The sequence below is a fragment of the Actinomyces sp. oral taxon 171 str. F0337 genome (assembly GCF_005696555.1).
Classification (GTDB): Bacteria; Actinomycetota; Actinomycetes; order Actinomycetales; family Actinomycetaceae; genus Actinomyces; species Actinomyces oris_E.
The window spans coordinates 403,700-459,866 of record NZ_CP040005.1 but is presented as its reverse complement, the minus strand read 5'-3'; the positions used below and the strand labels follow the sequence as shown (position 1 = coordinate 459,866).

Sequence of the window (56,167 nt, the reverse complement as noted above, 5' to 3'; positions counted from 1 at the left end):
GCGATTCGGCTTCCACCTCTGATGACTGTCAGGCGATGGTGTCACCTGACAGTCATCAGACGGACAGCAGTGAGTCGATGGCCGAGCGGAAGATCCTCAGGCCATCGGTCCCGGTACGCGGGCCCGCCTGCGAGCCGGGACCGAAACCGGGCTCGACGGCGTGCTCGGGGTGGGGCATGAGTCCGACGACGTTTCCGCGCTCATTGCGCACGCCGGCGATGTCTCGGGCAGATCCATTGGGGTTGCCCACGTAACGGAAGACGACGAGCCCCTCCCCCTCGAGGCGGTCGAGCTCCTCGGGAGAGGCGATGAAGTTGCCCTCGCCGTTCTTCATGGGAACGACGATCTCCTCCCCGGCCGTGAACCGGTTGGTCCAGGCGGTCTGCGCGTTCTCAATGCGCAGGCGTTGCTCGACGCAGATGAAGCGCTGGTTCGCATTGCGCAGGAGGGCGCCGGGCAGGAGGTGGGCCTCGGCGAGGATCTGGAAGCCGTTGCAGATGCCGAGCACCGGCATGCCGCGCTCGGCGGCGGCCACGACCTCCTCCATGACGGGGGCGAAGCGGGCGATGGCGCCGCAGCGCAGGTAGTCGCCGTATGAGAAGCCGCCGGGCACGACGACGGCATCGACCCCGTGCAGGTCGGCGTCCTTGTGCCACAGGCTCACCGGCTCGGCCCCGGCCAGGCGCACGGCACGGGCGGCATCGACGTCGTCAAGGGTCCCGGGGAAGGTGATGACGCCGATACGGGCAGCGGAAGGGCTGCTGGGAGACTCACTCACGGCTCAGGCCTCCTCGTCGGCGGCGACGGAGACGACGTCCTCAATGATCGGGTTGGACAGGAGGGTGTCGGCGGCCTCGCGGGCGGCGGCCAGATGCTCCTCGGTGACGGGACCATCCACGGTCAGCTCGAAGCGGCGGCCCTGCCGCACACCGGTGAACTGATCGAACCCGAGGCGGGGAAGACTTCCGACCACCGCCTTGCCCTGGGGGTCAAGGATCTCGGGCTTGGGCATGACCTCGACGACAATGCGTCCCATGGGTGCTCCTCGGATAAGGCGGGATGAGTGCGCAGCCCAAGACTACCCGCATGCGGCCCAGGGCATTGACCCGGCGCGGGCTCGAGCCGGCTCAGACCTGGCCGAGCCACTCGCCGGCCAGCCGGATGGCGACGACTCCACCCAGGGTGAGAGCGGCAGTGGCGATGAGCCAGCTGGAGCCCAGGATGAGGGCGACGACGGCACAGACCACGGCGCTGGCGAGCATGAACCCACCCACGGCGCCGGCAACACCTGCGGGGGCGTGGATGGACTGGTCGACGGTGGAGGTACCCATGACCGGTGTGGGGCCGGAGTCCACGGTGGGGGCCGTCTCGTCGCCGCGCTCGGCGGTGCCCAGCAGAAGCGGTCCGCGAGCGCGGGCCACCAGCCGGGCGGGGTCGTGGACCTTGACGGACCCGGTGGTCAGACCGGCGGCGGCGTCGAGCACGCCGGGCTTCCAGCGCTCGGCCTCACGACGCACGGGGGTGCCTCCGGCCCAGGCCAGGTAGCCGGCGGCGGCCACCAGCCCGGCACCGCCGAGGACCGCGACGAGCCACGGTGGGATCCACGGGTGGCCGGCCTCGGCGTTGCGGGCCAGATTCATGGCCGAGGCGGTGGCCAGGACCAGCCCCAGCAGGGCGAAGATCACGCCGACCAGGCGCTGGCGGCGCACGGCTGCGGGCCATGGGGAGCGGGTCCTGGCGCTGGAGCTCTTGGCGCTTCCTCGCCCCACACCCCAGTCGGGTCCTGAGGAGGGACGGCGGGGGCCGCGTCCTTTGGCGGGACCGCGCCCCACACCCCAGTCAGTGCCTCCCTGGGCCTTGCCTCCCTGGGCCTTGATCTCCTCTGTGTCGAGGGCATTGGTGGCAGCCTCCCAGGCACTGGACTCGGCCAGCATGCCGGCGTCCTCCTCGGAGTCGGGCTGGGCCGCTGCGCTCATAGGCGCGGTGGGGGCGGCACTGGGACGCGCCTGGTAGCCGCGGGCGGAGGGGGCTCCGGCATCGGGGGCTGAGGCGGTCGGTGCAGCCGGTGCAGCCGATGCCGGAGTCGCCGGCGGCGTGGAGGCCGCGGGGGCACCGCTGGGCACGGCCTCGGGCCTGCCCTGGGAGATGGTGAAGACGCGGGTGGTGGTGGCTCCCGTCTGGGGCGCGCTACCCGGTCCCTCGACGGCGGTGGGGCGCACGACGGGCCGTGGCGAGCGGCTGTCGGCGCTGACGGCGGCCGCGGCCCGCTCCTGCTGGGGTGCCGGGGAGCCGGGGGCACTGGCGGCGCTGCCGTCACTGCCGGTGGGGGAGACCGAATCGTCCACCGGGTCGGGCTCACCGTGGTCACCGGGGGTATCGGTGGGGCCGTCAACGGCGCGCAGAGCGACTGGAGAGGCGGGCGACCCGGCGGACAGGGCGGAGTCGGCCCAGCCGGTGTCGTCACCAGACACGTCAGCCAGGTCGATGGCGATGGCGGCGTCGACGGCGTCAGCGGTTCCTGAGGCGATGGCCTGGGCCGCGGCTGAGCGCAGATCCTCCTCCGTCATGACCGCTGCGCCACCCGCCTCACGGGCACCGGTGGCGCCGTCGGCCGAGCCGGCGGCGGAGGCCGCGGAGACTCCGGAGGTGCCCGAGGCGGCTGAGCCGGCGGGGGCCGGGTTGTTGCCGGAGCGGACGACCTCAAGCAGTCCGCTGCCGCCGGGCCGGGCGGAGGCGCTCTTCGGACGTGGAGTCCTCTTGGGCATGATGCCCCAGTTGACGGGCCCCTGCTCGTTGTCGGGACGTCGGTCACGAGGAGTCATGAGATCACCTGTCCCAGGATGGAGGCGAGCCCCAGGGCCACGAGCACGAAACCGGTGGCACCGAGCAGGAGCTGGCCGACACGGATGATGGTCTCGCCGGTGGAGGTCCCGGCCAGGCGCTCATCGGCCGCACGTCCGAATGACGTCGCGGCCAGCGCGGTGGTGACGGGTCCGGATACCACGTCGAGGGTGGTCAGCTCTCGCCGACCGGTCGACTCGGGGACGAGCACCTTGGTTCCCGGCACGGTCAGCGTCGCCAGATCGGTGCCGGGCAGGGGCGCGCCGTCGGACCCTGAGCCCCGCTGTGAGGACTGAGAACCCTTGGCCCCCTTGCCACTGGCCCCCTTCTTGTTCTTGGAGGACTCGCTGAGCTGCCGGGCCCGGGCGACCCGGACCCGGTTGCGCTCCAGTCGCAGACGGGGGGCATTGACCACCAGGGAGCGGGCGGAGAGCCTCAGGGAGGCGAGCATGCCCAGCCCCACGAGGACGAGGGCGATGCCGCCCAGGACACGGGATGTCCCGGCCGCCCCGAGGGCGGAGGTGATGGCGGCCGACAGCGCCAGCACGACAGTCAGGACAATGAGGCCGATGAGGATGTAGAAGCCCGGTCCCGGTTTGAAGGCGCGTGCGGCGCTCCCGGTATCAGGAACGTCCGACGTGGATGAGGTCGTGGTCATGACAGCTCCAGGGGGTGACCGGTCAGCCGCTCGTAGGCCTCGAGGTAGCGGGCCCGGGTCCGTTCGACGACGTCGTCGGGCAGGGGCGGGGGCTCCTGACCTCCGTCCCGGTCCCAGCCGGAGGCCGGGGAGGTGAGCCAGTCGCGCACGTACTGCTTGTCGAAGGAGGGGGTGATCCGGCCGGGTTCCCAGGCGTCGGCCGGCCAGAAGCGGGAGGAGTCGGGGGTGAGGACCTCGTCGCCCAGGACCAGGTTGCCGCCGGCGTCGGTGCCGAGCTCGAACTTGGTGTCGGCCAGGATGATGCCGCGGTCCCGGGCGATCTCGGCGGCCCGGGAGTAGAGGGCCAACGTGGTCTCGCGCAGGGCGGTGGCGGCGCTCTCCCCCACCATCTGGATGACACGCTCGAAGGAGACGTTCTCGTCGTGCTCGCCGAGCTCGGCCTTGGCGGCGGGGGTGAAGATCGGCTCGGGCAGTCGGGACGCCTCGGTCAGTCCCTCGGGCAGGGCCACGTCGCACACGGAGCGACTCCCCCGGTACTCGGCCAGACCGGAGCCGGTGAGGTAGCCGCGGGCCACGCACTCCACGGGGTACATCTCCAGTCGTCGGCAGATCATGGCACGCCCGGCGACCTGGGCGGGAACGTCGAGGGAGACGAGATGACCCGGGACGACGTCGGCGAGCCGCTCGAACCACCAGGCGCTCAGGGCGGTGAGGACCTTCCCCTTGTCCGGGATCGGGGTGGCCAGGATGTGGTCGTAGGCGCTGATACGGTCCGAGGCGACCACGAGGAGCACGTCCTGCCCGACCCACGGGCCGTCGGAGCTGGGGGCGTAGACGTCCCGAACCTTGCCGCTGGAGCGGTGCTCCCACCCTGGGACGGCGGGGGGCCGGGAGCCGGATGCTGAGGCTCCGGGACCGACTGAGGCGGAGCTCGCGGACTGAGTCATACCCCCATCCTGCCATCGGCGGGCACCCTGTGTCCGTTTCCGAGCCGCGGCGTCGCCTGCGGGAGTCACCACTGGACGTCCGCCCGCTTACCGCGCCATCTCGCCCATTCATCCGGGTCGGATCGTCAGGGGAGTCGGGCTGCGACCGGAGCAAATCCCACCGACGGGATGGGAACGAATCTCACCTCCCGCCTCTCCCGACCGACCGGACAAAACGCTGACGTGGGTCAGCACCGGAGCCGGCGCACACCCCACCCAACCGCCGAGGAGCCGCAGATCTCCCTCAGGAAAGCGGAGACCGGTGTGCGTTTAGTCTCGGAAGAAGTGCGCGCGTCGTGCTCCCCGTTCCTCGTAGGCGTGCCTGACGGCGCGGTTTCGGGGGTTCGGCAGAAGGCGAGCCATGGGCCGTGGTCGCGATGGCGAGGAGGCCCTACTCGGCCCCGTCACCCCTGTCGGCCCCATCGGCGCTGCCAGCGCTGCCAGCACTGTCGGCGCTGGCCGCGTGAGCGATGTCGGTGCGGTACTGGGCGCCCTCGAGCTCGATGCGCTCGACGGCCTCGTAGGCGCGTTCCCGCGCCGCCTCGACGGTTGGCCCCAGGGCGACGACGGACAGGACCCGACCTCCGATGACGACCAGCTCCCCGCCCTCGGTGGTGCCGGTGCCGGCATGCAGCACGTGGACGTCGTCGAGCTCCTCGGCGGCCTCGATCCCGGTGATGGTGCCGCCGGTGGTGACGGTTCCGGGGTAGCCGGGGGCCGCGATGACGACGTCGACGGCGCACTGCTCGGACCAGGTGGGCTCGGGGGCCTCGGCGAGGAGGCCGGTGGCGGCGGCGTGGAGGAGCTCGGGCAGGGAGGAGGTCAGGCGGGCCAGGACGGCCTGGGTCTCGGGGTCGCCGAATCGGACGTTGAACTCGACGACGCGCAGGCCGCGTCCGGTCAGGGCCAGGCCGCAGTAGAGCAGGCCGATGAAGCTGCTGCCACGGCGGGCCATCTCGTCGATGACGGGTTGGGCGACCTCGTGCACCACCTGCTCGGCCAGGTCGGCCGGGGCCCAGGGCAGTGGGGAGTAGGCGCCCATGCCGCCGGTGTTGGGGCCGGCATCGCCGTTGAGGAGGCGCTTGAAGTCCTGGGCGGGGGCCAGGGGGCGGACGGTGGCGCCGTCGCACACGCAGAACACGGAGGCCTCGGGGCCGTCTAGGTAGTCCTCGACGACGACGCGACCGCTGCCGCGGGTCAGGCAGGCGCGGCCGTGGGCCAGGGCGACGGGGAGCTCGTCGGTGACGACGACGCCCTTGCCTGCGGCCAGGCCGTCCTCCTTGACGACGTAGGGCGCCCCGAAGCGGTCCAGGGCGGCGGCCAGCTCGGCCTCAGTGGTGCACACGGCGGCCTCGGCGGTGGGGACGCCTGCGGCGGTCATGATCTCCTTGGCGAAGGCCTTCGAGCCCTCCAGGCGGGCGGCCTCGGCGCCGGGGCCGAAGCAGGGGATCCCGGCGTCGCGCACGGCGTCGGCGACACCGGCGACCAGGGGCGCCTCGGGGCCGACGACGACGAGGTCGGCCTTCATCTGCGTAGCCAGGGCCACGACCTCCTCCGGGACGCTGGGGTCGATGTTGAGGTTCGTGGCGATGGCCGAGGTGCCGGGGTTTCCAGGGGCGACGATGAGCTCGGTGGTCTGCGGATCACGGGCGAGGGCACGGGCCAGGGCGTGCTCGCGCGCGCCGGAGCCGAGGAGCAGGATCTTCACGGCGACAGCCTAGATGATGAAGGCCGCATGAGGCCCGGAATCGCGGGCACCGCGCGCCCTGGGACGGGCACATATCCCTGATTGATGGGAGAGCCGCGGTTCACCGGTCCCGGGCGACCGCCCCCAGTGAGCAGGCCGAGTAAGCGAAATCCGCACAACGGCGAATTACTCTGGGGACGACGACTGGAAGCGAGGCGGACGGAGAACCTGGTGAACAACGACGTGAACCCCGAGGTGGAGATGTTCAACCGTGTGGCCGCGCTCATGGGCACCACCCTGACCGAGGCGGACGTCCACCGGTTCCTGCTCGAGACGGCGGAGTTCCTGGGTGAGGGCTCCTTGTCCATGTACGGCCCCAATGTCTTCTTCCGCTGGCGGCTCGGGCAACGAGTCATCGAGGTCGAGCCGCGCTACCGCCCGTGGGGCGAGGAGTACTCCTTGACCGTGGACTCCTACAACCGAGGGTTCCCCATCGACACCCAGGAGCGCCTGATCTACAAGTACGGCGATGCCGAGCTGTACCCCTACCTGTGGAGGGTGGACCTCGGCAGCGAGGTGACCGACTGGTGGGGACCCGGCGAGGCCTACGTCGTCAACTGGGACCTGTTCGAGGAGACCACGGCGAAGACCCTCGGCGCCCTGCCCAACGACATGGCCCTCATGCCTCCGCAGTGGCGCCGCCCCTTCACCTTCCGATGGGACATGGGGGACTCCGGACTGGGCCTGGTCTCCTTCACCGGCACGGTCGACGGCCTCATGGTCACCGCCGAGACCACCGGGGACCAGGTCCTCATCCCGCGCGACCTCCTCAGGAGCGAGGGGGGCCAGATCAGTATGCGCAACGTCGTCGCCGGCCTGGCCGGAGGGCGCCCTCTCATCGACATTCGCTTCGCCGGCTCCGAGGGCTTCGGCGACTACGGTGTCTTCGCCGCCAGCCCCGGCGGGAACGAGAATGAGGGGGAAAGGGACGATATCGAGTTCCTTCTGGAGGACCGGGGAATGGACTCGCCCGGACCCGCAATGACGATGGACGAGCTTCGCAGGCTGGCCGCCTCCACACCCGCTCCCACCGGTCCCGACCGACCTCCGGTGAACTGGCGGGTCATCCCGATGCGGATCGGACTGTTCATCCCCCAGGTCCTCTCCGTCGTCGAGCAGGTCCTCAGTGGAGCAGCCGTCGAGAGCGTGCTCAGGGGACTCGGCGGACGCCCCGATACCCGGTGGGACGAGCCCATCCTGCGCGGAGACGGCTGGGTCGCGGAGCGGTCGCGGTTCTCCGGCACCTGGTGCATCGAGGTGGTCACTCACTCCGAGCGGGAAGCGGAGGATCGTCTGTGCTTCGACCAGCGCCACGTCGCCGACTACGCCTGGCGGATCGCCCAGGCACTGGAGCAGCGTTACGGCTTCCCCTACGGGTTGCGCGCCACGAACGACGGGTACTTCATGCGTCTGTTCCAGGTCGGGGACCAGGGCGTCATGGTGTCAAGCGGCTTCAGCTCGGTGGAGGTGGAGATCGACTCCCTCAAGACGCTCCTGGAGAGCTCCTACGGACGTTTCTGAGGCAGCCCAGCCGCCTCTCCCCCACCACCTGAGGAAGTACAACTAGGCTCGCGTCGACTCCGGGGCGTCGAGGCCTCGGACAGCAAGGCATCAGGAGGCCCGGGTGGAAGTCGATCAGTCCCCTGTCAGGAGGTCACTCGATGCAGGAGCCGGCAAGGCGGCCGCCCCTGACCCTGGCACTGAGGCCGCCGCGGAGCTCAACGCGGTGACGATCCGCCGTCTCGGGGCCGTCTACGTCCCGCCCGTCGCCGGAGGGCCAGTGGCGTCGTCCTCCAGGGCGTCGCGGGATGAGGCGCCCGCGCCGCAGCGGGGCAGCGACGCGGGTATCGACACGGCCCTGACCACACTGCGGGCCCTGGGCTACCGGCTGTCCTCCCCGGCCCGGGAGGAGCTCACCACCCCCGAGCAGGCGTGGGCGCTGGTCAATGCCGCCGCCCGCCTCACCTCCGGCTCCCCGGCCGCCGAGTACCGGCCCTTCTACCCCGACTTCCCCGTCCAGGTCCGCACCGCCTCCGAGGCCACGCTGCTGGTCAACGCCGCCCTGCACTACCTGGGCGACGTCGTGGGGGCCCGGATCCTGCCGGGCTACCGGCCCAGTCCCCGCGAGCCCCTGCCGGGAGACGACAGTGCCCTCACCGAGCTGGGCCTGGCCACGCAGCAGGACCTGAAGCGGATCGTGGCCGACCTCGTCGCCCAAGCAACACCCTTCAGCGCCCAGGACCGCGCCGACCTGACGGCCCTGCGCGACTTCGGCCCCAAGTGGGCACCACACATGACGGTCAAGGAGAATCTCGCCGTCTTCACTGTCACCTTCCCGGACCTGGACTTCTCCGCCTCCTACCGCACCGTCACCGACGTGCTGCGCCTGGCGGTCGCCATGGCGGGTGGTGATACCTCCCTGGCCGAGCCGTGCCGGTTCCCCTCCTTCTCCCGCGCCCAGCGGCGCCGGCTGCTGGGACTGCTCGACGCCGTCGGGCGGGTCCAGGACGGCCGGGACTCCGCCGAGGAGATGGCTCGGCGCTCCGAGCGGTGGAAGCGGCTGGCCCGTCACCTGCGCCCCGGCGACTACGCGCGTCGTTTCCCGCGTGCCGCCGCGCTCCTGCGCCAGGTCGCCTCCGGGGGCGCCGAAGCGGGTTTCACCTCCCACCTGGAGGAGGTGCTGGCGAGCCGCGACGTCGATGACGCCCTTCGTCTGCTGGCCGCCCGCCCAGGGGTCTTCGCCCGCCGGCTCAACCACCTGCTGCGACTGTGCGCCGATGACGCCGCCCGCGAGCGCGTGGTCGCCGAGTTCGCCCGAGTCGCGCCCGAGGTCTCCCTGCCCGTCCTGGTGCGCCTGTGGGAGTACTTCGCCTCCCCCGGACCGGACACGCTGCCGTGGCGGGTCGTTGCCATCAAGGCGGCCACGGGCACCAAGACGACGCTCATCCCCTCCACCCGCCGCCCCGGCCCCGCCGACGCGGCGGTGGTTCGCGCCGTCGAGGAGGCCCTGCGCCGGCGGAAGCACCTGGGGCGGATCGCCGTCGACCAGGGGATGTACGAGGGCTACACGGCTCCGGTGGGACTGCGCTCGGCCTCGCCGGGCCTGCGCACGGCGGGGCGCGGCACCCGGATGCCCCTGCCCGAGGGCGAGACGATCCGCTTCTTCCTGCACTGGCGTGACCTGCCCAAGGCCCCACCCGAGGCCCCGGGGCCCTCTGGTCCTCCTGCCACCGTGAACAGCCGGGAGACGCGCGTGGACCTGGACCTGTCGGCCTTCTTCGTCTCCGAGGACTTCACGCGCACCGAGCAGATCGCCTACTACAACCTGCGCTCGACGGCGGCCGTGCACTCGGGCGATCTCACCTCGGCGCCCGACGGGGCGGCCGAGTTCATTGACGTCACCCTGGCCGAGGCGCTGCGGCTGGGGTGGCGCTACGTCGTCATGACGGTCCACTCCTTCTCCCACCACCGGCTCAGTGAGGTGCCCGAGTGCTGGGCGGGGGCGATGGCCCGCGGCGCGGACCCGCAGAGCGGGGAGGTCTTCGAGGCCTCCACCGTCATGCAGCGCCTCGACCTGATCTCACCCACGTTCAACGCGACCCCGTTCGTCATCGACCTCGCTGAGCGCCGCCTCATCTGGTGGGACCTGCCCGTGGGGGTGGGCGAGCACCAGGTGGCGAACCTGGATCGCAGCAGTAACCGGGTCCTGGCGCACCTGCTCGACCTGCTGGAGGGGCGGCGCATGCCGCTGGCGCACCTTCTGGGGCTCCTGGCCGACGACGTCGTCGAGGACCCGGATGAGGCCCAGCTGGTCTTCGGTGAGGGCGGGATCCTGCCGTGGCAGACCGAGCGGATCCTGGCGCTGCTGGGCCCCGCGGAAGTTACGGCGGACGCGGCCTCCGACGCGGACGGGGGCGCCGAGAGCCAGCAGGTGGAGTAATCTGGGCCGCGTCCGGCCATGAGGGTGCTTCCTTCTCCCTTCACCTTTCTCTCAGCGCCTTCGCTTCCCGGACGCAGCCGGGCGGGACCACCAGTGGCCCCGCCCGGCTATTGCGTGAGGATCAGAACGTGGTGAGCAGGAAGCGCGCACCGTGCGGGTCGGCGACCTCCACCATGCGCCCGAACGTGAAGTCGATGGGCTCGACGATGACGGCTCCCCCGAGCTCACGCACACGCCGGGCTGCGGCGTCTGTGTCCTCAACCCCGAAGTAGATGCGCCAGCGCGAGGGGACCTCCTCACCGAAGTAGCCGGCCCGACCGACGCCGCTCACGGATCTGCCCCCGACGACGCTCGTGTAGAAGTCCTGCTCCTGGTCGGCGATGGTCAGCCGGCGGGTGGGCCACCCGGCGACCTCCCGGTAGAAGCGCTCAGCCGGCTCCAGGTCACTGGCCAGGACGTCGAACCACACCGGCATCCCGGCATGGTAGGGGTAGGGCCCCTCGCAGTCCTCGTCCTCCAGGAGCCCGACGACGTTGCCGTCGGGGTCGGAGGCAAGGGCGTAGGCCATGGTCTCCGTGACGTCAGTGGGCTCCACAACGACGCTCCCACCGGCGCTCTCGGCGGCTCCGGCGGCGGTGCGGACGTCGTCGACCATGAAGCTCACCTGCCAGCCAGGGTCCCCGGGCGCCGCTTCGGCGGGTTCGAAGGAGCCGATGAGCCGACCGTCGTGATGCACCTCGGTGGTCAGCGGCCCGCCCGGTTCTGCACGGGTGATCTCCCAGCCGAGAAGGTCTCGGTAGAACGCGGCCGAGGCGTCGATGTCCGGGGAGTACAGCTCGATCCAGCAGGGAAAGCCGGCAAGGCGCTCGGCGGGCTGGGCGTTGGCGGTGGTGTCGGTCATCAGTGGCTCCTTACGTGTCCGGCTGCATGTCGAGGGACGTCCTGACGTTCCTCGACGGTAGACCGACCGGTACGCCGCCAACGACTCCGATCCTGCTGTCCTGACCTACGGGGCCGAGGACGACCGTCACACCACCATCGCCGCCAGGGCCACGAGGACCGCCGGATCCCAGGGAAGGGCTGCGCGCACCGGCAGGGTGACGGGGCCGACGACAGGCTCCTCAGGGACACGCAGCCGCGCGACGAGGGGGCGTGTGGGGGCGAGTTGCTCGTGGACGTCGGCGCCGTCGGGAAAGATGGTGGCGAGGATCCAGGGGGAGCCTGGGACCACGGGCAGCTCCACCTCGTCAATACCGCGACGCAGCGTCCCGGTGGCCGGCAACCCGCTGGGGACTGGGCGGGGAAAGGTCCCGATCCACTGATAGGGGGCGGGTCCGAGCGTGCGGCGCATCTCCTCAGGGACTTCCGGGCGGATGCGGATCCTTGCCACCACCGGGACCAGGAGGCTCACGGGTGGTTGGGTTCGCTCGGCGACCCGGTCGGCGATGCGGCGCAGAGCGCCGGGCGGGGTCCCGACGTCGCGCAGGAAGCGGCGACTGAAGGTGCCCACCGAGGTGTAGCCGACCTCGTGGCAGGTCTCGGCCACGCCCAACCGGTGGGTGATGAGGAGGTGCTTGGCCTCATGCAGTCTCCAGGCGGCCAGGTAGTCCATGGGCGAGGTGCCGACGGCGGCCGTGAAGACCCGGGTGAGGTGGGAGGGGCTGTAGGCGAGGCACGCCGAGAGGTCCCCGATGGTGACACGTTCGCGGAAATGGGTGCGCAGGTACCGGGCGGCTCGCAGCGCCAGGTCGGCGGAGGTCTCGTCAAGCGGCTGACCCGTCTGCGCGCCGTCAGCGCCCGGAACAGCCCGAGCGGAGTCGGACGACATGAGCCCGTCAGGTGAGTACTCGTGCATGACGGCACGTTACACAGCGGTGACCTCTAGGACGAGGGCCCATCTCTTCCTATTCATCCCCATCCCACTATCCGGCATCACCACCGGCCCGCAGTGGCTGCCCGCCCCGTCGAGAGAGATCGGTCAGCTCATGACGACCACTGGCCATCACAGGGCAGACGCACTAGAATCTGCACCATCTGATGACAGAAATGATGCAGGAGGTATCGTGCGAACCACTGTGACACTCAGCGACGAGCTCATTGCCAACGCTCAGGAGCTCACGGGCATCACTGAGCGCACCGAGCTGCTGCGCGCCGGCCTGGAGACCCTGGTCAGGGTGGAGAGTGCACGTCGCCTCGCAGCTCTCGGCGGCTCTGATCGGAAGGCGAGCGCCGCTCCACGACGTCGGAGCGCCAGCCGGTGATCCTCGTCGACACATCGGTATGGATCGATCACTTCCACCACTCGGATCCAGTACTCGTCAACCTGCTGCACGAGGACGAGATCGGGGCCCATCCACTCGTGGTGGAGGAGCTGGCGATGGGTTCACTCAAAGCCAGAGACGACGTCCTCAAGCACTTGTCGCACCTCCACCAGTTCCCGACCCTCTCACATGACGAGCTGCTGGCTCTGGTCGCAACGCGTGCGCTGTGGGGCCGGGGCCTCAGCCCCGTCGATGCGCACCTGCTCGGCTCCGTCATGCTGGTCCCTGGCGCCAGCCTGTGGACACGCGACAAGCGATTGCTCCGCGCTGCCGACGAGCACGGAGTCTCCTTCGTCGAGGGAGACGACGGCTGAGGCACCTAAGGCCGCTTCACCGAAAGCCTGACTTGCTACGCTACGACAACAACTGAAGCACACCCAGAAAACGGACCGATGTCGACCCCTCCACACCAGCAGCCGTACCAGCCTCCCTACCAGCCTCAGTATCAGGCTGCGCCTCCATACGGGTATCCGCGCCCCCGCCCGACACACACCGGGAAGCTGGTCGGAGCGATCCTTCTGTTCGTGGCCGGCCCAATCCTGGGTCTCAGCGTCGTAGGAATCGGTTTTGCAGTCGTCGCCGTTAACACCGCCACCGACGGAGATGTCATCTCCAACGGCCAGCGAATCACCTTAAGCGCAGGTGACGAGCGCACCCTGTACGTAGAGGACGGTGAGTTCGTCGACATCTGCTCCATCACCACCTCTGAGGGTAAGGACATCGCTACCACCCGCAGCACCGGAACACGCATCACAACCGAGGGTTCTGCATATCACTCCGTCCTGAAGTTCACAGCGACGACGTCAGGAGAGTACCGGGTCTCATGTGATGGCCTGGGCGACGACGACCCGATTCGCATGATCCCAGAACCCACCCTCGGCATGTTCACATGGCCACTCGTAGCCGGTCTAGGCGTTGGCTCGGCCTGCTGGATCATCGCCATCATCCTCCTCGTCCGACGCCACCAGGCCCTGGCCGCACAGAATCAAGCGGGCTGACCTCGATGAGGAACCGCTAATCCGATCCCGCGTTCGAGAATCTCCCGCTCCTCCTGCATGCCGGCATTCCCAAGGGGAACATAACGACCGGTTTCCCGGGTGGCGCCATGGGCGACCCCCCAGAGCCAGATCGCCTCGCATCTGGCGACCAGCTGCTCCTGCCGTCGCTGAAAGCTCCCCCACGTGACACCGGCACCATCCAGGGCCAGGTGCCTCCCGTTGCCGTGGACGACGAAGATTCGGTCCCCGGCGACGAACAGTCCCGAGCGGGACTCCGGCCAGACGCACGAGCGTCTTCCGGCGCGAATCCCACGTTCGTCCACGACGACTCGTTGGAAGCACCCGTAGATCTTGTGGAGCGGATATGCCATGGTGACCGGCCCGAGCAGAAGGCAGAACACCGCGAAGGCGATATCCGATCCACTGAGCGGCTTTGTCTCGAAGAACAGCTGCTGACCACCGATCACCATGACCAGCACCCCCATGCCGATGAGGAAGAGCCCGCCGTTGCACAGGTGCTCCTTGATTCTGCGCCAGACCGGGGTGCAGAGCACCAGGCGGCTGCGCTGCAGCGTCTTCTCCGCCCCGTGCCGGCCTCGGGCCTCCACGAGATGGGGGGCCTCGCTGACAGCGGCATCCTCCGAGACACCCCACCCCCGCGCATAGATGTAGTACTGCAGGTCCCTCACAGCCGCAGAAGCGCGGTCGCGGGACTTTCCCCAGGTCATCCCGATGACGCATCCGGGAAGCCTGATGGCGTCATCACCGTCACCATTCTCGATCGCGATCCGAGTCCGCTCAATGAATCCGCTGGGCGACGACGGCCCCTCAGTCAGATCGAGCGTCGACAGCGTGAGCCTCGATGCCACCGACTCCCAGGGGCGCCGTTCGGTGAACAGCAGGCGTCGCATAGCGATGCCGTCCTTACTCAGCACCGTCTGACGCCGCAGGACATTGATCGCCCAGACCACTGGGATGCCGAACATGATCACCACGGCCATGGTGTCCTTGACTTCATGCTCGGTGATGTAGGGGCTCATCAGCGGCAGAGCGTTGTAGATCATGCCGGGCACCCCCACCACGAGCGCCACCAGTGCGCAGCAGCGGATCACCACCGAGCGTCGCAGGAGCAGGCGCCCATCGCTCGTCTCCGTCGCCCGCCACCGCATCGACTGGCCCAGCGTCTCGTCGAACAGGTCCCCACGACCGTCGCTGAGGCCGTTGTCCTGCCATTCCATGCTCGGCACCTTCCACGCTGCTGCACGTCTCCGGCACGATGGGAAAGCGACCTAAGCCCTCGCCATCGGCCCTTCGTCACTGTAGTGGCGAGCACGGTGCCGATTCGTGTTCTCCGATGGGCACCGTTCACCATCCCGTCTCCGACGTCGCCCCGGATGAACGAACGGGGGCTCCGACCGGCGAACCGGTCGGAGCCCCCGTCTCAGTCCCTCGCGGGGAAGGACGTCAGCAGCGATCAGGCCTTCTTGGCCTCGTCGATGCGCGCACGGAACTTGGCGAGCTGCTCCTTGATGGCCTCGGGGAGCTTGTCACCGAACTGCTTGTAGTACTCCTCGGTGTCGTCCATCTCGGCGGCCCAGGCCTCGGGGTCGATGTCGTACATCTTGGCCCACTCCTCCTCGCCCAGGTCGAGGCCCTCAAGGTTGAAGTCCTCGAACTTGGGGTAGCGGCCGGTGACGCCGTCGACGGCCTCGACCTCGCCGGAGGCGCGGCGCACGATCCAGTCGAGCACGCGGGAGTTGTCGCCGTAGCCGGGCCAGATGAACTTGCCGTTCTCGTCCTTGCGGAACCAGTTGACCTGGTAGACCTTGGGGAACTTGTCGCCCAGCTTCTCCTGCATCTCCAGCCAGTGCGACCAGTAGTCGGCCATGTGGTAGCCGCAGAAGGGCAGCATGGCCATGGGGTCGTGGCGCAGGGAGCCGACCTTGGCGTCCAGGGCGGCAGCGGTGACCTCGGAGGCCACGGCGGAGCCGATGAACACGCCGTGGGCGTTCTCGTACTGCTCGGCGACCAGCGGCACGTTGGTGGCGCGGCGACCGCCGAAGAGGATGGCGTCGATGGCCACGCCCTCGGGGGCCTCCCAGTCGGGGCAGATGATCGGGCACTGCGAGGCCGGAGTGGTGAAGCGGCTGTTGGGGTGGGCGGCCTTCTTGCCCTCGGCGGCGTCAGCCGGGGTGAAGTCGTTGCCCTGCCAGTCGATGAGGTGCTCCGGCATCGGGGCGTCGATGCCCTCCCACCACACGTCACCGTCGTCGGTCAGGGCGACGTTGGTGAAGATGGTGTTGGCCTTCATGGTGTCCATGGCCATGGGGTTGGTGTCGTAGGAGGTGCCGGGGGCGACGCCGAAGAAGCCGGCCTCGGGGTTGATGGCGCGCAGGCGGCCGTCGGGGCCGGGGCGCATCCAGGCGATGTCGTCACCGACGGTCTCGACCTTGTAGCCCGGGATGGTGGGCTGGAGCATGGCGAGGTTGGTCTTGCCGCAGGCGCTCGGGAAGGCGGCGGTGACGTGGTACTGCTTGCCGCTCTTCTCGTCGGTCAGGCGCAGGATGAGCATGTGCTCGGCCATCCAGCCGTCGCGGCGGGCCATGGTCGAGGCGATGCGCAGCGCGTAGCACTTCTTGCCCAGCAGGGCGTTGCCGCCGTAGCCGGAGCCGAAGGACCAGATCTCGTTGGTCTCCGGGAAGTGGGTGATGTACTTCTCGTCGTTGCAGGGCCAGGCGGTGTCCTTCTCGTGCTCGGCCAGGGGGGCGCCGACGGAGTGGACGGCCGGGACCCAGGGGCGGCCCTCGGCGATGAGATCCATGGCGGCCGCGCCCATGCGGGTCATGATCCGCATGTTGACAACCACGTAGGGGGAGTCGGTCAGCTCGATACCGAGCTGGGAGATGGGGCCGCCCAGGGGACCCATGGAGAAGGGGATCACGTAGAGGGTCCGGCCGCGCATGGCGCCGTCGAACTTCTCGTTGAGGATCTTCTTCATCTCGGCCGGGTCGTACCAGTTGTTGGTCGGGCCGGCGTCCTCCTCCTTCTCGGAGCAGATGAAGGTCCTGGACTCCACACGGGCGACATCGCTGGGCAGGGAGCGCGCGAGGAAGGAGTTGGGGCGCTTGTCGGGGTTGAGGCGGGTGAACATGCCCGACTCCACCATCTCGGTGGTCAGGCGGTCCCACTCCTCCTGCGAACCGTCCGCGAAGTAGACGTTCTCGGGCTTGGCCAGCTCGGCGATACGCGTGACGAATTCGATGACATCCTCAGGGGCGTTAGCCGGCGCGGCGGCGCGGACGTCCTTCTCAGACACAGTCATGCGAGTCCCTTCCTTGGGTATGTTGATCCGGTTGAGCGCGCCGTTGCCGACTCGCTCGGTCGAGGGCAATACTCCCCCACCCGGCGCCTCAGGTCACATTGCCGAAGGTCCCAACTCGGCCTCTCCCTCCGGCCATACCGGCATGTGATCGGCCACATTCGGGAGGATGGCGGCTTTTGCCGCCTTTGAAACGGCGTCGTTCCGCCCTCAGTGAAGGTCCAGTACGAGCGTGTAGCGTGCCCGCATGTCCGTTGTGCCGTCCTCTGCGCCGTCCTCCGCGTCCAGTCCTACGCACCCCTTCCCGCGCACCCGGCTCCGCCAGCAGACATGCCGGGCCCTTCGAACGGCCGTGGTGGTGGCCGCATCCTGTGTGGCGCTGGCCGCCTGCACCGCCCGCATGGACATGACCATCAGCTCCCAGGGCAGCTACGACGTCGTCCTGGAGATGCGCGATACAACCGGAACCGTCTTCCCCCGGGGCAAGGCCCCCGACTGCTCGAAGTACTCAGACCCCACTGCCCTGGGCGTGCCCGCGGGCACCACGGTCAAGGCCGAGCCGATCACCGACGACGACGGACTCGGCTGCCAGATCACCATCAGCGGGGTCAAGGTCCCCCAGGCCTCGCAGGCCGAGCCGAACACGATCGTCGTGCGCGACGGCGACGTCTACAAGGTGACGATCCAGCCCTTCCCGTCCGATCCTTCCCAGGACGCCAATGGAGCCGGCGGCGCAGAGGGAGGCGCCCCGGAGGCGTCCGCCGCACCGTCGGGCGGCCCGGGTGCGCCCCAGCCGAGCAGCACGTCCTTCAAGGGCATCGTCGACACCAGGGTCTCAGTCACCTTTCCCGGCGCGGTGACGCAGTCCGGTGGGGGAAAGGTCTCAGGCACCACGGTCACCTGGAACGACCCGGACACGGTGGCCAAGGGCGTGAGCGCCTCGGGCTACGCTCGGGACGGCCAGGGTGTGTCGTGGTGGAGCCGTTACCGCGTCTGGCTGACCGCGGGCCTGATCCTGCTCGGCGGCGGCCTGACTGTGGCCGTCCTGCGACGGCGCAGCACCGGCCACGCACCACGGAAGCAGCGCAAGGGCGACCCTGAGCCGTCCGAGTAGTCCCCGCACCGTTCTAGACTCGACGCATGCATCATGACTCCCGCGCTGTCAGGCGACCCGTGGTCGTGACGGTACTGGCCGGCCTCGCGCTGCTGCTGACCGGCTGCGGGGCTCACTACGACTTCGTCATCCATGACAACGAGACCGCCGACTTGACCTACATCATGTGGGATTCGTCGGGGCTGCCGCTCATCACCAGGGAGAGCTGCACCGAGAAGAAGCTCGAGAAGTCCACTCCCCTGCCCAAGAACGTCGAGGCGAACTACACCTACACGTCCCACAACGGGCATCCGGCGTGTCAGGTCACTGCCAAGTCGGTTCCACTCAACGACCTGCAGACCGACGTCTGGACGATCAAGCACCAGGACGGGAAGTACGTCTTCGACCTGTCCCCCGACGCGCTGAGCCAGCTCGGTGAGGACGACTCCCGCTCCTCCTCCCAGGGCGCTGCGGGAGGAATGAAGATCTCGATAGCCGTGACCTTCCCCGGAGAGGTGACGAAGTCCAACGGGAGGAATGACGACAACAAGGTCACCTGGGACAACGTGCTGGAGAGCCCTGAGGCTCCCCACGCCGAGGGCGGGGACGGGAAGTTCCACCTGCAGTGGTGGATGATTGCGGCGGCGAGCGCCGTCGCCCTCCTCCTCGCCATTGTCGGCGTCGTCGTATACGTGCTGAGGACCCGCCGAGCCCAACAGCCGGCTCCGGCACTCCCGTACGGCGAGGCCATTCAGGGGGCAACGGCCACCGACGTCATGCCTCCGGAGGTCTACATCGGGGGTCCGTATCAGTCTCCTCCCGGCGCTCCGCAGCCGATGCCGGGGGCAACCCACCCCTATCCCGTCACCAACCTTCGCGATGGCTACGCCCCGTACGCCGACCCGGGCCTGGGTGCCAACGCCTTCCCGTCACCTCAGGGCACTGACCACCCTGGCGCCTTCAGCACCCACGGAGCCCAGAACGGGGGCGGGCATCAGCCGCCCGGGCCGGGGTACACGCAGATGCCCTATCAGGAAGGGCATAGCCCCGCGGACTTTCAGCGCCCGCCGCAGCAGCCCCGGTAACGTCCCACCGGAGGCGGGGAACGTTCCCCATGATGATCCGGTTACAACCTGACATCGAAACCGCTACTGTGAGGGCATGACATCTGCCATCGCTCACCGCATCCCTAGACCCCTCTCCGTACTGACGGCTCTTGCCGCCCTCGCCCTGTCTGCGCCCCTCGCACTGGTGGGCGCCCCGGGGCATGCTGCTCCCACTGCGGACGAGAACTCCCTCAGCTTCAAAGGCTCCATGGACATCGTGGTCAACTCCGATCAGACGTACACCGCCAAGTTCGTGATGTCCACCAGCACAGAGATCCCGCTGGAAAAAACGTGCACTGACGAAGCCTTCAAGACCCCTGGCGCCAAGAGCGTCAAGAACATGAAGGTCAACTATAAGGAGGAAGGCGACACCGCCACCTGCACCGCAGAGGGAACCGAGAAGGTCTCCGAAAGCAAGGGACTGGTGACCCACAAGAACGGCGAGTACACCGTCGAGACCCCCGACTTCGGCACTGACTCTGCTGATGCGAACATCAGCTTCTCTCAGTCGGTGACTTTCCCCGGCAAGGTCACCGAGGCCGACGGCGGTAAGGTCGAGGGCAACAAGGTCTCCTTCACCGACGGCGCAACTCACACGGTGAAGGGCAAGGACGGCTCCATGTCCATGTGGATCTGGATCCTCGTCGGCGTCGGCGCCCTGGTGCTGATCGGTGGCCTGGTCGCCTTCTTCATCATCCGCGGCAAGAAGAACAAGACCCAGGCGCCCTACGGGGCTCCCGCCCAGGGATACGACCCGAACCAGGCGTTCCCGGCCCAGCCCGGCCAGCCGACGGGTTACAGCGCCCCGCAGGCCCAGCCCGAGCAGACGGGCTACGGAGCCCCCCAGGCCCAGCAGCCAGGCCAGCAGACGGGTTACGGTGCTCCCCAGGCCCAGCAGCCCGGTCAGCCTCCGTACGACAACGGTCAGCCCGGCCAGAGTGCCTACTGATTCCTTCCCTCCTCCCGGTGTTGTGGCCCCACGATCTGACGATCCGGGGCCACAACACCGTTCCTTGCGTCATCACTCCCTATGCGGGAGCCCCATCATCACCGACCTTCTTCTAGGATGAGGACCATGGCAGTGACTATCCCCCGACGCCGCTTCCCTGAAACACTCGTCTTTCTCTCCTTTCTCATCCCTCTGATGCTTCTGACTCCTCAGAGCCACGCCGCCGTCCCCGCTGCGAGCAGCGATTATGAGATGACAACGTCCATCAAGGTCGTCATCAACAAGGGCGACACCTACGACATGACCATCGTGGGTCAGCGCAAGAGTAGATCCTCTTCCGTCAAGGAGGCCATGCAGGACGCGTGTGACGAATCCGAGGTCTCCGGGATCCTTGAAGGCATGAAAGCCTCCTATTCCGAACGCGATGGTTTCCCGACTTGCACATTCACCAGCAAGTCGAAGAATATTTCCAAAAGCCATGGACTCATCAAGCACAAAGGTGATGAGTACGTTCTCGACACCGATGCCGGGGGCCTACCCGCCTCCTCCAACGACGTTGAGGATGCTTACACGCTCTCCGTCACCTTCCCCGGTGAGGTCACAGACGCTGACGGCGGCAAGGTCAGTGGCAACACGGTGACCTTCACCAAGCCTGACGAGTACCGGGTCAGCGGCAAGGACGCTCCTGCCTTCCCCTGGGTCTGGGTGATCGTGGGGGTTGCGCTGGTCGGAGCGATCGGCGGTGGTGTGTTCTGGTTCCTCAGCAGCCGCAAGAAGAAGGCCCAGCAGCAGGCCCACGCGTTCGGCGCGATGGGATACGCGCCGCAGCAGCCCTATGCTCCCGGCCAGATGCAGGTTCCCGGCGCAGTCCCTCCGCCCCCCTCGGACTTCGCCGCTCAGGGCTACGTCCAGCCCGGACCGAGCGGCGTGATGCCTCCGGGACCGGTTCCGCCTCCTCCCGGTCCCGGCTACCAGGCAGGTCCCCCGCCCTCCACCTGGGGCTGAGCCTCTGCGACGACGCAAGGATCTTCGCAACCAGCGACGCCCTACGCCGCGTTCTCCAATCGTCCCACCCTCTCAACGTGAAAGCCCGTCCATGCGCTACCCCGCCCCGAGGCACACTCCAGCCACGAGTCTCGTCGGCATGCTCTGTCTTGCCGCCTCACTCCCCCTGGCGGTGGTAGCAGCCCCCACGAATGCCGCAACTCCGACAGAGGACTCGAGCGAGGATAAGGCCAGCATTGAGATCGCCATCAAGTCGGACGACAAGGTGACGACCACCTTCCTGACCACTGCACCAGCCTCCAGAGAAGAGGCCCTCAAAGAGTTCTGCGTCGAGAAGAGCTTCTCAAAAGCTAACTCAAAGCCTAAGGTGACCTTCTCCAACGAGAACGGGACACCCACCTGCAGGGCCACGTTCACCACATCTATATCCGGGAACAACTACGTCTCTCATGACGGGGATGAGTACGTCGTCGACACCCACGTGGACTCCGCATCCGAGGCGGATAAGAACAGCTCAGTGGCCCTCTCGGTCATCTTCCCCGGCAAGGTGACGGATGCCGACGGAGGGAAGGTTGACGGAGATGAGCGGAACAAGGTCTCATTCGACACCTTCTACGATCACAAGACCCGTGGTCAGGACGCTGTCCAGGCCGCCTCTCAGCCTCAGTCGACCTCCTCGTCCGACTCAAGAACCGGACTGATGATCATCACCGTGGCGCTCGTTGTGATCGCGGTGGTCGGCGGAGTCATCGCTCTGATCGGCAACGCGAACAAGAAGAGCCGAGAGCAGAGGTACCTGGCGGCGCTGGAGCAGCAGCCTCTCCGAGCAGGCGCGTTCGGTCCACAGTACCGGTCGCAGCCCGGCTACTCACCTGCTCCGCAGCCGTACCAGCAGACTTACCAGCAGGGTCATCAACAGAGTCACAATCCCGCGCCGTCGGGAACCGGTGGGCTGCACCTGCCACCGAACCAGAACGGTTACAGCAGCTACTGATCTCACGGGTACACGGTCAGGCCCATGATGACGACAGGCCCCTCGAGCCTGCTGCGCGCATCCGAGATACCGACGCGACCACAGTGACACCGGCCCTCAGAGGCGACTGCTCAGCGCGCGCACTCTTGCCAGGCCCGCTTCGGTGGCCAGCTCACTGCTCGCCTCCGAGCAGTTGGCGTAGAACTCCACAATCCGTTGGAGATCCGTGTAGAGCAGAGGCGGCGCACTCAGGGTCACGGATGTCTCGCCACCAGGAGTGACGTCAACAACCATTGCCCCACGGCGATCAACTCCGACAATGTACGGCCGATCCCGCCAACGCAGGAGAACGTCCCGGCCGGCGCCTGCTATCAGATGCAGACCCTCCGCGTTCACGGTGATCTCTGTGGCGTGACGCGCCCGGAACGTGGTTGCCCCGACGGTCAGAGCGCTCAGCAGAAGCACCGCGGTCAGAAGGATTGGTAGGCCGAGGTCGTATCCCACGACACGGTCGGTGACCGTCGCGAGCCACATTCCGATCACCGCGGTCACGACGAGTGCCAGAGCCTCCGCATGCATGGCCAGGGGCACGAACCGGATACCTCGAAGACGGACCCCGTCGGCTCCCCACGTCCATCGTCGCTCCGCCCGTTCGCGGCTGTGCTGAGCCCGCGAGAGAACCGCGCCGTGAAGCAGGATCACCAGGCTGGCACCGATTTCCAGGACGATGCTTCCAACCTGGTAGACACTCGTGGAACAGCCGGAAGCGACGAACACCACGAGCGCCCCGGTCAGAAACCACCTGGGCCGGTCACGCATTCGGCAGTCCGCTTCCTCGCACGAGAATCGCCGCCTGCGCCCGCCAGTCCCCTCTGCTGAGGCGATGGTCTCGGAGGCCGTGAACGGTGTCCCGATGTCGCGCGGGGCGTCATCCGCTGTCACCGCATCAGGCGCACCGCCGTCAGGGGAGGCCTGATAGGGCACTCCCGTGTAGGGAGATACCGCCTGCTCCATCCGCTCGCCCGTGCGTGCGGGACTCGCTGTCAGCTCTCGTACCCGCAGGAGTCCCTCATCAGTCCTGAGGCCCGCCCTGTCCCAGTCATGTGTGGCATAGAAGCCGAGCACGGCCTGAAGCTGGGCGTAGCCGATGGGCACGGAGAACATCGGGAGCAGAACCCGCTGCCCCGTCGTGGTTGTGATCAGTGCATGCCTGCTACCTCGGTGAACGACGCTCCGCTCGAGACCCGGGCGACTCGACCAGGGTATGCGGGCGTAACGCGGACCGTCGATGCGCAAGCGCACCTCACCAGGCGTCATCACAATAATCGGCAGCCCTCGCCCACCGCGGAGCAGCAGGGCTCCCATCGCAATGCACAGAAGCAACAGCTCAGCGGCAACCAGGAATACCCGAAAGGCGCGAGGGTAGGACGATCCAGCAAGAAGGATCACCGCCATGGGGGCCAGTGCACCGATCGTCGTCACAGCGACGGACAGGTAGTCCCAGATGGGATAGGGAGCCGGCCCGAACTCGACCCCTCCGTCGACCTGCCGCCACAGGTCGCCGGCCTTCCGGAGCCGCCGATAGAGCACGAACCGCCCCACGGCGTACAGCGCCAGACCTGCACCGCCGAATGAGAACAACAGCCCCAGTGGCAGGTCCGAGCGAGCAAGCCCATGCAGACCAGTGAACACGGCCAGGATGCCGAGCGCCGCAGAGGCGTACCCCTTGAAGAGCCGTCGACGATCAGCGCGCCCGGCGTCGAAGCCTCCGGGCTTGCCCACCGCCTTCGGCGAAGGAACAGCACGGCCGGTCATACGGGCCCCTCGAGGTCGTCAGCCCATGAGCGCGTGGCGTGAGATCGTGGCCTCACGACCCGGCCCGACACCGATCGCTGAGATGCGGCAGCGGGCCAGCTCCTCGATGCGCAGCACGTAGTCCTGGGCCGCCCGGGGCAGGTCGGCGAAGCGGCGGACCTCACTGATGTCCTCGCTCCAGCCGGGCAGCTCCTCGTAGACGGGGACGGCATGGTGGAAGTCGGACTGGGTCAGCGGCATCTCCTGGGTGACGGTGCCGTCGATGTCGTAGGCGACGCACACCGGAATGGTCTCGTGCCCAGTGAGGACGTCGAGCTTGGTCATCACCAGGTCAGTGAGCCCGTTGACGCGTGCCGCGTACCGGGTGACGACGGCGTCGTGCCAGCCGCAGCGGCGCGGCCTGCCGGTGGTGACCCCGTACTCGCCGCCCTCGGTGCGGAGGCGCTCACCCGTGTTGTCAAGCAGCTCGGTGGGGAAGGGCCCCTCCCCGACGCGGGTGGTGTAGGCCTTGACGACGCCGACGACCGAGTCGATCCGGGTGGGCCCCACGCCGGTGCCGGTGCAGGCGCCGCCGGCAGTGGGGTTCGAGGAGGTGACGAAGGGGTAGGTGCCGTGGTCGATGTCGAGCATCGTGGCCTGGCCGGCCTCGAACAGGACGGTCTTACCCTCATCGAGGGCGTTGTTGAGTAGCAGCGAGCAGTCGACGACCATGGGGCGAACCCGGTCCGCATAGGAGAGCAGCTCATCGGCGACGGCGTCGGCATCGATGGCCGCCCGGTTGAAGACCTTGAGGAAGAGACTGTTCTTCTGGTCGAGGGCGGAGTGGACCTTCTGACGCAGGATCGACTCGTCGAAGAGGTCCTGGACGCGGATGCCCACGCGGTTCATCTTGTCCGCGTAGGTGGGGCCGATCCCACGGCCGGTGGTGCCCAGCTGGCGCGAGCCCAGGAAGCGCTCAGTGGTGCGGTCCAGAACCCGGTTGTAGGAGGGGATGATGTGGGCGTTGGCGCTGATGAGGAGGCTGGAGGCGTCCTTGCCGCGGGAGGTGATCTCATCGATCTCGCTGAAGAGGACCTCCAGGTCGACGACGACGCCGTTGCCGATGATGGGGGTGACCCCGGGGGTAAGCACACCGGCCGGCAGGAGGTGGAAGGCGAACTTCTCGCCGTCGATGACGACGGTGTGTCCGGCGTTGTTGCCGCCGTTGAACTTCACGACGTAGTCGACGTCCTGACCGAGCTGGTCAGTCGCCTTGCCCTTTCCCTCGTCCCCCCACTGGGTCCCGACGACGACAACGGCTGGCATGGCTGCTCCCTGGCTTCAGTGATGGCGTGCCGGTGGACACACCGTCCTCTAGCCTACCGGAGCCGAGCGGCGAGACCCTCGTCATTGTTCCCCGACCAAGCGGGCGAAGAGACGATACGGTGAGGTACATGCCTGATGTCACCGTCCGCCGTATCTCCGCACCACGCTCTGCGCTGGCGGCCCTCCTCATCCTGACCGTATCCGCCGCTCTGGCCCTGGGCGGCGCGCCTGCGCATGGCCTCCCGACGGCCACGGACTCGCCGGCCCTGTTCGAGGGCTCCGCTGATTTCGTCATCAACGAGGACGACACCTTCACGATGAAGGTGGTCATGACCGACAACACCAATTCTGGCTTTCTGTCTGAGAGCAACTGCGATGGGGACTCGTTCTACGGCAGCAGTCTCGGTGGCAAGGCGACAGCCACGTTCAAAGACAACGGAGACTCCCAGACCTGCACCATCGAGGGCGGCGACAGTATCGACAACGGCAAAAGCAAAATCACGCACGAGGGCGATGAGTACATCGTCAAGACCAGAGACTCGTCCACCTCGTCCACCTCGTCCCCCTCCGTTGGAGTGAAGTACTCGCAGACCGTCACTTTCCCCGGCAAGGTCACCGAGGCCGACGGCGGCGAGGTTGACGGCAACAAGGTCACCTTCAACGACATGGATTCGCACGAGGTCAAGGGGAAGGACAAGGCTCCCAAGAAGACAGCCTCACAGGACTCCGAGGGGGAGAGCGGCTCCACTCCCATGTGGGTCTGGGCGCTTGTCGGGGTGCTCGCCGTGGCCATCGTGGGCGGCACTGTCACCGCAGTCGTCATGAACCAGCGGAAGAAGAACCACTCCCAGTTCGTTCCTTATGCAGCTCCCGCTCCGGGCTACGACCCCAATCAGGCTCTTTTCAGTCAGCCCGGCCAGCCGGTTCAGCAGCCTTACCAGCCGGGTTACGCCGAGCCCACCACCCAGCCCTACCAGCAGGGCTGGCCAGTCCAGCCGGGTCAGCCAACGCCGCAGCCCTACCAGCAGGGCCAGCCAATCCAACCGATGCAGCAGCCCTACCAGCCGGGTTATGCCGAGCCCGCCATCCAGCCCTACCAGCAGCCCTACAACAACCAGCAGGGCTGGCCCGGCCAGGGGGTCTAAGAGCACCCAGAGATGTCGTGGCCCCGGAATCAGTCGATTCCGGGGCCACGACGCTGCGCGGGTGCGCCTCACTCACCGCTACCACACTCGCAGCATTCAGGACTCCGACGTCGAAGCGCTGCTGAGCGCCACCATGGTGGCGCGCTGAAGGAGGGCAATGAGGTAGATCTGGAAGGCCGGCCCAATGAGGACCATGAACCACACAACCGCGACCCGTGCGGCCGCGAGCCCCCAGAAGACGATCATCGGCGCCGCCACGATCGCCAGAGCGAGCGCCGTGGCTCCGAGACGCCCCACCGCGAGGCGGAGCGCGTTGGACAGGTGCCGAGCGACCGGGGCGTCGAAGAAGGCGGCCAACGGAAGCAGCCAGATGAGGATCGCAGCCAGGAGCACTCCCCCGGCCAGTACCAGCCCGGACAGTGCACCGCTCATGCCGCCGTTCCGCTCCCCCAGGGAGGAGCCGGACAGAAGCAGGTACTCCCAGGCGCTCAGGGCCATCAGGACGAGCACCGGCAGCCACCAGGCCAGGGACTGGCGCAGGTTGAGGCGGAAGGAGCGCCACCACGCGCTTATGACTGCCGGGGCGTCGTCGGCCGCCATCTCACCGGCCACGCGGGCGCAGGCCGTCAGGGAGGCTCCCGCTGTCACCACCGGTAGGCAACCGGCCAGCGTGAGAACGTTGAGGATGACGATGTCCGCCGCTGCGGACCAGGCCCGGTAGGCCGGACTGTCAGGGCTGGGGAACAGCGCCACGGGAGCTCCTTCATGCGGACTCGGGCAGTAGCAGGCGGACATGATACGGACGGTTCTCAAGGCCGGCAGTGGGGCCTCAGGAACCGCCCGTATCAGGACTCGTGTACGGGCATCAGCCCTTGACCGCCCCCGCGGCCACGCCCTCGATGATGTGCTTCTGACCGAAGAGGTAGAAGGCCACGATCGGGACGATGGCGAAGACGAGCATGGCCATCTGGGCGCCCATGTCTCGGTTGCCGTTAGAGCCGACAAGAGACTGAATGACGATCGGGACCGTCTTGTAGCGCTCGTCCTGGCCGATGACGAGGTTGGGTAGGAGGAAGTCGTTCCACACCCACATGGCGTTGAGGATCGCCACGGTGACCGCCGTCGGCTTGAGCAGCGGCATGACCACCTTGAAGTAGGTCTGCAGCGGCGAGCACCCGTCCATGTAGGCGGCCTCCTCGATCTCCATGGGGATCGACTTGATGAAGCCGGCGAACAGGAACACCGACAGCCCCCCGCCGAATCCGAGGTAGAGGACGATCATGCCCCAGGGCGTGGCCAGGCCGAGCATGTCGGCCACCTTGACGGTGGGGAACATGACCATCTGGAAGGGAGCGATCATGGAGAAGGCGAAGGCGTAGTAGATCATGGAGGTCCACCACGTCTTGATGCGGGTGATGTAGTACGCGGTCATTGCCGTCAGGAACACGATGACGACGACGGAGCTCACGGTGATGAACAGCGACCAGCCCATGGCGCTGGCGAAGCCCGAGAGGGCCAGGCCGGTGGCGTAGTTGTCCAGGCCGGCGAAGGTCCCCGTGGTCGGCAGGGCGAAGGGACTGTCGGAGATGTAGAACTTGCCCTTGAAGGAGTTGATGAGGATGAAGGCCAGGGGAATGACCCACCCGAAGGCCAGGACGGCCAGCAGCCCCACGAGCATCTTCTGTCCCGCTGTCTGCGGCGCGACCTTCTGACCGGCTTGACGGGCAGGGGCGGTGGAACCGGGGACTTGAGTCTGGACGGCGGTGCTCACGCGTCGACCTCCTTGGAACGAGTGGCGCGCAGCTGAATGAGCGCGATGGCGGCGACAATGAGGAAGAAGATGACGGCCTCGGCCTGTGCGACACCCTCCTGGCCGATCTTCTTGTACATCGTGTTGACGATGCTCAGCGCGGCCATCTGAGTCTGCTTAGCGGGCGCACCGTTGGTCAGGGCGAGGTTCTGGTCGTACATCTTGAAGGTGTTGGCCAGAGTCAGGAACAGGCAGATGGTGATCGAGGGCATGATCATCGGCAGCGTCACGTTGCGCAGCGTCTGCCACCTGCCGGCACCGTCGATCTGTGAGGCCTCGATGAGCTCGGGCGGCACGTTCTGCAGACCGGCGATGTAGATGACCATCATGTAACCCATGAGCTGCCAGTTGACGAGCATGACCAGGCCGGCGAGTCCCAGCCGCCAGTCGTTGACGATCGTCTGGCCCCAGCGCTGGAGGATCGCATTGAGCATCACCTGCCAGGTGTAGCCCAGGACGATGCCGCCGATGAGGTTGGGCATGAAGAAAACGGCACGGAAGAAGTTGGTGCCGCGCAGCTTGCGGGTCAGGAAGTAGGCCAGGGCGAACGCACCCAGGTTGACCGTGATGATGGAGATGACGGAGACGACGGCGGTGAAGAGGAGAGCCTGCGGGAAGTCACTGCGCTCCCCCAGCGCCCTGGCGTAGTTGTCAGTGCCCACGAACCGAGCATTGGTGAGGGTACTGAACTTGGTGAAGGAGAGATAGAGCCCCATGAAGAAGGGGACGATGAACGCGATCATGAAGGCCAACAGAGTTGGCCCCGCAAATACTGGGAAGAACTTTTTCAGTGCCTTGGTCATATCTACCTCGAGGTGCAGCCGGCACCCACCGGGCCGGCCGGGTGCCAGAGGGCTCCCTCCGGGGCGGCAGCGTGCGAGACGAACAGCTCGAACGTGCCGCCCCGAAAGGAGAGGGGATGGGGAGATGAGTCGCCGTCACAATGCCCGCTGGAGCAGCGCCCTCGGCGGTAGGCTCGGGCGACTCGTTGGTGTCAGCCCTCCTTGGATGCCTTCTTCTCGGAGGCCCAGTCGGTGACGAAGAAGTCCTTCACCTTCGCCCAGTCCTCACTGCCAGAGGCGTACTGCGCCAGGTGCTGACCGAGCTGGTCCTTGAAGTCCTGGCTCGGGAAGGTCGGGAAGACCCACTTGACGGGCGTGAGGTCCTTGGTGGTGATGGCCGCGGCGACCTCCTTGCCCAGCGGGTCGGAGGGGGCCAGCTCGGCGTAGGCCTTGTAGGGCGCGATGATGCTGAGCTTCTCGGCGGCGAGCTTGGAGCCCTCGGCGTCAGTGAACAGCCAGGTGAGGAAGTCCTTGGTGGCCTTCTGAGCCTCCTCGGATGCCTGGGAGTTGATCGTCAGGTAGTTCTCGGTACCGATGGCGATGTTGGCCTTGTCCTCGCCGGAGACGCCGACGTAGATCGGCAGGAAGTGGACGTCCTCGGCCTTGACCGTGTTGCCGGAGACCTCGGAGATCTGCGACCAGCCCCAGTTGCCGTTCTGGACCATGGCGGCCTTGCCCAGGGCGAAGTCGGCCATGGAGTCAGTGACCGTCTTGGCGCTGGCCTCGGTGGGCTTGATCGTGGAGTTGTTGAGGTAGAGGTCGAAGATCTTCTTGTAGTTGTCCGAGTAGGTCAGCTTGATCTCGTCGAGGTCATCGACCTTGGCGTCGCGGTACTCGTAGTAGACGGGGTAGTTGGCCAGGTGAGTCTGCCAGCGCCAGTCCTCACCGGGGGCCAGCGAGGTCGCGGCGAAGACACCCTCGATACCGAGCTCGGCCTTCTTGGCCTGCATGTCCTCGACGACCTCCTTGAGCTTGTCGAAGCCCTTGATCTGGTCGACGGCGGTGGCCTTGGCGCCCTCCATGGCGAAGTACTTCTTGAGAATGGCGGCGTTGTAGATGATGCCGTAACCCTCGATGGCCAGCGGCACGCCCACGACCTTGCCCTCGTCACCCTTGAGGGCCAGGGACTCATCCGTCATCTGCTTGGTGAAGTCGGCGTCGGACAGGTCGGAGGCGTAGTCCTTCCAGTTGCCGTAGCCCACGGGGCCGTTGAGGTTGAACAGCGTGGGCGGGTTGGACTTGGCGACCTCAGACTTCAGGGTCTGCTCGTAGGTGCCGGAGGCAGCGGTGACGACCTTGACGGCCACGCCGGTCTTCTTGGTGTAGGCCTCCGCGATCGTCTTGAACGCCTGCTCCGCCTCGGGCTTGAAGTTGAGGAAGTAGACACCTCCGTCACCACCGGATCCGGACGAGCCCTTCGAGCAGGCCGCCAGGGTCGCGGCGACGGCGATCGCGGCAGTTCCACCGAGCATGGAGCGGCGGGAGATGAGTCGCATTGGGGTCCTCCTTTGGACGCATGGGACAGGCGCGGACAGAGGCGTCCGCAAGGTGCGACTGCCGTGTCACCGACGGCGGACCCGTCGGCTCTACGGCGACGACACATCATGACACATTTTCGCCCACATTGCTGCAAGATTTGCAGTCCGTGACCTGCCCCTCAGCACGACACCCTTCGGTCGGCACGTCGTTTACCCCGGTAGGTAGCGGATTCCTGCCTCACTTCCGGCAAGCACCACCATCACCGTCCCTTTTTGCAAGAATGCAACGATCGGTTAGTTCGCCGTTGCCCCCTCCGTCGACCCCGGTGCGAACACGACGTGGCCCCGGCACCAACATGGGTGCCGGGGCCACGCGCAGCGATCAGTCGCCGTTCACCCCCGTGCGGGGTGAGGGCTCACTTGCGGGCGGAGCCGACGGAGCCGAGGCGCTCGCAGGCCTCGACGACGCGAGCGGCCATGCCCTCCTCAGCGGCCTTGCCCCAGGCGCGCGGGTCGTACTGCTTCTTGTTGCCGACCTCGCCGTCGACCTTGAGGACGCCCTCGTAGTTGGTGTACATCCAGCCGGCGACCGGGCGGGTGAAGGCGTACTGGGTGTCGGTGTCGACGTTCATCTTGATGACGCCGTTGCGCACCGCGGTGGCGATCTCCTCGTCGGTGGAGCCGGAGCCGCCGTGCATGACCAGGTCGAAGGGCGAGCTCTTGTCGCCGACCTTGGAGGACAGGCGGTCGCCGAGGCGCTTGGCCACGTCCTCCTGGATCTCACCGAGGATCTCCGGGCGGAGCTTGACGTGGCCGGGCTTGTAGGAGCCGTGCACGTTACCGAAGGTCAGGGCGGTGATGTAGCGGCCGTTCTCTCCCAGACCGAGGGCCTCGACGGCCTTCCAGGCGTCGTCGGCGGTGGTGTAGAGGTTGGCGTTCTCCTCACCCTTGATGCCGTCTTCCTCGCCACCCACGGCACCGATCTCGATCTCGAGGACGACGTTGGCGGCCTTGGAGCGCTTGAGCATGTCGACGGCGATCTCGATGTTGTCGTCGAGGGCCTCGGCGGAGCCGTCCCACATGTGGGAGTTGAACATCGGCAGCTCACCGTTCTTGACCTGCTCGGCCTCGATCTCCAGGAGCGGGTGGATCCAGTCGGCCAGGAGCTTCTTGGGGCAGTGGTCGGTGTGCAGACCAATGGTGACGGGGTAGAGGTCACCCACGGCGCGGGCGTAGGCGGCGAAGGCGATCGAGCCCTTGACGCGGTCGAGGCGCGAGGAACCGGACCAGTAGGCGGCACCACCGTTGGAGATCTGGACGATGCCGTCGGACTCGGCGTCGGCGAAGCCCTTGAGGGCGGCGGACAGAGTCTGGGACGAGGTGACGTTGATCGCGGGGATGGCGTACTTGCCGGCCTTCGCGCGGTCAAGCATGTCGGCGTAGGACTCCGGGGTTGCAATGGCCACTGGGTGCCTCCTGATTATCTGTATGAGTCAGTGGTGCGGGGCCGATTGTTCCACGAATTCGAACCCACGTGAACCGGATCATGGTCCCAGGTCGGGCTCCATGGCCTGTTCAGGGCTGGTTTGATCCTGCCGCCCGCGGGGCGGGCCGACGCAGCGGGTCGGTGGCTCCCGGAATCAGTCGGGCGCCGGCCCCGCGTACTGGAGGATCCAGGTGTGCATGGCCACGGCCGCTGCGGCCGCCACGTTGATGGAGCGGGTGGATCCGTACTGGCCGATGCGCAGCAGACGGGAGCAGCCGGCGCTCAGCTCGGCGCTGATGCCCTCGCCCTCGGAGCCGAAGACCATGAGGCAGCGCTCGGGCAGATCGGCGGTCTCCAGGGGCTGGGCCCCCGGGCCGTTGTCGATGCCGATGACCTCGTATCCCTCGGCCCGCGCCCAGGCGAGCAGCTCGCCGGGCTCGGGGTGGTGGCGCACGTCCAGGTAGCGGTTGGTGACCATGGCGCCGCGCTTGTTCCAGCGACGTCGGCCGATGATGTGGACGCCGGCCACGTTGAAGGCGTTGGCGCTGCGCACGATGGAGCCGATGTTGAGGTCCTGGCTGACGTTCTCGATAGCGATGTGCAGCCGGTGGGCGCGGGCGGCCAGGTCGGCGCGGATCGCCGCGATGGTCCAGTAGCGGTAGCGGTCGACGACGTTGCGCCGGTCGCCGTCCGCCAGCAGCTCGCGGTCGTAGCGGGGGTCGGTGGGCCAGGCCTCGGGGCCCGCGGGCCAGGGACCGACGCCGACCTGACGGACGTCGGCCGGCCGGTCCTCCTCCGGGCCCGGCACAGAGTCTGCTGAGGACGCCGCAGACAGGTGCTCCCCCTCAGGCAGGTCGGCGGGCATCTCAGCATCGCGAGCAGCAGACGAGACATGAACCGCACCTTGACAAGACGACAGACGATCCTTCATGAGCTGAGACCAGCTCTCTTCATTTTGAGAAGCAGTCCATCAGCCAGCTGATCATATTCTCGAGCCACAGACGGACGCACATGCCTACCAGCCTCCTGCAAGACGAGGAGATCTGCATGCACCACGTTTCGGGTAATCCATCCGGCGACCTCGAAGTATGCGAGCAGTTCCGTCGTCCCAAGACATCGATTAACAGCAGGCTCGGCAATGGCCTGACTCCGCGCGCCAGCATCATCAGTGAGAAAAATGGACCCCATGACCTCTGCACGACGGCGTATCAGCACAATCATCTCCGCTTCACCAAGATGCTTGATTCTCCTATCTCCTGGAGCCCGCATCTGCTCTTGAAGCAGTTGGATGTCGACATAATCGCCATGATCCGGCTGGATCGGTTGTCCGCACATGTTCCGCACTTGCACATCGAATTTACTCGACAGGTCAAGGGCTCGATGACTGCGTCGCCACTCATACTCGATGGAGGCACACCAGCGCCCCCGTTTCTGGACGAAACGATCCAGGAATTCAACATGGTCAAGAATCGCCATGTTGATGAGAACCGTATTATCGGGGAAGAAGTAAGGTCGCCCAGACATTTTCAGATCAGCCCATCAAGAAGGTCGAGAGCAAGCTCTCCCGAACTCTCCTCGGAGTCCTCCTCGCCGGGAACACCTAAGGCCCACGCCAGGGAGGCGTGTGGCGCACGGCCGGATTCCACAGCCTTCCGCAAGTCGGTCAGCAGATGCTGCGGGAAGCGCCTTCGGGCGCTCCGAGCCATCCTCTCAGTGACATCATCAGAACTGGCCACTGAAGACAAGAGGGAATCCCTGATAAGCCGCGATGTTGGCATCTCCAGAATCGACCTCACTGCATCCGAAACAGGTGGCCGGAGGTAGTCGAGTCGCGCACGCAGCGCCTGAGTTGATACCCCCATCTTCCAGACATGCTCTGCAATGAGATGAGGATTCGGGTCGGTCCAACTCATAGATCGAACCATGACCTCAGGCATCAGCAACTCAGCGGCGAAGGCATTGGCAGCATTTTCATCACGCCTGCTCCCATCCCTCAGCGCTGGAGGCGAGAAAATATGACCAAGTTCGTGCGCGATGGTGAAGTTGCTGCGAAACCACCTGTCTGTAGCACCGACGACAATGACATGTCGATCTCCGAGATGAAGTGAGTAACCAGCTTTCCCCAGCGGCAGAACGATGACATCGACCCCAAGGTGTTCTTCAACCCTGTTCGCAAACTCCTGCGAAAATCCTTCTCCCAAAAGTTCCCGCACTTGAGCGGGTGTCGCCGGTTTATCAGGAGCACTCACGCTAACTGAGCCTGTCGATAGAGGAGTACGATACTCTCAAGAGTCTCACGATCACCCGACACGTCACACGAGTAGGACCTCGACGAGCGATCATAGTCATGCCGCGCAAGGATTCGAACCTCATAGGGATCTGGCTCACCCGTCACCAACCAACGCATTGAGACATCGAGCCGGTTCGCCACCTCGGCTAACTCCACCGCTGAGAATGCTCGATTCCCGTTGATCGACTTGGACAGCGCGGACTCGCCCAGGTCAAGCGACCGAGCCAGCTCGACCTGGCTGAGCCCACGCCGCCCGAGCGCTTCCTTCACTCGCGTTCCGATTGCGTCCATACCTCAAGAGTAGCCGAACTTTCGAAAATCGAAAGACTGGATGCAGGAGAGTCCGCTCACCAGTCAGGCTTCACCAGAACCCACGACAGACGTCGTCAGGTGCTCACGTGCTCACTCCAGGCCGAGGTCGGCCAGACCGAGCGCCGCGTAGTAGGGCAGGCCGGCGGCCTCGATGCGCTCGCGCGCACCGGTGGCCCGGTCCACGATGACGGCGACGGCCCGCACGTCGGCACCCGCCTCACGCAAGGCCTCGACGGCCTCCAGGGGCGAGCCGCCGGTGGTGGAGGTGTCCTCCAGGACCACGACGGAGCGCCCGGCGACGTCGGGCCCCTCGATGCGCCGGCGCATGCCGTGGTCCTTGGCGGCCTTGCGCACGACGAAGGCGTCCAGGTCCAGGCCGCGCGAGGCCGCGGCGTGCAGCATCGCGGCGGCCACGGGGTCGGCCCCCATGGTCAGACCGCCGACGGCGTCGACCTCGTCGGTGCCCAGGCCCGTCTCCTCGAGCATGTCGAGCATGACGTGGCCGATGAGGGGGGCGGCCTCATGATGGAGGGTGGCGCGGCGCATGTCCACGTAGAAGTCGGACTCGAGACCGGAGGCGAGGGTGACCTTGCCTCGGACGACGGACAGCTCGTTGACGAGCTCGGCCAGGCGGGTGATCTGGGAGTCGTTGGTGCTCACGGCTCCGATGGTAGTGGGATTCAGGGGCTGCGCGCCGGGTAGACACCCGCTGAGGCAAGAGCCCGCCCTCGTCCACGTAGTGCGGAGGGGCGGGCTCTTAGCGGCTCGGGGCGAAAGAGAGGAGTCAGGACAGTGCGGCCACGGCGGCGTCGTAGTCGGGTTCCTGACCGACCTCGGGGACCTGCTCGGTGTAGATGACCTTGCCGGACTCGTCGAGGACCACAACGGCGCGCGACAGCAGGCCGGCCAGCGGGCCGTCGGCCAGGGTGACGCCGTAGTCGGCACCGAAGGTGGAGCGGAAGGTCGAGCCGGTGACCACGTTGGTGAGGCCCTCGGCGCCGCAGAAGCGGGCGCCGGCGAAGGGCAGGTCGGCGGAGACGCAGACCACGGTCGTGTTGTCCAGCTCGGAGGCCAGCTTGTTGAACTGGCGCACGGAGGCGGCGCACACCCCGGTGTCCACCGAGGGGAAGATGTTGAGGACCACGCGGCGGCCGGCCAGGGACTGGCTGGTGACCGGGGCGAGATCGGCGCCCACGAGGTCGAAGGCGGGCGCGGCCGAGCCCACAGCGGGCAGCTCGCCGACAGTGCTGACAGGGTCTCCGTGGAAGGTAATGGAAGCCATGGGTTGATCGTTGCAGATCGCGGCTCCCCTGGCCAGCGGGGGCACTCAGCCCTGGGCGGAGCGCTCCGGCCCGACCACCCGGCGCACGAACCAGCGGGGAGCCAGCCGCAGGACGGCGTTGGCACTGCGGTAGCGCAGGCTCGGGGTGCAGATGACCTGGCCGCGGCGCACCGCCGTCAGGCCGTCAATGGCCACTCGCTCGGCGTCCAGCCACAGCGGCTCCTTCCACTGGGTCTCATCGATGCCGGCCGCGGCGTGGAAGCCGGTGTGGACCAGCCCCGGGCACAGTGCGGTGGCAGTCACTCCGGTGCCGGCGAGCTCGGCGGCCAGTCCCTCGGTGAACCGCAGTACCCAGGCCTTGTGCGCGGCATAGGTGCCCATGGCGGTGTGCGCGGTCATGGAGGAGACGTTGAGAATGGCGCCGCGGCCGCGCTCCACCATGGCTCCGGCCGCTGCATGCGAGGCCACCATGACCGCCCGGACCATGACGTCGAGGGCATCCTCCTCGCGGGCCAGGTCTCCCCCGATGAATCGCTGCCCCAGACCGAAGCCGGCATTGTTGACCAGGAGCCCCACGGGTGTGCTCTTCTCACGCAGACGCTCGGCGACGAGCTCGAGCTCGTCGCGCTCGGACAGGTCGGCCTGCAGGGTCTCCACCTGGACGCCTGCGAACTGCCGCATCTCCTCGGCCACCTCCCGAAGCCGCTCGGGGGTGCGCGCCACGAGGACGAGGTCATGACGGGCCTGGGCGAGCTGCCAGGCGATCTCCAGGCCGAGACCGCTCGTGGCCCCGGTGACAAGTGCTGTTCCCATGGCGTCAGACTAGGAGCGATTGGTGAGTGCTTGATGGGAGTCGGGTACCGGCTAGTCTGCTGCCATGCGCCTGGCCACCTGGAACGTCAACTCCATCCGCACCCGCGTCGACCGCGTCCTGGCCTTCCTGGAGCGCGAGGACATCGACGCCCTGGCGATGCAGGAGATCAAGTGCCGCCCTGACCAGTTCCCGGTCGAGCCCTTCGAGGCCGCCGGCTACGAGCTCGCCATCCACGGCCTCAACCAGTGGAACGGGGTGGCGATCGCCTCGCGCGTGGGGCTCGGCGACGTCGCCACCTCCTTCCCGGAGCAGCCCGCCTGGGCGTCCAAGCCTGAGGCCAAGCCGGTCGTGGAGGCCCGGGCGCTGGGGGCGACGGTGGGTACGGCGTCGGACGCGAAGCCGGTGCGCCTGTGGAGCCTGTACGTGCCCAACGGCCGCGAGCTCACTCACTCGCACTACACGTACAAGCTCGACTGGTTGCGGGTGCTGCGCGACGACGTCGCCGCCTGGCTTGAGGAAGAGCCCGACCTGCCGCTGGCGCTGGTGGGCGACTGGAACGTGGCACCGAGAGATGAGGATGTGTGGGACATGAGCGTCTTCGAGGGCGCCACCCACGTCTCCTCGCCGGAGCGCGAGGCCTTCGCCGCCTTCGCCGAGGCGGGCATGCGCGAGGTCACGCGCGAGCGGGTCACCAACTACACGTACTGGGACTACCAGAAGCTCCGCTTCCCGAGGAACGAGGGCATGCGCATCGACTTCGTCTACGCCTCACCGGCTCTGGCGGGTCGTGTCACCGGCGCCGCCATCGACCGCGACGAGCGCAAGGGCAAGGGCGCCTCCGACCACGTCCCCGTCATCGTCGAGGTCGACTGAGGCCGAGGAGCACGAGCGGAAGAAGGGACAGAGAGCCGGTGCGTGGCCAGCACACTGCCGCAGGACGACCGATACTCAGGCTGATAGGACTCAATCAATAAATTAGCCAGAATAGTTCGCGAATAATTGTGTGGAAATGAAGTCTTGCACCCCTTAGAACATAGATATACCGGGCACATTATGACCGCATGAAGTATTCGACACAGTCCGTCAGTCGCCACACAGCCCCCACCTTCTCCTCCTTCGCGGCACTCACCCTGGCGGCCCGCTGGGGCGGCGCACTGTCTCCGCCCCGTCAACACCGTCGACGCGCTTCACCGACAACAGACCACCCTCGGGACCAACGTCGACTACCGAGGCACCAGCAAACACTCAAGGACGCGACCTGACACTTCCGCGACCTGGAGAACGCCTCTCTCCCCATCAAGCATGTCTAGCAGCAGACCTGAGCGGAAAGGAGACTGAGCGCCTTGCGCGAGGAGTCGTCTCGAGGCGTGTACACCTCGAGACGGTGATCAGGGCTGTCCGGTTGAAGCCAGATCTGGTAATCAACATTCACGCGGCCGACATCCGGGTGGCTCAGATCCATCGGGCCGGTGGTGCAGTCGGCGACTCCGCCGGTGGACCACAGCCCGGCGAAGACCTGGCTGTGCATGACGAGCTCTCTGATGAGCCCGGCCAACTGCGCGTCCATAGGATGCGCGCCGGCGGTCAGACGCAGGTAGCCCACGTGGATACGCGCCAGGTAGTCCCAGTTGCGGTACAGGCTGCGGTGTACGGGGTCCAGGAAGAACATCCGCGGAATGGATGGCCTGGTGTCAGGATCGCGCGGCGAGTCCTCATCCAGGTGCGGAGCCAGCAGAGCACGTCCGGTCCGATTCCAGGCCAGCACATCTCCTCGCCGCCCCAGCAGGATCGCCGGGACACTCTCACCCAACGCATGCAGCAACGCGAGCACATGGGAGCCGGGCTCCTCCTCATCCGGCATCTCCAGCCGAGACAGGGCGGGACCGCGGGCGAGGTTGTGCAGGTGCGCCGTCTCGGTATCGTCGAGATGAAGGACCCGAGCCAGGGCATCAAGTACCTGGGCGGAGACGCGACCCGCCTGCCCTTGCTCGAGCCGGGTGTAGTAGCCCGCACTCAGCCCGGCCAGCTGGGCCAGCTCCTCACGCCGCAGCCCCGGGACGCGTCGAGGAGTTCCGTACGAGCTCAGACCGAGGGCCTGAGGGGTCACCCTGTCTCGGCGAGTCCTCAGGAACGCTCCCAGCGTCTCGCCGGAGACCGCCGCCGCGGCCACCACTGTCTCCACGCCGCCTCCTCATCATCACCACTTGCAGGTACTCCTTGGCCGATGTCCTTCTCAGCGTAGGCACCCATCATCTATTGCGCCTATCCCTGCCGGGTGTACCCGCTCCAGGGAACTGGCTGCCTGGAGCGGGAACTCTGAGCATGATGAACATGGATACACAGGCTCACTCTCCCGCAGCATCCAGATCCTTCGACGATGTTGAGCATGTCCCACGACGCGCCTGGCTCGGTCTTCTCGTGGTGCTCGGCCCGGTGCTGCTGGTCTCCATGGACGGCTCGGTGCTGTTCCTGGCGATGCCCACCATCACCCGGTCCCTGGGGCCCAGCGCCGATCAGGCGCTGTGGATCCTCGACATCTACGGTTTCGCCGTCAGCTCGCTGCTCATCACCTTCGGCAACCTCGGTGACCGCTATGGGCGCCTGAGGTTCCTGATCGGCGGGGTCCTCGTGTTCGGTGCCGGCTCTGCTCTGGCCGCCCTGTCCGAGTCCCCTGGCTGGCTGATCGCCTCGCGCGCGCTCATGGGATTGGGCGGGTCGACTCTTCTGCCGTCCGGGCTCGCCGTCCTCAGCGAGCTGTTCGAGAACCCTCGCCTACGTTCCCTGGCGATCGGGATCTTCGCGGCCACCTTCGCCGCAGGCTTCGCCATCGGTCCCGTCGTCGGAGGCCTCCTGCTGAGCCGCTTCTTCTGGGGCTCGGTGTTTCTCATCAATCTGCCGGTCGTTGCGGCCTTCCTGCTCGCCGCCCCCTTCGTGCTGCGCGAGGTGAGGGCCACCCGTCCCGGCGAGGTGGACATCCCCAGCATCGCCCTGTCGGCCTCTGGCATGTTCCTGACCGTCTACGCCGTCAAGCGGGCGGCGGCCTACGGCCCGTCTCCTCTCGTCGTTGTATCAGCAGCTGCGGGTGCCGGCTTTCTGACCTGGTTCCTCATGAGACAGCGCCGGCTGGAGCATCCTCTGGTCGACGTCGGGCTGTTCAGGAGCAAGATCTTCACCATCGCGATTCTGACCGGTGTGATCTCCCTGGTCGTGTGGTCCGCGGCGGCCTACCTCAGCGGCGTCTACCTGCAGTCCGTCCTGGGGCTGTCGGTCCTCACCGCGGCGCTGCTCGCCCTTCCTGGTGCGGTCATGCTGACGACCACCTGCATCCTGACTCCCGCACTGGCGGACCGGATCGGGCAGCGCCGGGCGCTGCTCACATGCCACCTCGCCATGGCCTGCGGACTGGCCCTGCTCCTGCTCACCGGCGCCACCGGAGGTGTCGGCTGGTTCATCGCCTCCACCGTCGTCGCCGGGCTCGGCTACGGGATCTCCTTCTCCTTGGTGGCCGACACCGCCGTCGGGGCTGTTCCCGTAGAGCGGGCCGGGGCCGCCGGCGCGATCGCCGAGACCTCCAACGAGGTCGGGAACGCCTTGGGTATCGCTCTTCTCGGTTCGACGGCGACTCTCGTGTTCCGTCTTCGCGGTCCCGATGTGGCCCCCACGCTCGGGGAGACGCTCGTCGCCGGAGCAGCCGGCCCCGTCATCGATCAGGCGAGGGCGGCCTTCGTTGACGGTTTCCACCTGGCCATGGCCCTGGCCGCGCTCCTGTGCGCCGGCCTGGGTACGCTCGCCCTCAGATGGCTGTCCCGATCCGGACAGTAGGGCTGCAGGACAGTGGGCCGGGCCCCTGCTGCGACGTCCCCGTTGCGGTGAGAGCGAGCGGTCGCGCCTCTGACAAGGTGCAGGCAGGACGAGGACGGACGACGAAGTCGTTGCGGCCAGGATTCCTCGGCCCCGAGCGTCTACAGAGCCAGGATCTGGTCGCCGAGCTCGGACCACGTCCGCCGGTGAACCGCCCCGAAGGGCCGGGCCCCCAGGAAGACGGCCTGGCGCTCGGCGACCGGATCCACCCAGATGAAGGATCCCGACTGGCCGAAGTGCCCGAAGGTCTGCTCGCTGTTGCCGGCCCCGGTCCAGTGCGGGGACTTGGCTCCACGCACCTCCACCCCCAGGCCGAAGGGGTTGGGGGTCTGACGCCCGTAGCCGGGTAGAACGCCGTCGAGACCGGGCAGGACCGGTGTGCGGGCGCGCTGCGCGAGCGCGGGCGAGACGAGTCTCGGTGCGGCCAGCTCCCGGGCGAACAGGGACAGGTCGCGGGCGCTGCCCTCCCCGGAGTGGGCGGGCGAGCCGGGGATGAGAACGCTGGCCATCCCCAGAGGCTCGAGCACGGTGGTCTCCACCCAGGTCTCCAGGGGCGTGCCGGTGGCCTCCTCGAGGCGCTCCCCCAGGATCTCGATACCGCGGTTGGAGTAGATGCGGCGCGTCCCCGGGGCTGCCAGGCGCTCATCGGAGTCGGCCGCGATCCCCGAGGAGTGGGACAGCAGGTTCTCGATGGTCGCACCCTCAGGCGCGGGCGCGCCGGCGGGGGTCTCCAGGTCCAGCAGTCCCCGGTCGACGGCGACCAGGGCCGCCCAGGCGACGAGCGGCTTGGTGACCGAGGCGAAGGGGAAGATCTCGTCGACGTCCCCGGCCTCGAGGAGCACGCCGTCACCCGCGGCCGGCTCACCGGTCACGACGAGGGCGGTCGGGAAGGGGAAGGCGGCCAGCGCCGGCAGGGCAGAGGCCGGCGCCTGAGGGGTGTCCGGGGTGGTCATCGCTCCTCCTCACCTGGATCGGCTCTCGACGTGGCGGGCCGAGCGCCCTCGTGACCGTACCCTACGCCTCGAGGGTCGGCTCCCCACCACCGTCCATGAGCCGTATGGCACGGCAGCGAGCACAGGACACCGGGAGCTGGTCCGGGCCGTCCCGGAGGAGCCCCGGCGCGCCGTGAGTCTGCGAAACCTCCCGGCTCGCGAGAGGATCGGGCTGATGCCCTTCTACCACCGCCCGCCCGCCGACCGCGGCCCGTTGCGCCCCCGCTCCCCCATGGCTCCCAGTCAGGCGGCCCCCGCCCCCACGGCCGCTGAGCTGTCCGAGGCCGCCGGTGTCGGCTACGCCGTCGTCGACCTGGAGACCACCGGCCTGTCGCCCGCGACGGACTCGATCCTGGAGGTCGCGCTCGTTGTCACCGACGCCGCCGGTCGCGTCGAGCGCAGCTGGTCCACGCTCGTCGATCCCGGCGCCGGCGTGGACGTGGGCCCCACCCATATCCACGGTCTCGTCGCCGAGGAGCTCATCGGGGCACCCGGCCTCGACGACGTCGCCGACCTGCTCGTGGCCGACCTGGCCGGAAGGGCTGTGGTGGCCCACAATGCGCGCTTCGACGTCGGCTTCCTCACCCAGGCGCTGGGGACGCGGGGGCTGCTCGACCGCGGCGCACGAGTGCCGCGGGTGTGCACGATGGAGTGGGCGCGCCATTTCATGACGACGCCGTCGCGCCGGCTGACCACCTGCTGCGAGGTGGCCGGGGTGGAGATCGGCCGCCACCACAACGCGCTCGACGACGCCCTGGCCGCTGCCGGCCTGCTGCGACACTATCTGGCGGTGGGGGCCGAGCGCGGCGAGGAGCCGGTGGCCTGGGCCCGGACGCTCGTTGAGGCTCGCCGCTTCGCAGGCTGGCACTGGGACGCCCAGCGGGCGCGGGCCGGCTCAGAGCGTCTCACGGCGCGCACCACGCCCGGTGCCGAGCGACCCCGGCCCGGGTCTTAGACCTCTGCGGCGTCCTCGCCCAGGGAGACGAGGAATCCGTCGTCGTCCACGGCCACCCCGGAGACGGCGGTGACCAGGACGGTGGCGAGCTCCTCGACCAGGTCCCGGGCCGTCTGACGCTCGCGGCGCCGGGAGCGGGAGACCACCTCGGCGTAGGCGTCGGCCTGGTCCTGGGGGATCCAGCGCAGGTCGTAGGACAGGACCGCCCCGCGCGCCCACGGCTCACCGCGCACGGCCAGCGGCAGCCCGTCGGTGGCGCCGGCACGTACCTCGATGCGCCCCCAGCCCTCGTGCTCGGGGTCGACCGGGGTGACGACCGCGTAGCCGTCGCGCAGCTCCTCGATGACGTTGCCGGTGGCGGCGGCGACGATCTCCTGACGCATCGTGTCCTGGCGGACCTTCTCCGAGCCGCGCCAGGCCTTCTCGAAGACGTCCGGGCCGATGCGCTCGACGAGGCTCTCCAGCTCCTCGGGGTCGATGGCGTCCAGTCCGACGGCGCCCCGGGGCTGAACGGCCTCCAGCGCGGTACTCACCTCGGGGGCGATGGGCTGCAGGACGGCCACCAGGTCCTCCGGGCCGAGCCACACCGGGGCGTAGACCGTCAGGGAGGCCGAGACCTCCGGGCTGGGCTCGACCAGGACCGGGTCCTCCTTGTCCCCACCGGGAATGAGGCGCAGAGCGCCGGCCAGGCGCCGGGCGATGGCGCGCAGGCGGGTGAGGGCCACCAGCTCGGCCCCCGTGGGCTGGGCGTGGGGGAAGGCGTCGGAGAGCGGATCCAGGCCGGCGAGCTCGGCCGGCAGGGCTCCGGCACGGATGCGGGGGCAGTCCAGGATCATCAGCTGCGTGGTCCACTCCGGAGCACCCAGGAGGCGGCGCATCTCGGCGTCGACCTTCCAGGGCCCCAGCAGGGAGACCCCCGGGAAGAGCTGGAGGCTGGAGACCCCCACCCAACCGGACTGGATGTCCTGGGACAGGGCCAGAGCCTCGACCTCATCGGGGGCGACGTCATCGGCCAGGAGCAGGACGTGGTTGGTGTCCAGCAGCCCGACAGGCAGCATGGAGGTGGCGGTGAAGGTGCCGGTGTCGGTGGGCAGGGAGACGGCGAAGTCGGTTGAGTCGCTCATAGGTGCTTCTCCTGGGACATGGGAGCGGAGTCGTCGGCGGGGGCCGCCGGGATGTCGGGGATACGGGTGCGATGGAAGGAATGGTGGGAGCGGGAGGCCGTCGGTCCGCGCTGGTCCTGATAGCGCGAGCCGGTGGCGCCCGAGCCGTAGGGGGCCTGGGCGGGGCTGGACAGGCGGAAGAAGCACAGCTGCCCCACCTTCATTCCCGGCCAGAGCTTGATGGGCATGGTAGCCGTGTTGGACAGCTCCAGGGTGACGTGCCCGGTGAATCCCGGGTCGATGAATCCGGCGGTGGAGTGGGTCAGCAGCCCCAGGCGCCCCAGGCTCGACTTGCCCTCCAGACGGGCGGCGACGTCGTCGGGCAGGGTGATGCGCTCGTAGGTGGCCCCCAGGACGAACTCCCCGGGGTGCAGGACGAAGGGCTCGTCGGCCCCGACGTCGACCAGATGGGTCAGCCCCTCCTGGTCGGCGGCCGGGTCGATGACCGGGTAGCGGTGGTTGTCGAAGAGACGGAACCAGCGGTCCAGGCGCACATCGATGGAGGCGGGCTGAATCATCTCGGGATCGTAGGGGTCGAGGACGACCCGCCCGGCGTCGAGCTCGGTGCGGATATCGCGGTCTGAGAGCAGCACGGGCCCGATTGTGCCAGGTCCGTCGAGAGGCGTCATACGGATTCCGGCCCCGAGGGGACCCGGCAGGGCCAGACCGACCCTCAGCTGCTCAGCGGCACGCCTTCGGCGTCGACGCCCCACGGCGGCTCGCCCGGCCGGGCCGTCAGGATGAGGATCCCCTCGACGAAGGCCCAGATGGCGATCGGGAGGGCCAGGAATCCGCAGCTGAGGAGCGAGCCCAGGAGCTGGATGAGGCCCTTGCCCGTGTAACCGAGGTAGAAGTTGTGGATCCCGAGGGTGCCGATGAGCAACGCCAGGACACCGGCGGCCACCTTGGACTTGCCCGAATAGGCGGGGGGACCGTAACCGGGGACGGGACCATAGCCGGGAGGTGTGCCGTAACCGGGAGGCACCCCGTAGCCGGGAGGTGTGCTGTAGCCGGGCTGGGGCCCGTAGGCCCCCTGAGGGTCGTACCCCGGCTGGGCGCCGGAACCGGGCAGGTCGCCGCCGTTGGGCGGGTACCCGCCTGACGGGTACTGCGTGGAGGCGGACCCACCGGGCAGCGCCGGAACGTCCGGGCGAGGGCCCATAGCGGGCTCAGCGGGCTCAGCGGGCACAGTGGGCTCGTCAGGGTTGATGGGATCAGTCATGCGCTCACCACATGCATCGAGACGTCAGGGGAACCATCAGCGAGTGTAGCGGGCGCGAGATCGCCTGCACAGTGCGCAGGCCCTTCTGGAGGCCGATTTGCGCAGACGGCCGGGGTCTGGGTTAGACTTCCGCACGCACCTGGGACGCACGTCCACCGGTGCCACGCGGGTGTAGTTCAATGGTAGAACTTCAGCTTCCCAAGCTGACAGCGCGGGTTCGATTCCCGTCACCCGCTCCAGGCGGAGGGTCCGGACCATCACGGTCCGGACCCTCGTTCGTTGTTCTTCCGTTCCTGGGTCACTCATCCGCACCCTTCGGGGCGGCCCCGACGTCGTCGGCCGGTGCCACCCGTCTGAGTCAGGACAGGACGGCCTGCAGGTTCACCTGGGCGCTGTTCAGGATGCCGGCCGGGTCGCCCCCGGCCAGCCCGGGCAGCTCGTTGTCGAAGTTGGCGATGATGTCCGAGGTGCCGGAGGCGGAGGGCACGGGCTGGGAGTACTCGACGCCGGCCTGGAATGCCGCCTGGTCGGCGTGCTTGCCCTTCCAGGTCTCGCCGGCGGCCTTGCCCGCGGGGACCGTGCCCGCCGCACTGGCCAGGGCCACCTGCTGCTCGGCGGCGGTGAGGTACTCCACGAGCTTGATGGCGTCGGCCTTGTGCTTGGAGGCCTCGACGACGCCGTAGAAGGTGGGGAACTGCAGGGTCCCCTTGCCACCGCTGCCGGCCGGCAGCTCGACCACCTTGTAGGAGACGCCCGAGTAGGCGTCCGCCAGGGTCTTCACCAGGGAGTCCGTCTCGATCACCATGGCGGCCTGCCCCTGACCGAAGGCGTCGGCGGCGGACCCGGCGGACAGGTCGGCGCCCCAGCCGGCCGAGCCGGAGGACAGGAGCTGCTTGACCTGGGTCAGTCCCGCCACCGAGCCCTCGGAGGAGGCCGTGGCCTTCGTGCCGTCGGCGCTGGTCAGTCCCCCACCGCCCTGGACGAGGAAGGCGCCCACACGCGTGTAGGTGGCGTCGAGGGTCAGGCCGACGACGCCACCGGAGGTGAGCTTGGCGGCCACCTGGTCGAGCTGTTCCCAGGTGGTCGGGTAGTCCGACTCGCTCAGCCCCGCGGCCGACCACAGGGAGGTGTTGATGTAGAGGGCGAGCGTGGAGACGTCCCTGGGCGCGGCACTGACCCTCTCCTGCCGGGTGGCGCTGGTCAGCAGCGCGGGGTGAGCATCCTTGACGGCGGCCGAGCCCTTGTCCCAGGAGTGCAGGGAACCGGCGTAGCTGGACAGCTGGGCCGGGTTGAGGACGACGACGTCGATGGTCGGCTCGGCCGTGATCCCGCGGGCCAGCTCCTGGGAGACGTCGGAGACGGGCTTGACGTCCACCTCCACCTTGGTCTCCTTGGTGAATGCCTCCACCGCCTTGGACAGCGCCTCCGCGGCGGCCTCGCCCGCATCGGAGACGATGAGCGCCATCTTGCCCTCCTCGGTGGCCTCGTCCTTCGACTTCGACGAGCAGGCGGCGAGGGTGGCCGAGACGGCCAGTCCCAGAGAGGTCAGGCCGAACGTCCTGCGGGACAGCATCATGTGTTCTCCTTGAGGGAATCCCGGAGTGCCCGGGAGCGGGGTGAGCCCGGGGCCGCAACGGCGCCTGTGGGCTCGCGGTGAGCGACGTCGGCGGGGACGGCGGGAGGGCACTGCGGGAGGGCACTGCGGGCCCCACGTCGCCAGGAGGAAGCGTAGGCCATTCGGGCCGCGGGCTCGGACTCGTCCCCGACCCCTCATCTCACAGGAGGTCGCGCAGGGCCAGCACGACGACGCCGGTGGCCAGGGCGTCCACAAGGAACCAGCTGGCCAGCCACAGTCCGGCGGGAACCCGGGTCAGGTGGGCCAGGGTGCGGTGGTCCTGCTGCGGGTCACGTGAGGCGGCGACGTCGCGCAGGGAGTCCCAGGCCCCGACGAGGAGGGCCAGCCCGACCCCGGCGACGACGCCGTCACGCCACTGCCCGCCCCACCACCACAGGGCCCCGGTCAAGGCGGCCACGAGGAGGACGAGCAGGACTGTGCGCACCGAACGGGACATGACCAGCAGGACCGCCAGGAGGACCAGTCCCAGCAGCAGGACCGCACTCGCCCACCCCTTGAGGGCCAGGAGCACGACGACGGCCCCCAGGACGGCCGGGGCCGGATAGCCAGCCCACGAGGTGGCCACCCGGCCGGGGCCGGTGGGTTTGCCGGCGGTGACGGCGTGCCCGGACAGGTCACGGCTCACCACGAATCCGAGGAAGCGTCGCCCCACCATGAGGCCGACGGCGGCGTGCCCGGCCTCATGGACGATCGTCACCAGGGTGCGTCCCCAACGGCGGGCAGGCGCCCAGGCCAGGACGATGAGGAGGATCGCCAGCGCCGGCCACAGCACGCCGGGATCCAGGCCCACGACGCTCGAGGCGCGGGCCAGCAGGTCGTTCCAGGTGTCAGTCCAACTCAGGTTCACGGGCGGAAGTCTGCCAGGCCCACCTGCAAGCGCGGCAGCCCGTGGCTCACGCTGTCAGCCAACCGCGCTGTGATGAAGCGAACCGGGGGCCTCGGCGCCCTCCAGGGGCTCGGTGGCGTGGGGCTGTGGAATGGCCGGGACGGCGTGGGCGGGCTGACGCGCCCCCACCGCCCGCAGCACGAAGGCGTCCAGGCTCTCCAGGTAGGCCCGGCGCTGCTCCGGATCCGTGGGGGTCGGGCGCCCGCCCATGACGGTGGCGTGGATGAGGGGGATGACCTGCTCGGGATCCTGGGAGGGGATGAGCCCCTGATCCATGGCGTCGGTGAGGATCGAGGAGAGCATCTGAGCCAGCAGCGCCCCGTGGGCCCGCAGGCGGCCGGCCGTCCCGCGCGAGACGGAGCCGGCCAGCGGCCCCGACGTCGGGAAGTGGAAGTGCCGTGCGATGAGGGCCTGCTGGCGCACGTAGATGCGCAGACGGTCGATCGGGTCCTGGGTGCCGGCCAGCGCCCGGGAGAGCTCCTCGGCGTACCGGCCGGCCTCGTGCTCCATGAAGGCCAGGAGGAGGTCCTCCTTGTCCGCGAAGTGGTTGTAGACGGCTGTGCGTCCCACACCCGCGTGGTTGGCGACGTCGGACAGAGTGATCTTGTCGAAGCTGCGCCGGCTCATGAGCTCGGAGAGAGCGCGGAACAGGGCGGTGCGCGTGCGCTCTCGATGCTCGGCCAGTGAGGAACCCAGGATCTTCGGCATGAGGCCACCCTAACCCAGGAGATGACGTCGACGATAGAAGTGTCAGGAAACTGAGACGGGTCGGCGTCAGCGGCGCTGCTGACGGCCCTGAGCGCGTGACCCTTATGAGGACGCGCGGCCCTTGTGAGGAACCGCCCGAGCTCCTAGGCTCGCCGCCGTCGTATCGGCGACGCCTCAACGCCGCATCAACGCCGTATCAATACCGTATCAGCGCGCCAGGGCGGTCACGAGCGCGTCGATGATCGGCAGGTCCGCCTCGAGCCACGGCAGCCGGCGCAGCCGATCCGGCGGGTCCAGGGGCACCCACTCCAGCCGCTGGTGGTCGGCTCCGGCCCTGCCCCGGTCTCCGGGGCGGGCGGGCTCAGCCAGCCACACCCGCATCCTGAAGCCGTGCATGGCCGGCCACGCCGGGGCGTCGTCACCGGGACCACTGTCCGACGGCGCCGGAACCGCCAGATGCCGAGGAGCGATGAGCTCGGGGCCCAGGCGGGCGCTCAGGCCGATCTCCTCGTCAAGCTCGCGGGCCAGGGCCTGCTCGGGCCGCTCGGCGGGCTCGACCTTGCCGCCGGGAAGCTCGAACTGACCGGCGTGCTCGGGCGGGTAGGACCGGGCCGCGCACAGCAGCGTCGTCGGGTGCCCCAGGTCATCCAGGACCGCGGCCGCCACGACGAGGCGGGAGGCCTTCACCGAATCGGAGCCGCTCACCAGGGCTTCCCGCCGCCGCCACTGCCGCCGGGCGCCTCAGTGGCCCCCGCACTGCCGTTGTTACGGTCCCTGAGGCGCTTGGCCCGGTCATCGACCGGAGTCGGGGTCGGCCGGACGCTCGGTGAGCTCGATGACGACGGGTCCGAGCTCGGGCTGCTGCTGGGCTGCGACGACGGATCAGAGCTCGGATCGCTGCTGGGCTGCGACGACGGGTCCGAACTCGGGCTGCTACTGGGCTGCGACGACGGATCAGAGCTCGGATCGCTGCTGGGCGTGGCCGAGGGGGGCGGGCTCTGAGAGGGATTCTGCTGAGGCGGGGGCGGCACCTCGCAGGTGTCGGCCGCCTTCTTGGCCGCCTCGATGTGCTCGGTCACCTCCGGGGAGCTTCCGCTCTCCTGAGCCTGGGCCGCCAGCGTGAGGTGGGCGACGTACAGGTTGGTGCGCACCATGCACTCCGGGGAGCCGGCCTCCTTCGCCTTGGTCTTCGAGTCGACCGTGGCCTTGGGGGCCTCACTGAGAGCCTGGTTGAGGGTCGTGACCGCGGAGGTCGGGTCCTTCGCGGCGAGCTGACCGGTTCCCAGGTTGAAGTGGACGCGCCACTGCTCCAGCCAGGGATTGATCGTGGCGACCGTGCGGTAGCGCGACAGGGCCGTGTCGTAGTGGCCGGCTGCGGCGGCACGGTTTCCGGCCAGGGAGATGAGGAAGATCGACCCGAGCCACAGGGAGACGATGGTGGCCAGCGCGGCGGGCACCCCACCGATCGCCAGGAGTCGACGGCGCCGTTTGAGGCGCGCCTCGCGCCGCCTGGGGTCCTCGGGGGCCGAGGGGTCCGGCGTGGAGGCCCCGTCGTTCGGGTCCGCCTCCTGCAGGTAGTCGAGCTCCTGCTCCGAGGGGGCGCGGTCTGCTCCTGGCGCACCCTGCGCACTGTTGACGGCGCCGGGCTGGATCCCGCTCCGCCCCTGCCCGGGGACCTCGCCGGAGGTGCTTCCTATCGTCATCATCTTCCCCTTCCCATGAGAAGACGCAGGCGACGGTCGGCTCGCATGAGATCGATGATCTCCCACAGCAGCAGACCGAAGGCGATGAGTCCCAGTGGCCAGGTCAGGTACACCCGGCCGTTGGTCTTGGCCCGCCCGTCGGAGGAGACGGCCTCGATGTCGAGGTTGGTGAACTTGCTCGTCGGGTCGTCACCCGAGCCGCCGGTGCGGTGGAAGTAGGGCAGCCCCATGTCCTTGGCCACCTTCTGGAGCTCGTCGGCGTCGATCTTCGACACCCCGGGCTGCCCTCCCTGGCCGTCGGTGATGTAGTCGGACTGCGTGTGCTCGCCGGTGGCCGGCGAGCCGTCGTAGCTGCGCATCTTCCCGCCCTCGGTGGAGCCGTAGCCCAGCACCGCACCGCCGTCGACGATGTCGGCCAGGGACTGCCAGGAGACGCCGGCGCTTTCGGCCGCCAGAGCGCCACGACCTTCATCGGTGGCCTCGCCGTCGGAGAAGATGTAGACGAGCCGGATGTTGTTGGGGTCGGACTGGCGGGACTGCGCCAGCGACTGACCCAGCAGCGGAAGCGCCACCTCCAGCGAGGAGCCGGTGGCGTGGCCCGTGACCTCCTGCTTGAAGGAGCCGATCCAGGCGTCGACGGCGTTGGTGTCGTGAGTCAGTGGCAGCTCCCTGGCCGCGGTGTTGTCCAGGGCGATGATGGAGAACCTGGAGTCCGGGAAGGCATCGCGGATGGCGCGCATGTCCGAGCGCACGCCGTCGAGCCTGGTGGAGGCCGACTGGTCGACGCCCTCGGGCCCCTTGCCCTGGTAGTCCTCCGCGGCCATGGACCCGGTGCGGTCAACCACCATGTAGATCTCCACGTTGGAGACGCTGATGGCCTCGCTGCCGCGGATCGCCGGCCCCGCCAGCGCCAGCACGACGACGACCACGATGGCCAGGCGCCTCCACCAGGCCCGGCGGGCGACCGGCTCGGCATCGTCACGGACCAGCCGTCGTCGGGAGACGACGAGCAGGGTCACCAGGGCGGCCGCCACGAGCAGGACGAGGATCCACCAGGTGACCGGGATGAACGCGAAGTCCCCGATGATCGGAACCGGCTTCATGCTCGCCTCCAGGTGGTCAGTCCCAGGTAGCCCAGAAGCACCAGCGAGAGCGTGATGACGAGTCGCTGGGGGACGTCGGTGCGACGGGTCTGCTTACGGCCTCCGAGCGCGGAGACCTCGGTCTTCTCCAGCTCCTTGACGATCTGCCCCCCGGTGCCGGAGTCCTCGACGTCGTAGAAGCGTCCCTTGCCCGGCCCCTCAGTGACGGTCTTGAGCTCCTCACGGGACTCCTCGGGGCTCTTGTCGAGCAGGTTCTGGAAGTCCTGATCGTCGTCGGCGCCGTAGATGGAGAAGAGGCGGATCTTGCGCTCGGCCAGAAGGTTGACGGCGTCGGGCAGGGGGTAGATCTGCTCGTCGTCGGGGTCGATGACCTGGTTGTCGGTGGCCAGGATGATGGATCGGGAGCGATCCAGTCCCTGATTGTCGAAGGCCTGGGCGCAGGAGGCGAGACCGTCACCGGCCAGGGAGGAGCCGTTGACGCCGGTGGTCTGCGTGCCGCCGAAGGCCTCCTCGTAGTCGCGCTGCTGCTTCAAGGTGACATTCTTCGGGTCGATGTCCAGGACGTCGCCCAGCTCCTGGAGCTGATCACGCAGCAGGTCGTAGTCGTCCGTCAGCGGGACGATGGTCTGCGCAGCCGAGTTCCAGGCCACGAGCCCCACCCGCTCGCCGTCGAAGTCCTCCAGGATCTCGGAGAAGGTCGTCAGGACCGAGGAGTCGATCCTGACCATCGACGTGGATACGTCCAGGCACAGGACGATGTCACGGTTGGCCAGGGCGTCGGAGCGCTCGGTGACCCGCACGGGCCGACCGGCGATGGCGGCGGCGCTCAGCAGGGAGGAGACCAGCATCACCGCCAGGAGCGCGTGCAGCCAGCGCTGCGCCCGGATGCGTTTGCGCACCGCCGGCAGCTGGAACAGGCTCGCCGAGTTGGCCAGGCGACGGGGCAGCTCGACGCCCCGTTTCCCGCGGCGTCCCCAGGGCGGCCGCAGCCGCTTGGGCGTCCTGGTGGAGGAGCTCGCGCTGGAGCGGCGGTCGATGATGAGGACCGCGATGATCGCAGCCACGGCGATGACGACAAGAACGATGAACAACCAGAGCATCACCATTGGGTGACCACCTCCCTGGCGTGGGTGAGGGCCTCCTGTGCGGCGGCCTGCGGCTCACGGTCGAAGGAGGGCTGCTCCCACACGGCGAGCAGCTCTCCGACGTGCCCCAGCGGGTTGGCGTCCAGGGGACGGCCCGCCGCGCGCACGCTGCGTCGACGCTCCTCCACCGAGCTCGGCCCGGCGGTCGCGGCCATGTCGAGGATCTCCGAGACCGTGGCCGTAGTGATCTCCTCCCCGCTGCGGGCCTCGGCGAAGCCGCGCAGCAGCGCCGCGAGCTCCAGGTGCAGCTCGCGCAGGTCCAGCTCACCATTGTCCCAGCGCTGGGAGATCTCACCGAGACGCTCACCCCACTGGCGGCGCTCACGAGGCGCCATGGGGATGTCTCCGACCTCCTGGGAGGTGTCACGGCGAGTCACCAGGAAGGTTCGCAGCAGCCAGGCGATCACCAGGAGGAGGCCGACGACCATGACGATGACCATCCATATCGGCATGAGAACCGGGGGCATGATCTGCATGGGTCATCGCCTCCCTCTGGCCACGGCGGCGCGCTCACGCTGAAGGAGCTCGGCGATGGAGTCGATGAGCGTCTCCTCGGAGGAGACGACGCCGTACTCCAGGTGCCGGGCGTCGAGCACCTGCTCGACGGTGGTACGCCACTGCTCGCGCACCACGGCCGCTTGAGCGGCCAGGTAGGAGTCGGAGCGCAGGAAGGCGGGGATCTCGAAGGGCAGGTCGATGTCCCGCCCGCGACCGCCGCCCTGGCGCAGCGGATCGTCGTCCTCGATCTGGACGACGATCATCTCGTGCTGGATCGACAGGCGCCGCAGCCAGGTCGCGGCGTCGGGGCCGGGGTGGGCGGTGTCGGTGATGAGAATGACCAGGCTGCGTCGACGGTGCCAGGTGCTCACCCGCTCCATGAGGCGCGGCAGGCTGGAGGGAGGCGCCCCGGGAGCCAGCTCGAAGGCGCCGGGGGGCGCCCCCTCGACGGGAACGTCGAGGTCCTCGAAGGTACGGGCCAGCAACGCCAGCAGGGTCTCGACGTGCTTGGCCCCGGAACGGGCCGGGCGCGAGATCGTCCGGCCCGCGTCACCTGCTACGAGCGCCACCGAGTCCCCCCGCATCCGAGCCAGGTAGGAGAAGACCTCCGCGACCCCCAGGGCCAGGTCGCGCTTGTCCTCCCCCGAGGGCGTCATCGCCGCCATGGTCCGGCCGGTGTCCACGGCCAGCACCATGGGCATCATGGACTCGCGCTGGTAGCGCTTGATGACCGGCTGCCCCAGGCGGGCCGAGGACTTCCAGTCGATGTCGGAGATGTCGTCGCCGGGCCGGTAGAAGGACATGTCGTCGAAGTCCTGCCCGCGCCCGACGAATACCGACTTGTGGCGCCCGTCGAGCAGCCCCGTGGCGCGACGCAGGGTCGGCAGGCTCAGGGCCGCGCGCAGACGCTCGATCCGCGTACCGCGCCGACCGTCGCCGGAATCGGACCCGGGCGCCCCGGGAGCGCCGTGTACCTGCGTGCTCATCGTTCAGCTGGTCCCCACTGGGCTCAGGGCGTGGGGACGGCCGCGAAGATGGCGTCGATGATCGCCTCGGGCGCGACTCCGTCGGCCAGGGCGTCATAGGTGAGCACCAGCCGGTGGCGCAGCACCCCGTGGCGCAGCAGGCGGACGTCGTCGGGGATGACGTAGGTGCGCCCCTCCTGGAGGGCGACGGCCTGGGCCACCTTCATGAGCGCGATGCCTCCGCGGGGGGAGGCCCCGACACGCACCTGCCGGTCCAGGCCGGGCACGGGGCGCGGTCCTCCACCGCGGGAGGTGTTGATGAGGGCGACGATGTACTGCTTGATGACGGGGTCGACGTAGACCCGCTCGGCGGCCCGCTGAAGCCACTCGACGTCGTCGGTGGAGATGGGCCGCCCGGTCACGGGCCGGTCGAAGGTGCCGTTGGAGATGCGGTCCAGGACGTCGGCCTCCTCGGAAGGCCGCGGGTAGGTGAGCACCTCCTTCATGAGGAAGCGGTCCATCTGCGCCTCGGGCAGGACGTAGGTGCCCTCCTCCTCGATGGGGTTCTGGGTGGCCAGGACCATGAAGGGGTGGGGCAGCGGGTAGACGACTCCACCGATGGAGGTCTGACGCTCCTGCATGGCCTCGAGCATGGCCGACTGGGTCTTGGCGCTGGAGCGGTTGATCTCGTCGAGCAGGACGATGTTGGCGTGGACCGGCCCCAGCTGGGTGGTCATCTCGCCGGTGGAGGAGTTGAGGATCTGGGTGCCCACGATGTCGTTGGGCATGAGGTCGGGCGTGCACTGAATACGGCGGAAGGAGCCGGAGACGGCGGAGGCCAGCGTCTGGGCGGCGGTGGTCTTGGCCAGGCCGGGCACCGACTCCAGCAGGATGTGACCGCTGGACATGAGGGCCGTCACCAGGGCCGTGCGCAGCTGCTCCTGACCGACGACCCGCTGGGAGAAGATGTCGGCCACGGACTTCAGCAGCTCGGCGGCGTGCTCCACGTCGGCGTCGCCGGCGCCTCGGCGACTGGAGGCGGCCCGGGCCTCGCGGCGCAGCGTCTCGCGGGAGGGCAGCGGGCCGGTGTCGACCTTCTCCTCCGCCGGCGCTGCCGGTCCGGAGGGGTAGCCGGGAACCGTCACCCTGGATGAGGCGGGCGGCGCGGCGTGGGCCCCAGAGGTCTGCGGGTCGATCTGAGGCGGGAGCGAGGGCGGCTGCTGGGCCGGGACAGGGGCTCCCTGCCCCATGGAGGACCCGGCTGGCTGACCGGCCTGTCGGGCCGCCGGCTGCCCGGCCGACTGGCCACCGCCCCAGCCACCCGGCTGACTGCCGGGATGGGCACGGTGCTCGGGCTGCATGCTCATGGTTCTCCTCGCTCAGTTCTGGCTTGATTCCTCGCGCCACGTGCTCGCGCCTGGATAGGCAGCGCATTGGCAGGCTATACGAGCCGGGACCACCTGGGGCACGAGCGGAGGGGAAGTCCTCCCCACAGCCCCGGAAGGCCCCCATTTTTCAGCGAACTCGCGCCACTTTGAAGGAAATGTGAGACGAGTCCTCATGGGACCGACCATCCCGGGATCAGAGCTGACCGAGGTTCACCCGGTTCCCGGCCAGGCTCAGCCGGAGCCCGTCATTGGTGACGATGACGCTGGTCGGGCGCAGCCCCGGCGGCAGGGAGCTCGCGGGGATCGCGATCTGCGAGGAGTCCAGCCCGACGTAGCTGAGCATACTGCTGTCCCCGGTGGCGACGTCGACGCCGACATCCTTCCCACCCATGCGGGAGGAGGTGATGGTCAGGACCAGGCTGCCGTCGGCGCCCAGCGACGGGACGATCTCGGCCTCACCGCTCACACCGAGCAGGGACGTCGAGGCCTGGATGACTCCGGGATCCTGGGCGCTCGTCCCGGCGCGCTGGGCCTGGAGGGTGACGCCCTTGAGCTTCGGGTGCGACGTGGCGGCGAGCGCGGTCACCTGCTCCCAGCTGATGGTGCCCGACGCCGTCACGGCGTCAGTCGGGTAGGGCTTGTGCAGGCTGATGCGGCTGAGATCGACGTCGACGTCGCTGAGCGTGACCGAGGTGCCGCTCTGACCCTTGGAGGTGATCTTCAGGCTCGGGGAGTCCACGCTCAGGCTGTCCAGCGAGCCGCCGACCACCTGACGCAGAACGATGCCCTTGGTGGCGATCCTGGCGTCCTCACTGAGTCCCGGCAGTGCGGAGCGCACGGCGGCGTCGACCTGCCCACGCACGAGGTACTCCATCCCGACGGCCCCGGCGCTCAGGATGACGACGAGCACCACGAGGACCACCACCCACCGTCGAGCGCGACGTCGTCGGGCAGGGCGGGGACGGTCGCTCTGCGAGGAATCGCCCCCCGACACCTCATTTTCCGAGAAGTCACCCTCCGCGGCGTCATCCACCAGGACCTCGTCGAGGAACGCCCTGTCGGGGGAGGCCTCCTCAGCGGTGCCCCCCGACCCCCGAGGCGAGTTCGTGTCCCCCCGGTGACTCATCTCTCCCCGCGTCACGTCATCGCCTCGGCGCCGACGGCGAGCTCTGGGCCACTGGGGCGGTGCTCACCGAGCGCTCGGCCGTCTGGTCGGCGGGGGCCTGGTTGGCGGCCAGCTCCTCGTCGAGCATGTAGAGGTCCTCGGCGGTGACCATGAGAGTGGACACGGCGTGCTCCACCAGTGCCGTACGCCGGTTGGAGGCGGCTCCGGCCACGCGGCCGCCGCGCAGCCCGCGCACCCCCACCCGGTCGAGCTTCTCGCAGACGTTGTCGAGCTTGCGGTTGAACTTAGTCAGTGGCCAGCC

Annotated in this window: 55 protein-coding genes and 1 tRNA gene (1 of these 56 only partly in view); 15 read left to right on the top strand and 41 right to left on the bottom strand. The window is 68.3% G+C overall.

Annotated elements, in window-relative coordinates:
• Positions 1 to 55: 55 nt before the first annotated feature.
• The 6 genes from purQ to purD form a co-directional block, all read right to left on the bottom strand.
• Positions 56 to 778, bottom strand: a complete 723-nt coding sequence (gene purQ / locus FBF36_RS02020; protein ID WP_009393715.1) for a phosphoribosylformylglycinamidine synthase subunit PurQ — start codon at positions 776 to 778, stop codon at positions 56 to 58.
• Between the two features lie 3 nt (positions 779 to 781).
• A complete protein-coding gene (gene purS / locus FBF36_RS02015) occupies positions 782 to 1,036 on the bottom strand; it encodes a phosphoribosylformylglycinamidine synthase subunit PurS (protein ID WP_009393717.1) in 255 nt (84 codons plus the stop codon).
• 91 nt (positions 1,037 to 1,127) lie between these two features.
• Entirely contained in the window at positions 1,128 to 2,822 is a 1,695-nt protein-coding gene (locus FBF36_RS13235) for a hypothetical protein (RefSeq protein ID WP_192574989.1), read from the bottom strand.
• Positions 2,819 to 3,499 carry a hypothetical protein gene (locus FBF36_RS02005; protein WP_009395972.1) on the bottom strand — a complete coding sequence of 227 codons (681 nt, stop codon included), beginning with the start codon at positions 3,497 to 3,499 and terminating at the stop codon, positions 2,819 to 2,821. The genes FBF36_RS13235 and FBF36_RS02005 overlap by 4 nt, the downstream gene beginning before the upstream one ends.
• Positions 3,496 to 4,446, bottom strand: coding sequence for a phosphoribosylaminoimidazolesuccinocarboxamide synthase (locus tag FBF36_RS02000; RefSeq protein WP_009395971.1), 951 nt, complete (start codon positions 4,444 to 4,446; stop codon positions 3,496 to 3,498). Before FBF36_RS02000 ends, FBF36_RS02005 begins: the two co-directional genes overlap by 4 nt.
• 430 nt (positions 4,447 to 4,876) lie before the next feature.
• A complete protein-coding gene (gene purD / locus FBF36_RS01995) occupies positions 4,877 to 6,193 on the bottom strand; it encodes a phosphoribosylamine--glycine ligase (RefSeq protein ID WP_009395970.1) in 1,317 nt (438 codons plus the stop codon).
• 210 nt (positions 6,194 to 6,403) lie between these two features.
• Between purD and FBF36_RS01990 the strand changes: the two genes are divergently transcribed.
• Positions 6,404 to 7,753 (top strand): hypothetical protein, encoded by a 1,350-nt coding sequence (locus tag FBF36_RS01990; protein ID WP_009395968.1) that lies wholly within the window; start codon positions 6,404 to 6,406, stop codon positions 7,751 to 7,753.
• A 103-nt stretch (positions 7,754 to 7,856) separates the two neighbouring features.
• A complete protein-coding gene (locus tag FBF36_RS01985) occupies positions 7,857 to 10,172 on the top strand; it encodes a TerD family protein (RefSeq protein ID WP_138137092.1) in 2,316 nt (771 codons plus the stop codon).
• 121 nt (positions 10,173 to 10,293) lie between these two features.
• Here the strand turns inward: FBF36_RS01985 and FBF36_RS01980 are convergent, their stop codons facing one another.
• Together FBF36_RS01980 and FBF36_RS01975 are read right to left on the bottom strand one after the other, a co-directional pair.
• On the bottom strand, positions 10,294 to 11,073 hold the full coding sequence (locus FBF36_RS01980) for a VOC family protein (RefSeq protein WP_009395962.1): 780 nt from the start codon (positions 11,071 to 11,073) through the stop codon (positions 10,294 to 10,296).
• A 126-nt stretch (positions 11,074 to 11,199) separates the two neighbouring features.
• Positions 11,200 to 12,027, bottom strand: a complete 828-nt coding sequence (locus tag FBF36_RS01975) for a helix-turn-helix domain-containing protein (protein WP_009395960.1) — start codon at positions 12,025 to 12,027, stop codon at positions 11,200 to 11,202.
• Positions 12,028 to 12,235: 208 nt separating this feature from the next.
• Between FBF36_RS01975 and FBF36_RS01970 the strand changes: the two genes are divergently transcribed.
• The 3 genes from FBF36_RS01970 (at position 12,236) to FBF36_RS01960 (ending at position 13,491) form a co-directional block, all read left to right on the top strand.
• Complete coding sequence (locus tag FBF36_RS01970) at positions 12,236 to 12,433, top strand: type II toxin-antitoxin system VapB family antitoxin (RefSeq protein ID WP_034492080.1); 198 nt, start codon at positions 12,236 to 12,238, stop codon at positions 12,431 to 12,433.
• Complete coding sequence (locus FBF36_RS01965) at positions 12,430 to 12,807, top strand: type II toxin-antitoxin system VapC family toxin (protein WP_009395956.1); 378 nt, start codon at positions 12,430 to 12,432, stop codon at positions 12,805 to 12,807. Before FBF36_RS01970 ends, FBF36_RS01965 begins: the two co-directional genes overlap by 4 nt.
• Positions 12,808 to 13,017: 210 nt before the next feature.
• A complete protein-coding gene (locus FBF36_RS01960; protein WP_225792432.1) occupies positions 13,018 to 13,491 on the top strand; it encodes a hypothetical protein in 474 nt (157 codons plus the stop codon).
• Here the strand turns inward: FBF36_RS01960 and FBF36_RS01955 are convergent.
• Both FBF36_RS01955 and FBF36_RS01950 read right to left on the bottom strand, forming a co-directional pair.
• Positions 13,479 to 14,729 (bottom strand): hypothetical protein, encoded by a 1,251-nt coding sequence (locus FBF36_RS01955; RefSeq protein ID WP_009395952.1) that lies wholly within the window; start codon positions 14,727 to 14,729, stop codon positions 13,479 to 13,481. The two genes, FBF36_RS01960 and FBF36_RS01955, sit on opposite strands and share 13 nt — an antisense overlap.
• Positions 14,730 to 14,965: 236 nt before the next feature.
• Positions 14,966 to 16,813, bottom strand: coding sequence for a phosphoenolpyruvate carboxykinase (GTP) (locus FBF36_RS01950; RefSeq protein ID WP_009395950.1), 1,848 nt, complete (start codon positions 16,811 to 16,813; stop codon positions 14,966 to 14,968).
• 244 nt (positions 16,814 to 17,057) lie between these two features.
• On the opposite strand from FBF36_RS01950, the gene FBF36_RS01945 reads away from it, so the two are divergent.
• The 5 genes from FBF36_RS01945 (at position 17,058) to FBF36_RS01925 (ending at position 21,957) form a co-directional block, all read left to right on the top strand.
• The gene (locus FBF36_RS01945) at positions 17,058 to 17,924 is read left to right on the top strand and encodes an LppM family (lipo)protein (RefSeq protein ID WP_050792660.1); all 867 of its coding nucleotides are present in this window, start codon (positions 17,058 to 17,060) and stop codon (positions 17,922 to 17,924) included.
• A 26-nt stretch (positions 17,925 to 17,950) separates the two neighbouring features.
• Positions 17,951 to 18,988, top strand: coding sequence for an LppM family (lipo)protein (locus FBF36_RS01940; protein ID WP_009395945.1), 1,038 nt, complete (start codon positions 17,951 to 17,953; stop codon positions 18,986 to 18,988).
• Between the two features lie 76 nt (positions 18,989 to 19,064).
• Complete coding sequence (locus tag FBF36_RS13230; RefSeq protein WP_009395944.1) at positions 19,065 to 19,958, top strand: hypothetical protein; 894 nt, start codon at positions 19,065 to 19,067, stop codon at positions 19,956 to 19,958.
• A 126-nt stretch (positions 19,959 to 20,084) separates the two neighbouring features.
• Entirely contained in the window at positions 20,085 to 20,963 is an 879-nt protein-coding gene (locus FBF36_RS01930) for an LppM family (lipo)protein (RefSeq protein WP_225792431.1), read from the top strand.
• A 139-nt stretch (positions 20,964 to 21,102) separates the two neighbouring features.
• Positions 21,103 to 21,957, top strand: a complete 855-nt coding sequence (locus tag FBF36_RS01925) for an LppM family (lipo)protein (RefSeq protein ID WP_009395942.1) — start codon at positions 21,103 to 21,105, stop codon at positions 21,955 to 21,957.
• A 96-nt stretch (positions 21,958 to 22,053) separates the two neighbouring features.
• Here FBF36_RS01925 and FBF36_RS01920 read toward each other — a convergent pair whose 3' ends face one another.
• Both FBF36_RS01920 and FBF36_RS01915 read right to left on the bottom strand, forming a co-directional pair.
• Positions 22,054 to 23,718, bottom strand: coding sequence for a hypothetical protein (locus tag FBF36_RS01920; RefSeq protein ID WP_034492074.1), 1,665 nt, complete (start codon positions 23,716 to 23,718; stop codon positions 22,054 to 22,056).
• A gap of 51 nt (positions 23,719 to 23,769) precedes the next feature.
• Positions 23,770 to 25,056 (bottom strand): adenylosuccinate synthase, encoded by a 1,287-nt coding sequence (locus FBF36_RS01915; RefSeq protein ID WP_009395940.1) that lies wholly within the window; start codon positions 25,054 to 25,056, stop codon positions 23,770 to 23,772.
• Positions 25,057 to 25,184: 128 nt separating this feature from the next.
• Here FBF36_RS01915 and FBF36_RS01910 point away from each other — a divergent pair, with 128 nt between their 5' ends.
• Positions 25,185 to 26,201, top strand: coding sequence for an LppM family (lipo)protein (locus FBF36_RS01910; protein WP_009395939.1), 1,017 nt, complete (start codon positions 25,185 to 25,187; stop codon positions 26,199 to 26,201).
• Between the two features lie 96 nt (positions 26,202 to 26,297).
• Here FBF36_RS01910 and FBF36_RS01905 read toward each other — a convergent pair whose 3' ends face one another.
• The 12 genes from FBF36_RS01905 to FBF36_RS01850 form a co-directional block, all read right to left on the bottom strand.
• Entirely contained in the window at positions 26,298 to 26,954 is a 657-nt protein-coding gene (locus tag FBF36_RS01905; protein WP_009395938.1) for a DUF624 domain-containing protein, read from the bottom strand.
• A gap of 112 nt (positions 26,955 to 27,066) precedes the next feature.
• Entirely contained in the window at positions 27,067 to 27,972 is a 906-nt protein-coding gene (locus FBF36_RS01900; RefSeq protein WP_034492073.1) for a carbohydrate ABC transporter permease, read from the bottom strand.
• A complete protein-coding gene (locus FBF36_RS01895) occupies positions 27,969 to 28,814 on the bottom strand; it encodes a carbohydrate ABC transporter permease (protein WP_009395936.1) in 846 nt (281 codons plus the stop codon). The genes FBF36_RS01900 and FBF36_RS01895 overlap by 4 nt, the downstream gene beginning before the upstream one ends.
• A 191-nt stretch (positions 28,815 to 29,005) precedes the next feature.
• The gene (locus FBF36_RS01890) at positions 29,006 to 30,349 is read right to left on the bottom strand and encodes an ABC transporter substrate-binding protein (protein ID WP_009395935.1); all 1,344 of its coding nucleotides are present in this window, start codon (positions 30,347 to 30,349) and stop codon (positions 29,006 to 29,008) included.
• A 398-nt stretch (positions 30,350 to 30,747) separates the two neighbouring features.
• Entirely contained in the window at positions 30,748 to 31,797 is a 1,050-nt protein-coding gene (fbaA, locus tag FBF36_RS01885; protein ID WP_075375836.1) for a class II fructose-bisphosphate aldolase, read from the bottom strand.
• Positions 31,798 to 31,971: 174 nt separating this feature from the next.
• Positions 31,972 to 32,682, bottom strand: a complete 711-nt coding sequence (locus FBF36_RS01880) for a TrmH family RNA methyltransferase (protein ID WP_009395932.1) — start codon at positions 32,680 to 32,682, stop codon at positions 31,972 to 31,974.
• A 62-nt stretch (positions 32,683 to 32,744) separates the two neighbouring features.
• A complete protein-coding gene (locus FBF36_RS01875; protein WP_138137090.1) occupies positions 32,745 to 33,293 on the bottom strand; it encodes a hypothetical protein in 549 nt (182 codons plus the stop codon).
• 50 nt (positions 33,294 to 33,343) lie between these two features.
• Positions 33,344 to 34,066, bottom strand: coding sequence for an ImmA/IrrE family metallo-endopeptidase (locus FBF36_RS01870; protein WP_009395931.1), 723 nt, complete (start codon positions 34,064 to 34,066; stop codon positions 33,344 to 33,346).
• On the bottom strand, positions 34,063 to 34,398 hold the full coding sequence (locus FBF36_RS13770; protein WP_009395930.1) for a helix-turn-helix domain-containing protein: 336 nt from the start codon (positions 34,396 to 34,398) through the stop codon (positions 34,063 to 34,065). The genes FBF36_RS01870 and FBF36_RS13770 overlap by 4 nt, the downstream gene beginning before the upstream one ends.
• 111 nt (positions 34,399 to 34,509) lie before the next feature.
• Positions 34,510 to 35,079, bottom strand: coding sequence for an orotate phosphoribosyltransferase (pyrE, locus tag FBF36_RS01860; protein WP_138137087.1), 570 nt, complete (start codon positions 35,077 to 35,079; stop codon positions 34,510 to 34,512).
• A 124-nt stretch (positions 35,080 to 35,203) separates the two neighbouring features.
• Positions 35,204 to 35,701, bottom strand: coding sequence for a thiol peroxidase (tpx, locus tag FBF36_RS01855; protein WP_009396757.1), 498 nt, complete (start codon positions 35,699 to 35,701; stop codon positions 35,204 to 35,206).
• Positions 35,702 to 35,746: 45 nt separating this feature from the next.
• On the bottom strand, positions 35,747 to 36,514 hold the full coding sequence (locus FBF36_RS01850) for an SDR family NAD(P)-dependent oxidoreductase (protein WP_009396759.1): 768 nt from the start codon (positions 36,512 to 36,514) through the stop codon (positions 35,747 to 35,749).
• A gap of 64 nt (positions 36,515 to 36,578) precedes the next feature.
• Between FBF36_RS01850 and FBF36_RS01845 the strand changes: the two genes are divergently transcribed.
• Entirely contained in the window at positions 36,579 to 37,388 is an 810-nt protein-coding gene (locus FBF36_RS01845) for an exodeoxyribonuclease III (protein ID WP_009396761.1), read from the top strand.
• A 433-nt stretch (positions 37,389 to 37,821) separates the two neighbouring features.
• On the opposite strand, the gene FBF36_RS01840 is transcribed toward FBF36_RS01845, so the two are convergent.
• Positions 37,822 to 38,697, bottom strand: coding sequence for a helix-turn-helix transcriptional regulator (locus FBF36_RS01840; protein ID WP_009396765.1), 876 nt, complete (start codon positions 38,695 to 38,697; stop codon positions 37,822 to 37,824).
• A gap of 149 nt (positions 38,698 to 38,846) precedes the next feature.
• Here FBF36_RS01840 and FBF36_RS01835 point away from each other — a divergent pair, with 149 nt between their 5' ends.
• A complete protein-coding gene (locus tag FBF36_RS01835; protein ID WP_034492495.1) occupies positions 38,847 to 40,337 on the top strand; it encodes an MFS transporter in 1,491 nt (496 codons plus the stop codon).
• A gap of 140 nt (positions 40,338 to 40,477) precedes the next feature.
• On the opposite strand, the gene FBF36_RS01830 is transcribed toward FBF36_RS01835, so the two are convergent.
• Positions 40,478 to 41,329 carry a serine hydrolase domain-containing protein gene (locus tag FBF36_RS01830; protein WP_009396771.1) on the bottom strand — a complete coding sequence of 284 codons (852 nt, stop codon included), beginning with the start codon at positions 41,327 to 41,329 and terminating at the stop codon, positions 40,478 to 40,480.
• Between the two features lie 214 nt (positions 41,330 to 41,543).
• On the opposite strand from FBF36_RS01830, the gene FBF36_RS01825 reads away from it, so the two are divergent.
• Positions 41,544 to 42,323, top strand: a complete 780-nt coding sequence (locus FBF36_RS01825; RefSeq protein ID WP_009396773.1) for a 3'-5' exonuclease — start codon at positions 41,544 to 41,546, stop codon at positions 42,321 to 42,323.
• Here the strand turns inward: FBF36_RS01825 and FBF36_RS01820 are convergent.
• The 3 genes from FBF36_RS01820 to FBF36_RS13380 form a co-directional block, all read right to left on the bottom strand.
• Positions 42,320 to 43,447, bottom strand: a complete 1,128-nt coding sequence (locus FBF36_RS01820; protein ID WP_009396775.1) for a hypothetical protein — start codon at positions 43,445 to 43,447, stop codon at positions 42,320 to 42,322. The two genes, FBF36_RS01825 and FBF36_RS01820, sit on opposite strands and share 4 nt — an antisense overlap.
• Positions 43,444 to 44,079: a dCTP deaminase gene (dcd, locus tag FBF36_RS01815; protein ID WP_034492497.1), complete on the bottom strand. Its 636-nt coding sequence runs from the start codon at positions 44,077 to 44,079 to the stop codon at positions 43,444 to 43,446. Before dcd ends, FBF36_RS01820 begins: the two co-directional genes overlap by 4 nt.
• 80 nt (positions 44,080 to 44,159) lie before the next feature.
• Entirely contained in the window at positions 44,160 to 44,708 is a 549-nt protein-coding gene (locus FBF36_RS13380; RefSeq protein WP_225792430.1) for a TM2 domain-containing protein, read from the bottom strand.
• Positions 44,709 to 44,873: 165 nt separating this feature from the next.
• Between FBF36_RS13380 and FBF36_RS01805 the strand changes: the two genes are divergently transcribed.
• Positions 44,874 to 44,947: transfer RNA gene (locus tag FBF36_RS01805), tRNA-Gly, on the top strand.
• A gap of 119 nt (positions 44,948 to 45,066) precedes the next feature.
• Here FBF36_RS01805 and FBF36_RS01800 read toward each other — a convergent pair.
• From FBF36_RS01800 to FBF36_RS01745, 12 genes are all read right to left on the bottom strand, one after another.
• Positions 45,067 to 46,284, bottom strand: a complete 1,218-nt coding sequence (locus tag FBF36_RS01800) for an extracellular solute-binding protein (RefSeq protein WP_009396780.1) — start codon at positions 46,282 to 46,284, stop codon at positions 45,067 to 45,069.
• A 199-nt stretch (positions 46,285 to 46,483) separates the two neighbouring features.
• Positions 46,484 to 47,191, bottom strand: a complete 708-nt coding sequence (locus FBF36_RS01795) for a M50 family metallopeptidase (protein WP_009396782.1) — start codon at positions 47,189 to 47,191, stop codon at positions 46,484 to 46,486.
• Between the two features lie 54 nt (positions 47,192 to 47,245).
• Positions 47,246 to 47,938: a TetR/AcrR family transcriptional regulator gene (locus FBF36_RS01790; RefSeq protein WP_138137085.1), complete on the bottom strand. Its 693-nt coding sequence runs from the start codon at positions 47,936 to 47,938 to the stop codon at positions 47,246 to 47,248.
• Positions 47,939 to 48,145: 207 nt separating this feature from the next.
• A complete protein-coding gene (locus FBF36_RS01785) occupies positions 48,146 to 48,643 on the bottom strand; it encodes an NUDIX domain-containing protein (RefSeq protein ID WP_034492500.1) in 498 nt (165 codons plus the stop codon).
• On the bottom strand, positions 48,640 to 49,644 hold the full coding sequence (locus FBF36_RS01780) for a hypothetical protein (protein WP_138137083.1): 1,005 nt from the start codon (positions 49,642 to 49,644) through the stop codon (positions 48,640 to 48,642). Before FBF36_RS01780 ends, FBF36_RS01785 begins: the two co-directional genes overlap by 4 nt.
• The gene (locus tag FBF36_RS01775) at positions 49,641 to 50,744 is read right to left on the bottom strand and encodes a VWA domain-containing protein (protein ID WP_009396790.1); all 1,104 of its coding nucleotides are present in this window, start codon (positions 50,742 to 50,744) and stop codon (positions 49,641 to 49,643) included. The genes FBF36_RS01780 and FBF36_RS01775 overlap by 4 nt, the downstream gene beginning before the upstream one ends.
• On the bottom strand, positions 50,741 to 51,850 hold the full coding sequence (locus FBF36_RS01770) for a vWA domain-containing protein (protein WP_009396792.1): 1,110 nt from the start codon (positions 51,848 to 51,850) through the stop codon (positions 50,741 to 50,743). The genes FBF36_RS01775 and FBF36_RS01770 overlap by 4 nt, the downstream gene beginning before the upstream one ends.
• On the bottom strand, positions 51,844 to 52,365 hold the full coding sequence (locus FBF36_RS01765) for a hypothetical protein (protein WP_009396794.1): 522 nt from the start codon (positions 52,363 to 52,365) through the stop codon (positions 51,844 to 51,846). Before FBF36_RS01765 ends, FBF36_RS01770 begins: the two co-directional genes overlap by 7 nt.
• Before the next feature lie 3 nt (positions 52,366 to 52,368).
• Complete coding sequence (locus tag FBF36_RS01760; protein WP_009396796.1) at positions 52,369 to 53,373, bottom strand: DUF58 domain-containing protein; 1,005 nt, start codon at positions 53,371 to 53,373, stop codon at positions 52,369 to 52,371.
• 23 nt (positions 53,374 to 53,396) lie between these two features.
• Positions 53,397 to 54,719, bottom strand: a complete 1,323-nt coding sequence (locus FBF36_RS01755; RefSeq protein ID WP_138137081.1) for an AAA family ATPase — start codon at positions 54,717 to 54,719, stop codon at positions 53,397 to 53,399.
• A 214-nt stretch (positions 54,720 to 54,933) separates the two neighbouring features.
• Positions 54,934 to 55,866, bottom strand: coding sequence for a DUF2993 domain-containing protein (locus tag FBF36_RS01750; protein ID WP_009396800.1), 933 nt, complete (start codon positions 55,864 to 55,866; stop codon positions 54,934 to 54,936).
• Between the two features lie 16 nt (positions 55,867 to 55,882).
• Positions 55,883 to 56,167, bottom strand: partial view of a hypothetical protein gene (locus tag FBF36_RS01745; protein WP_075375854.1) — the final stretch only. It continues 549 nt past the right edge of the window; only the last 285 of its 834 coding nucleotides appear in the window; its start codon lies beyond the right edge, outside the window — the gene reads right to left on this strand; it ends in the stop codon at positions 55,883 to 55,885.

Excerpts from the sequence above, each read along its gene's own strand:
- FBF36_RS01835 (WP_034492495.1), top strand. The coding sequence starts at position 38,847 with ATGGATACACAGGCTCACTCTCCCGCAGCATCCAGATCCTTCGACGAT.
- FBF36_RS01930 (WP_225792431.1), top strand. The coding sequence starts at position 20,085 with ATGGCAGTGACTATCCCCCGACGCCGCTTCCCTGAAACACTCGTCTTT.
- FBF36_RS01780 (WP_138137083.1), bottom strand. The coding sequence starts at position 49,644 with ATGATGACGATAGGAAGCACCTCCGGCGAGGTCCCCGGGCAGGGGCGG.
- FBF36_RS01770 (WP_009396792.1), bottom strand. The coding sequence starts at position 51,850 with ATGGTGATGCTCTGGTTGTTCATCGTTCTTGTCGTCATCGCCGTGGCT.
- FBF36_RS01845 (WP_009396761.1), top strand. The coding sequence starts at position 36,579 with ATGCGCCTGGCCACCTGGAACGTCAACTCCATCCGCACCCGCGTCGAC.
- FBF36_RS01955 (WP_009395952.1), bottom strand. The coding sequence starts at position 14,729 with ATGGAATGGCAGGACAACGGCCTCAGCGACGGTCGTGGGGACCTGTTC.
- FBF36_RS01890 (WP_009395935.1), bottom strand. The coding sequence starts at position 30,349 with ATGCGACTCATCTCCCGCCGCTCCATGCTCGGTGGAACTGCCGCGATC.
- FBF36_RS01975 (WP_009395960.1), bottom strand. The coding sequence starts at position 12,027 with ATGCACGAGTACTCACCTGACGGGCTCATGTCGTCCGACTCCGCTCGG.
- FBF36_RS02000 (WP_009395971.1), bottom strand. The coding sequence starts at position 4,446 with ATGACTCAGTCCGCGAGCTCCGCCTCAGTCGGTCCCGGAGCCTCAGCA.
- FBF36_RS01945 (WP_050792660.1), top strand. The coding sequence starts at position 17,058 with ATGTCCGTTGTGCCGTCCTCTGCGCCGTCCTCCGCGTCCAGTCCTACG.
- FBF36_RS01820 (WP_009396775.1), bottom strand. The coding sequence starts at position 43,447 with ATGAGCGACTCAACCGACTTCGCCGTCTCCCTGCCCACCGACACCGGC.
- FBF36_RS01760 (WP_009396796.1), bottom strand. The coding sequence starts at position 53,373 with ATGAGCACGCAGGTACACGGCGCTCCCGGGGCGCCCGGGTCCGATTCC.
- FBF36_RS01800 (WP_009396780.1), bottom strand. The coding sequence starts at position 46,284 with ATGATGCTGTCCCGCAGGACGTTCGGCCTGACCTCTCTGGGACTGGCC.
- FBF36_RS01825 (WP_009396773.1), top strand. The coding sequence starts at position 41,544 with ATGCCCTTCTACCACCGCCCGCCCGCCGACCGCGGCCCGTTGCGCCCC.
- FBF36_RS01915 (WP_009395940.1), bottom strand. The coding sequence starts at position 25,056 with ATGCCAGCCGTTGTCGTCGTCGGGACCCAGTGGGGGGACGAGGGAAAG.
- FBF36_RS01980 (WP_009395962.1), bottom strand. The coding sequence starts at position 11,073 with ATGACCGACACCACCGCCAACGCCCAGCCCGCCGAGCGCCTTGCCGGC.
- FBF36_RS01790 (WP_138137085.1), bottom strand. The coding sequence starts at position 47,938 with ATGCCGAAGATCCTGGGTTCCTCACTGGCCGAGCATCGAGAGCGCACG.
- FBF36_RS01875 (WP_138137090.1), bottom strand. The coding sequence starts at position 33,293 with ATGGCGATTCTTGACCATGTTGAATTCCTGGATCGTTTCGTCCAGAAA.
- FBF36_RS01755 (WP_138137081.1), bottom strand. The coding sequence starts at position 54,719 with ATGAGCATGCAGCCCGAGCACCGTGCCCATCCCGGCAGTCAGCCGGGT.
- FBF36_RS13770 (WP_009395930.1), bottom strand. The coding sequence starts at position 34,398 with ATGGACGCAATCGGAACGCGAGTGAAGGAAGCGCTCGGGCGGCGTGGG.
- FBF36_RS01925 (WP_009395942.1), top strand. The coding sequence starts at position 21,103 with ATGCTCTGTCTTGCCGCCTCACTCCCCCTGGCGGTGGTAGCAGCCCCC.
- FBF36_RS13230 (WP_009395944.1), top strand. The coding sequence starts at position 19,065 with ATGACATCTGCCATCGCTCACCGCATCCCTAGACCCCTCTCCGTACTG.
- FBF36_RS01850 (WP_009396759.1), bottom strand. The coding sequence starts at position 36,514 with ATGGGAACAGCACTTGTCACCGGGGCCACGAGCGGTCTCGGCCTGGAG.
- FBF36_RS01880 (WP_009395932.1), bottom strand. The coding sequence starts at position 32,682 with ATGCCCGCCGACCTGCCTGAGGGGGAGCACCTGTCTGCGGCGTCCTCA.
- FBF36_RS01910 (WP_009395939.1), top strand. The coding sequence starts at position 25,185 with ATGCCTGATGTCACCGTCCGCCGTATCTCCGCACCACGCTCTGCGCTG.
- FBF36_RS01775 (WP_009396790.1), bottom strand. The coding sequence starts at position 50,744 with ATGAAGCCGGTTCCGATCATCGGGGACTTCGCGTTCATCCCGGTCACC.
- FBF36_RS01765 (WP_009396794.1), bottom strand. The coding sequence starts at position 52,365 with ATGCAGATCATGCCCCCGGTTCTCATGCCGATATGGATGGTCATCGTC.
- purS (WP_009393717.1), bottom strand. The coding sequence starts at position 1,036 with ATGGGACGCATTGTCGTCGAGGTCATGCCCAAGCCCGAGATCCTTGAC.
- FBF36_RS01750 (WP_009396800.1), bottom strand. The coding sequence starts at position 55,866 with ATGAGTCACCGGGGGGACACGAACTCGCCTCGGGGGTCGGGGGGCACC.
- FBF36_RS13235 (WP_192574989.1), bottom strand. The coding sequence starts at position 2,822 with ATGACTCCTCGTGACCGACGTCCCGACAACGAGCAGGGGCCCGTCAAC.
- FBF36_RS02005 (WP_009395972.1), bottom strand. The coding sequence starts at position 3,499 with ATGACCACGACCTCATCCACGTCGGACGTTCCTGATACCGGGAGCGCC.
- FBF36_RS01950 (WP_009395950.1), bottom strand. The coding sequence starts at position 16,813 with ATGACTGTGTCTGAGAAGGACGTCCGCGCCGCCGCGCCGGCTAACGCC.
- FBF36_RS01895 (WP_009395936.1), bottom strand. The coding sequence starts at position 28,814 with ATGACCAAGGCACTGAAAAAGTTCTTCCCAGTATTTGCGGGGCCAACT.
- FBF36_RS01830 (WP_009396771.1), bottom strand. The coding sequence starts at position 41,329 with ATGACCACCCCGGACACCCCTCAGGCGCCGGCCTCTGCCCTGCCGGCG.
- tpx (WP_009396757.1), bottom strand. The coding sequence starts at position 35,701 with ATGGCTTCCATTACCTTCCACGGAGACCCTGTCAGCACTGTCGGCGAG.
- FBF36_RS13380 (WP_225792430.1), bottom strand. The coding sequence starts at position 44,708 with ATGACTGATCCCATCAACCCTGACGAGCCCACTGTGCCCGCTGAGCCC.
- FBF36_RS01940 (WP_009395945.1), top strand. The coding sequence starts at position 17,951 with ATGCATCATGACTCCCGCGCTGTCAGGCGACCCGTGGTCGTGACGGTA.